Genomic DNA, 57,671 nt, shown 5'->3' with positions numbered 1-57,671 from the left:
AGACAAGTCAAAATCTATAATCCACAAAAATATAAGAATAAGAATAGCGGCAATTAATAATACCCGTTTATTTAAACTTCGATTGCCACGTGTTCTACTGGCTTTTCTTGCTTCTGCCCAATGTGATCCAAAGTCAATTTGATTTGGCGTACCTTTAAACTTTGCAAAACGTGAATCAAAATCATAAATATTTCCTTCATCTTTACCATTATAATATCGAGGTGTATAATTATAACGTTCGTTTTTACGAAGTTTGAAGGTTTTAATTTTAAACATAAGTAAATCTTATAAATCAAAAATACGAAAAACCAGTGAAGTTTTTTGTAATTGATAAAATTTTAAGTGAAAATTGAGAGCTTTCAAAGACTTATATCATTCTAAGTGGGCTGAAATATAAAAATTGACAAATCATTAAATGATTTTTTGAGTCTCAAGACAAACTTTGCATTACTTTTAATACCTTTCTAAGGTATAAATCCTTTATTTCAATTAAATTTGCGAGCCCATTTCGAAATCAATTTGAATGTCAAAACGAAAATCAAAATCTGATTTACCCAAAACTAAGCTGAGCAAAACCAATTTGAAGCGTTCTTTAAGATTGTTTAATTATATCGGACCGCATAAATGGAAACTCGCTATTGGGATGGTTTTCTTGGGTTTAACAGGTGTCACGGCTTTGTTATTTCCTAAATTGATGGGCGATTTGATCAAAACAGCCGATTTTTCAGTTGAGGATATTAACACGATGGGCATGTGGTTACTTATTTTGTTTACAGCCCAAGCGGTGTTTTCTTTTTTTAGGGTGGTTTTGTTTGTCAATGTCACTGAAAACATGTTATCGGCTATACGTCAAGATGCCTATAACACTTTAATTAAAATGCCCATGACATTTTTTTCGGGAAGACGTGTCAGTGAGCTCAACAGTAGAATTGCTGCAGATATTGGTCAAATACAAGACACTTTCACCACAGGTATTGCAGAATTTTTGCGCCAGATGATTATTGTTATTGGTGGGATTATTGCCTTGTTCTTGACATCGATAAAACTTTCCTTACTCATGCTAGTGACTATTCCTGTGTTTGCACTCGTCGCTGTTGTTTTTGGTAGATATATCAAAAAATTATCCAAACAAGCTCAAGACAAAGTGGCTGATGCCAATAGCATAGTTGGAGAAACCTTGCAAGCCATAGCCGACGTCAAAGCTTTTACAAACGAGTTTTTTGAAATCAAAAAATACAAATTAGCAGTTTTAGACATCAAGTCTATAGCGATAAAAGGCGGTCTAGCACGAGGTGCTTTTTCATCATTTATCATCTTTTGCATTTTTGGCGCGATTGTTCTATTGGTCTGGTATGCTGTAAAATTACAACATGCCGGAGAGCTCGATCAATCAGAGTTAATCACTTTTATACTTTACACCATTTTTGTTGGGGCGTCAATTGGTGGTTTACCTATTCAATATGCACAAATTCAAAAAGCTGTTGGAGCCACAGAACGGGTTTTGGATATTATTGATGAAACTCCCGAAAACTTAGAAGACCAAACTGTAAAACAAAAAATTAAGGGCCATTTAAAGTTTGAAGCACTCAATTTTGCTTATCCTTCACGACCTGATGTTAGAGTCTTAAAAGATTTAAATTTTGAACTCAAACCCGGACAATCTACAGCATTTGTAGGAACGAGTGGTGCCGGAAAATCTACAATTGCCAATTTGATCTTACGCTTTTACAGTCCGCAGGAAGGTAACATATTATTTGATGGAAAAACCGCGTCTGCATATGATTTACACGAATTAAGACAACAAATGGCTATTGTGCCTCAGGAAGTATTGCTCTTTGGTGGAAGCATTAAAGATAATATTGCTTACGGTAATCCAAACGCAAGCTTTGAGGATATTACAAAAGCTGCAAAACAAGCCAATGCACATGACTTTATCATGTCGTTTCCGGAGCAATACAACACTCAAGTTGGTGAACGCGGTGTTCAACTCTCCGGCGGCCAAAAACAACGAGTAGCCATTGCCAGAGCTGTTCTCAAAGACCCGGTTATTCTTATATTAGATGAGGCTACAAGCTCTTTAGATACTGAGTCTGAAGTCTTGGTTCAGGACGCCTTAGAAAAATTGATGAAAAATAGAACTTCTGTTATTATAGCCCATAGATTATCAACCATAAAAAAAGCCGATCAAATTTTAGTTCTACAAGGTGGTCAAATCAGCTCAAGGGGTAATCACGAAAGCCTTTTAAATGATACTGAAGGGCTTTACCATAAACTTATCAATATCCAAACTCAGGTTGAAAGTTAGTATTGGAATTTAATTTTTCTAGTATGCATTGACTTATTGTCAAATCTTTTTTAGATAGCTCTTGTTTTAACTTCGGTTTTTTTGACAATATATATTACATTTGTGAAATCAAAAATCAAATCACTTCATGAGCGAAGAGGAAAACGAAACACCTTTAGACCCATCTGAAAATTCGCAACAAGACGAGCTGGTTAAAGTTACCGGTATGTACGAGGATTGGTTTTTAGATTATGCCTCTTACGTCATTTTAGAACGTGCTGTACCGGCAATTGAAGATGGTTTTAAGCCTGTACAACGACGTATCTTACACTCAATGAAAGACCTCGACGATGGTCGATACACCAAAGTCGCTAATATCGTTGGTCACACCATGCAATACCACCCACATGGTGATGCCAGTATTGGTGATGCCATTGTACAATTGGGTCAAAAAGATTTATTGATTGACACACAAGGGAATTGGGGCAATATTCTCACTGGAGATAGTGCCGCAGCCTCACGATATATTGAAGCGCGATTGTCAAAATTTGCTTTAGATGTTGTATTTAATCCTAAAACAACACAATGGCAAATCTCCTATGACGGTCGTAAAAATGAACCTGTGCATTTACCCGTTAAGTTTCCTATGGTTTTAGCACAAGGTGTCGAAGGTATTGCTGTTGGGCTCAGCACTCGTATTTTACCACATAATTTTAATGAATTAATCGATGCTTCGATTAAACACTTAAAAGGTGGTCGATTTAAACTGTATCCGGATTTTCCTTCAGCTGGAATCATGGATGTTACAGACTATAACGACGGATTAAGGGGTGGAAAAGTTAGAATACGAGCTAAAATCAATATTCGTGATAAGAAAACATTAGAAATTACTGAAATCCCTTATGGAACACATACGACTTCACTCATTGATTCAATTTTAAAAGCTAACGACAAAGGCAAGATAAAAGTCAAAAAAATAGAAGACAATACCTCATCCAAGGTAGAAATTTTAGTCCATATCCCTGCTAATATTTCACCAGATAAAACTATAGACGCGCTTTATGCATTTACCAATTGCGAGGTGTCTATTTCGCCTTTGAGTTGCGTTATTATGGATGATAAGCCGCAGTTTTTACCCGTGAGCGAATTGTTAAGGCAAAGCACTAATAAAACAGTACAATTACTTAAAAGAGAATTGGAAATCAAACTCGGTGAACTGGAAGAACAATGGCATTTTGCCTCCTTAGAGCGGATTTTTATTGAAAATCGTATTTACCGTGATATAGAAGAAGAAGACACGTGGGATGGCGTCATTTCTGCGATTGATAAAGGATTAAAACCTCATACAAAATACCTTAAACGTCAAGTCACAACAGATGATATTGTACGATTAACAGAAATTCGTATTAAACGTATTTCCAAATTTGATTTAGATAAAGCCCAACAAAAAATTGAAGCCCTTGAGAGTGAAATAGAAAAGGTTAAACACCACCTTGACAATTTAACAGATTATGCCATCGCATACTTTGAACGGCTTAAAAAAACTTATGGAAAAGGTCGAGAAAGACAAACCGAAATTAGACCTTTTGAAGATATTGAAGCCTCAAAAGTTGTTATAAGAAACACCAAACTGTATGTAAATCGAAAAGAAGGCTTTATAGGCACATCACTTCGCAAAGATGAATATGTGTTTGACTGTAGTGATATAGACGATATCATTTGTTTTACGCAAGATGGCAGCATGATGGTAACCAAGGTCGACAAAAAAGTGTTTATTGGTAAAAACATTATTTACGTTGGTATTTTTAAGAAAAAAGACAGTCGTACCATTTATAATTATATTTACAAAAACGGTAAAAATAACTATAACTATATGAAGCGGTTTGCGGTAACCTCAATTACCAGAGACCGCGTCTATAAACTGGCTCAAGATCATAAAAAATCTAAAGTCCTTTACTTTTCTGCTAATCCCAATGGAGAAGCTGAAGTTGTTACTGTTCATTTAAGACAGAAAAAAGGCATGAAGAAGTTTAAATTTGATTTAGACTTTTCTGATTTAGCCATCAAAAGTCGAGGGGTAAAAGGTAATCTCGTTACTAAACAGCCTATAAAAAAAGTAGAACTCAAAGAAGAAGGTGTTTCAACATTAAAACCCAGAAAAATTTGGTTTGATGAAACCGTAAGACGCTTAAACGTAGACGAAAGAGGCGAACTCCTTGGCGAATTTAGAGGTGAAGATCGCATATTAATCATCACTCAATCCGGAAAGTTAAAAACAATTAGACCGGAGTTAACAACTCATTTTCAGGACGATATTATTATCCTCGAAAAATGGACACCCAAAAAACCCATTTCTGTAGTCTACTGGGAAGCCGAAAAAGAACGCTTTTACGTCAAACGTTTTTTGGTTGAAAACGAAGAAAAAGAGGAAATTATCATTACTGAACATCAAGATTCACAATTAGAATTAGTCTCTACAGATTATATTCCAAGAATAGAAATTGAATATACTAAAGAACGCGGTAAAGATAGAAAACCTAACGATATTGTTAACTTACAAGAATTTATCAGTATTAAAGGTATCAAAGCCATGGGGAATCAACTGACTGCAGAAAAAGTCAATCAGATTGATTTGATTGACCCTGTTCCATTTGAACCTGAAGAATCTACACCAGCTGATGAGATTGACGTTGTAGATGAAGAAAATGTATCGTCAAATAAGGATGAAGACCAAGACAGAATCCAATCGTCTGATAACGATCAGCCGACTTTATTTTAAAACCATTGAAAAAAATTGTCATTGCAATAGACGGACATTCTTCGACAGGCAAAAGTACTGTTGCAAAACGTCTAGCTGAATATTTGCAATTTGTATATATCGACTCCGGAGCTATGTATAGAGCTGTAACATTTTTTGCTATACAAAGCCATTGTTTTAAAAATGATAAACTTAACAATACGGCGCTTTTAGAAAAACTGCATGACATAGACATAGACTTTCAATTTAACAATAAAACTCAGAAAAGCAGAATTCTTCTCAATGGAAAAAATGTAGAAGACAATATCAGAGGTATGTCAGTTTCTGAACGCGTAAGCCAAATTGCTACAATTCCGGAAGTACGCAAAAAATTGGTTACCCTTCAAAGAGACATGGCACATAAGCATAACATTGTTATGGATGGTAGAGATATAGGTAGTGTAGTTTTTCCCGAAGCTGATATCAAGTTTTTTATGACAGCTTCTGCTGAAGGACGGGCCAAAAGGCGCTTTGAAGAGTTACAACAAAAAGGGGAAACCACTAGCTTTAATGAAGTTTTTGAAAACATCCAAAATCGAGATCAAATCGATACTACTCGAAAGCATTCACCATTGATCAAAGCTGAAAATGCCATCGTTATTGATAACACCAATTTGTCTGAAGATGAGCAATTCAAAATCATGTTGAAAACAGTAAGTGATTATTTATCTTAAGTAATTCCTTGTTTATTTTATCGCATTGTCCATCCATTTAACCACAACTTTAATCTAAAAATACTATATTTTTAATATTTTTGACGTATGCTAAAAGTTACTGTTTTAGGAACCGGAAATGTCGCTTCACATTTTATCAATGCGTTTTCAAAGAACTCTGATATTCAACTTGTTCAAATTTTCAATCATAAAGCTGAAACTTTAAAAACTTATTCAAGCTTTGATACAACAACTCAATTAGAAAACCTAAAACCTGCTGATGTTTATTTAGTCTGCATTAAAGATGATTATATTGAGGGTTTAATCCATAAAATCAATCAACACAAAGCCATTGTAGCCCATACTTCCGGTAGTTTACCTCTACTCGACTCTATTAACAGAGATGCAGTTTTTTATCCTTTGCAAACCTTTTCAAAAGACAAAAATATCACCTTTAAAGACTTACCAATTTGCATAGAAACCAAGCATAAATCAGATTTTAAAATATTACAAACCCTAGCAAATCTACTTGAAGCCAAATCCTATGCTGTTAATAGTGAACAAAGACAGGATATGCACTTAGCTGCTGTTTTTGTCTGTAATTTTGTCAATCATTTGTACCATATTGGACATGAAATTTGTTCTCAAAAACAACTGCCTTTTGACATTTTAAAACCTCTCATTCAAGAAACTGCAGATAAAATAAATTCTAAAATTCCGAGAGAAGCCCAAACCGGTCCCGCTAAACGAAATGACAAAACCACAATAAATCGGCATATCCATCAATTAGACAACCCAGATTATCAAGAAATATATCGATATTTGACATCTTCAATTCAGAAGACTTATGAGTGATAAAAATTATAAACAAATTCTTAACGATATCAAAGCCTTTGTGTTTGATGTAGATGGTGTGCTTACAGATGGTAAATTACATATTTCAGAGTCTGGAGAACTGCTCAGACAGATGAATGTCAAAGATGGATATGCCATGAAACAAGCTATTAAAAAAGGCTACGAAATTTGTATCATTTCCGGAGGAAACAATCCTGCAGTTAAATCGCGTTTAAAAACATTAGGTATTACCAATATTTATTTAGGTGTAGATGATAAAATGGAAAAGCTTGATGAATTTTCTGATATCTACAATGTTTCTTTTAAAAATATGTGTTATATGGGAGATGATATACCTGATATGGAAGTTATGCAAGAAGTTGCTTTGGCTGCTTGCCCGCAAAATGCTGTCCCTGAAATAAAAGTTATCTCTCAATATGTTTCTCATCGCAATGGTGGTGATGCTTGTGTAAGAGATATCATAGAACAAGTTATGAAAGTACAACACAATTGGATTTAATTGTAATTTTTAAGCAATAACAATGGGAGGAAATAATTTTGGACATGTTTTTAAATTAATGACCTATGGAGAGTCACACGGTAAAGCCATTGGTGGTATCATAGACGGTTGTCCGGCAAATCTCAAACTGGATTTAGAAAAAGTTCAGTTGGATTTGGATCGAAGAAAACCTGGGCAATCAGCCATTGTAACTCAACGTAAAGAATCGGATAAAGTTGAGTTTTTGTCCGGACTATTTGAGGGTAAAACTACAGGGGCTCCTATTGGATTTCAAATTCCAAATGCCGATCAAAAGTCAAAAGATTACGACCATATCAAAGATGTATACCGGCCAAGCCATGCCGATTTTACCTATACTAAAAAATATGGCAATCGCGATTACCGTGGAGGTGGACGTTCTAGTGCTCGAGAAACGGCATGTCGAGTAGTTGCCGGAGCAATTGCCAAACAACTTATTGATCCGATAAAGATAACTGCCTTTACAAGTTCTATAGGTGAGATTAAACTCAGTAAAACATATCAAGAACTTGATTTCAAACACATCGAAAAAAATTCGGTCAGGTGTCCAGATCAAGATTTAGCCAATAAAATGATTACTCACATCAAGTCAATTAGAAAGCAAGGCGATACCATTGGTGGTATAGTAGCTTGTGTGATTCAAAACGTACCTGTGGGTCTTGGTGAACCTGTTTTTGATAAGCTTCATGCTCAACTCGGTAAAGCCATGTTATCGATTAATGCAGTAAAAGGCTTTGAATATGGAAGTGGTTTTAAAGGCACAACTATGAAAGGTAGCGATCATAATGACAGTTTTACCAAAGATGGAAAAACCTCAACAAATTACAGTGGTGGCATCCAAGGTGGAATTTCAAATGGTATGGATATTTATTTTAATGTTGCTTTTAAACCTGTGGCAACCTTAATTCGAGACCAAAACAGCATTGATAAAGACCATAATGAAGTTACAGTTAAGGGCAAAGGCCGTCACGACCCTTGTGTTGTACCGCGTGCAATTCCTATTGTTGAAGCTATGGCAGCTTTAGTGATGGCGGACTTTTACTTAATGAATAAATCTTCAAACTTATAATTAAAGTTTTATGAAAAAAATAGCTCTTCATTGGCAAATCCTTATTGGCATGGCAGCCGGTATTTTAATTGGATTGCTTTTTACACAATTTACATGGGGAAGTCAAATTATCACCGATTGGATAAAGCCTTTTGGAAATATTTTCATCAACTCACTCAAGCTCATCGCTGTCCCTTTAATTCTAGCATCTTTAATCAAAGGCGTTTCAGATTTAAAAGATATCTCTAGTTTATCACAAATGGGGCTTAAAACAATTGTAACTTATATTTTCACCACTCTCATTGCAGTAAGTATTGGTTTAGGTGTGGTAAATCTCATACAACCGGGAACTTCAATAGACGATGATACCCGACAAGAATTGCTTGACGCCTATGCAGGTGACGCAGAACTTAAAAAGCAAGATGCTGAACGTCAAAAGGAAAGTGGGCCACTTCAAGCTCTAGAAGACTTAGTGCCGGACAATATTTTTGGTGCAGCTTCTGATAATAGTAATATGTTACAGGTGATTTTTTTCGCTATTTTTTTTGGTATCGGTTTGATTTTAATTCCCGACAAACAGTCAAAACCTGTTAAAGATTTTTTTGATGGGTTTAATGAAGTTATCCTCAAAATGATTGATATCATAATGCTTGCTGCACCTTATGGCGTTTTAGCACTCATGGCGGCATTAGTCGTCGAAGCACCCTCAGCAGATTTGTTTTATGCTTTGCTATACTACACGCTTGCTGTCGTTTCAGGCTTGGCACTGATGATAGGTGTTTACATCATGTTCGTGTGGATCTTTACGAAAAAGTCTCCAGGATTCTTTTTAAACGGAATTTCTCCGGCTCAACTGCTCGCAATCTCCACAAGTTCCAGTGCTGCTACCCTACCATTAACCATGGAGCGCGTAGAAGAACATATTGGCGTACATCCTCAGGTTGCTAGTTTTGTCTTGCCTATTGGTGCAACTATCAATATGGACGGCACAAGCCTATATCAAGCTGTTGCTGCAGTTTTCATCGCTCAAGCTTTTGGTATGGACTTAACACTTGGGACACAACTGGGAATTATTGCAACAGCTACTTTAGCTTCTATTGGTTCTGCTGCTGTTCCTGGTGCAGGTATGGTCATGTTGGTAATCGTTTTAGGTCAAGCTGGGATTCCTGAAGCAGGTCTGGCGCTAATTTTTGCAATGGATAGGCCCTTAGATATGTTAAGAACTTCTGTAAATGTCACTGGAGATGCTACCGTTTCAATGCTTATTGCAAAATCTCAAAATCAACTTCACGATCCTCAAGTTAAAAACTGGGATGATGATTATCCTAAAAATTCTAAGGTAATAGATAACAAAGAGTAAATTTTTATTCTTTATGTTTAGAATCCACAAAAATTGTCACCGGACCGTCATTAAGTAAACTTACTTCCATATTAGCTCCAAATATTCCGGTTTTTATATTTTGACCCAATGACTTTGATAGCTTTTGAATAAAATCACTATAAAGCGACTCGGCAAAATCAGGCTTAGCAGCCCTCACAAAACTGGGGCGATTGCCTTTTTTGATAGACGCGTGAAGCGTGAATTGACTAATTACCATAGCTTCAAAGCCTGTGTCTAAAAGACTGAGATTCATTTTACCAGCATCATCACTAAACAAACGCAATCTCGATATCTTCCGAACCACCCAATCGACATCCTCTTGGGTATCTTTATCTTCTATGCCTAAAAATAACAATAAGCCTTGTTGTATTTCAGCCTGATACTCAGGCTTAACTTTGACATCAGCTTGTTTGACACGTTGAATGATGACCCGCATATTGCTTATTGTTTTTATAAAGAAATACTTTGCAAATGTAATTATTTAAACCGTCATTGCGAAGGCGTTTTCTACTGACAAGCAGGAGACAATTGCGGCAATCTTAGTGTGTTTCAGTTTAAATTGGATAATTAAAACGAATTGGTTTTCAGTTCTAAGGATTGCGCCGTCGTTCCTCCTCGCAATGACGTATTAGGTTTTTAAGTGAGGTTCTTGAGATTACTTCGTCGCTCCAAAGTCGCTCCTCGCAATGACGGTTTAGGTTTTTAGGTGAGTTTCATGAGATTGCCTACCTCTGTCAGCAGACAGGCTTCATCGGGTTTGCAATAAGACATATCTAAGCATAAGGATTTTTTCTAAACGTTTGGTCTTGTTCTTCCAACTCGTTCAAAATCTGGCAATAGCTTTTATACCTGGAATAAGCGATAATGTCTTCCTGTAAGGCAGCTTTAATGGCACATTTAGGCTCGTTGACATGTAGGCAGTTATGAAATTTACACTCTGATTTTAAGGCAAAAAACTCTCTAAAATAATCGCCGAGCTCTTCTTTTTCCATGTTGATCATTCCAAATCCTCGAATCCCTGGTGTATCAATAATTTTAGCCCCAAAATGCGTGTCATGCATTTCTGCAAAAGTTGTGGTGTGTTGACCTTGTGCGTGTTGTTCTGATATGGCTTTAGTTTTAATGTTAATATTGTCATCCATCGCATTGATAATACTGGATTTACCGACACCACTATGACCGGCAAATACACTGACTTTATCAATCATCAAGTCTTTGACTTGGTCGAGATTTTTTCCGCTTGTGGCAGAAACACCAATACAGTGATAGCCAATATCACGATAGATTTCGGCGAGGTATTTAAATTCTCCAAATTCATTTGTATCTAACGTATCTAGCTTATTAAACAACAAAATCGTTGTGACATCATAAGCTTCAGAAGACACGAGAAACCTATCAATAAAGATTGTGGTCGTCTCCGGATTATTGAGCGTAATCACCAAAAACGCCAAATCAACATTAGCTGCAATAATATGGGTTTGTTTAGATAAATTAACCGATTTACGAATGATGTAATTTTTACGGTCTTCAAAATCTGTGATAATGCCAATGGCTTCATCACCATCTTTGGTGACTTCAAAATTGACCTTATCGCCTACAGCTACAGGATTAGTGCTCTTCAGGCCTTGAAGCCTTATTTTACCTTTGAGTTTGCAGTTATAATCCAAACCATCAAGTGCTTTGACCTGATACCAACTGCCTGTAGATTTATAGACAATGCCTTTCATAAACCGTTTTGAAGTGTAAAAATATCATTTTTTATCATTGACTAAAACTTGATGTTGATGTGCAATCGACTCTTGGTGAATGGCTTTTAAAAATTTAGTCACAAATTCCTCACTTAAACCATTGTCTTGGCCTTCACTTACCATTTTGTCTAAAACTTCATTCCACCGTTTGGTTTGTAAAATAGCGACGTTATTTTTCTTTTTTAAAGCCCCGATGTCATCGGTAATTTTCATGCGTTTTCCCAATTGATTGATGATTTGATGGTCAACCACATCAATTTTGGCTCTCAAGGTATTAAGTTTATTTTTGAATTCAGCGGCATCGCCATGTTCTTTTCTGATTTTTAAATCTTCGGTCATTTGAGCCAAAGCTTGAGGTGTAATTTGTTGAGCAGCATCGCTCCAGGCTTCATCTGGAGTGTGATGGGTTTCAACCATAATGCCGTCATAATTTAAATCTAATGCAGTTTGGCATATATCAAAAATAATATCGCGTTTACCGGCAATATGCGAGGGATCTAGAATTAAAGGCAGATCTGGAAATTCATTTTGCAAATCTACCGCCAGTTGCCATTCGGGATTGTTTCTATATCCGGTTTTTTCATAAGTCGAAAATCCTCGATGAATCACGCCAAGATTTTGAATATCCGCTTTGTGCAAACGTTCTATAGCACCAAGCCAAAGTGGTAAATCCGGATTAACGGGATTTTTGACCAACACAATTTTATCGGTTCCTTTCAGCGCATCGGCAATATCTTGAACGATAAATGGACTCACCGTGCTTCGCGCACCAATCCACAACACATCAACATCGGCTTCAAGTGCCATGTCAACATGGGTTTTATTGGCCACTTCAGTGGCGATTTTAAGTCCTGTTTCTGCTTTTGCTTTTTTGAGCCAGTCCAAACCAATTTTGCCCACACCCTCAAAATTTCCAGGTTTGGTTCTAGGTTTCCAAATACCCGCTCGCATCACAGAAGTATCGGTATCTTTGAGCTGATGAGCTATGGTCAATACCTGTTTTTCAGTCTCTGCGCTACAAGGGCCAGCAATGACCAAAGGATGGTCAAGCTGAAAAGCTTGAAGCCAATTTTTAAATTTTTTTTGATTTGTCATAGTGCTATTATTTTAAAGTTTTATGCCTTTTAGAATGTCTTTTACAATATTTGTGTTATTCATATCTTTATAGAGTTGTTCAAAATTATCGTGTTCAAGCACCTTTTCAAAATTCTTTAAATTATGGATATATTCTGAAAGTGCTTCCAAAACAAATGTTTTATTTTGTTTAAAAATAGGCGTCCATGTGGCTGGGTTACTTTTGGCTAAACGAACCGTAGATTCAAATCCACTACCGGCAAGGTCAAAAATATTGCGTTCGTTTTCTTCTTTATCAATTACGGTTTTACCAAGCATAAAAGAGCTGATGTGAGATAAATGTGAAACATAAGCCATGTGTTTATTATGGGCGACAGGATTCATATATCGCAAATTCATTTGCATGTTTTCGAAGCACTGAATAGCCCTTTGCTGGAGTTTTAAATTGGTTTTTTCGATTTCGCAAATGATCATAGTTTTATGGTCAAACAAAGATGGAAATGCTGCTTGCGGACCAGAAAATTCTGTTCCAGCAATAGGATGCGTCGCCATAAATTGGTCGCGTTTAGGATGTTTAGCCAAATGCTCACAAAGTTTAGCTTTGGTTGAACCTGTATCTATGACTAAAGTTTGTGTGCCAACTTGATCTAATAATTTTTCAATAAGCTTTGGCGCGGTATCTACGGGAATACTTACAATCACAAGGTCTGCAGTTTTAAAATCTTGGTCTTTTGCTTTTCTACTGACGATGTTTAAGTCATTAGCTTGTTGAAGATGGTCTTCATTGTTATCTTCCCCTAAAAATTCAGCTTGCTGGTAAAAGCGTTTTAAGCTCAAAAGCATGGAACCGCCTATTAAACCGAGACCTACACCAATAATTGTTTTCATGCTTTAAAGTGTTTTGTGCGTTCTATACATGTCCTTAATTCGTCTTGATTTACACAGAGCGAAAACCTTAAATAGCCTTGACCTCGAGAGCCAAAAACATCGCCTGGTGTCACAAACATATCATAATTGTGCAGTAACTTATCGGATAAGTCTTTGGCAGAATGCTGAGATTGAATTTTGGCCCAAACAAAAAGACCTGAAGTGTTTTTTTGGTAAGTCAATTGAAGTTGATCACAAATTTGCCAAACTAATTCTCGGCGTTTTTTATAAGTATAATTTAGTTTTTCATACCATTCTGATGGTAGTTTTAATGCTTTTTCGCCACCTTTTTGAATCGGGTAAAACATACCACTGTCCATATTAGATTTTACTTTAACGACCTGTTGTAGTAAATTTTGATGACCACAAAGCATTCCGACTCGCCAGCCCGAAAGGTTAAAGGTTTTACTGAGTGAATTTAGCTCTAAAACATGGGCGTTTGGCCACTGGTGTTTTAAAATGCTAAAAGGATTATCATTGAGAATCAAGCTATACGGGTTATCATTAACCAGCAATATATTATGAACTTTGGCAAACTTTACAAGTTTATCAATAGTTTCATTATCAGCTTTTGCGCCTGTAGGCATATGTGGGTAATTGACCCACATGAGTTTGGTTTTTGGACTTATCAGTTTTGAGAGTTCATCTAGGTCAGGTTGCCAATTCTGAGCTTCATTTAAATTGTATAATAAAGTTTTGGCTTGAACCAGATTTGAAACTGCTGCGTAGGTTGGATAGCCTGGGTTTGGCACCAAAACTTCATCACCTGGGTTTAAAAAGGCCATTGAAATATGCATAATGCCTTCTTTACTTCCTATAAGTGTTAAAATTTGCTGGACAGCAGATAGTTTAATTTGATAAGTTTGCTCATAAAAAGATTTTATGGCTTCCCGTAAACTGGGAATACCTGCGTAAGGTTGATATTGATGAGCTTTATGGTGCGATGTTGCTTTAATCATGGTTTCAACAACAGACTCAGGTGGGTTGATATCGGGTGAACCTACGCCAAGATTAATGATAGGTTTTCCATCGTCAATCAGACGCTTGACTTCTTTTAATTTTTTAGAGAAGTAATATTCTTTGGTTTGAGCTAGACGGTCGGCAGATGTTATCATTTTTGAGCTTGTTTATAGATTCCGAGAAGTTTAAAATGATGGGTAATTGATTTTAGTGTTTTCATTAATTTTTTTATATCAATTTCAGGTAAAAAAATCAAATCGATATAAAACGCATAATTCCATTTGGAATGTGCAGTAGGAATCGATTGAATTTTTGTCATATTGACATTGTATTCTTGCAATAAGGCCAAAACCTTAAATAAACTGCCTGGTTCGTGAGCCAATTCAAATCGGATAGAAGCTTTATCTGCAGACTGGTTTGGTAAAATTTGTGAATTCCTTTCAACTTTTACAAAACGTGTAGAGTTAAGGTCGTTGTCTTGGATATGAGATTTCAAAACCTCTAAACCAAATAACTCAGCTGTGCCATCTGGCACTATTGCCGCGACATGTGAAATTTGTTTTTCGGCAATAATTTGTGCCGGTAAGGCGGTGTCTACATCTTCAACCAACTTGAGGTGTTTTTGTTGATATAAAAAATCACCACACTGCAAAAACGCCATTTGATGTGAATTTACTGTTTTAATTTCATCTAATTTTTGACCTTCTAAGGCTGCGAGATTATGTTTGATATCTAAGTAATATTCAGCAGTAATGTTTAAATCATGATCGCTAATTAGCTTATAATTTGGCAGAATACTACCTGCAATAGAATTTTCTATTGCCATAATACCATAATCAACCTGATTTGTTATGATGGCTTTTACCAAATTATTAAAACTCATGCAGGCTTTGATTTCAGCTTTTGTTGAAATAAAATCACAGACCACTTTATGGTGGTTTGAGCCTTTTATGCCTTGAATGGCTATGCGTTGAGTCATAATAAAGTATTAATCAAAAAAAGTCCCGAAACAGGTTCGGGACTTTTATTTTTAAATATTGTTAAATATTTTCAACAACAGTCCCTTATACTTTTATAAAAAGCATAATAGAAACTGTTCCAGAAAAAAGTGATATTTGTCATAATGTGTTAGCTAAGTTAGAGATTAAAATGAAATGTGCAAATATATTTAATGAAAATCTGTAATATTCTTATAAAAAGTGCTCAAAAACTCTTAAATGTCATTATGTATATTCAGGCACTTTTCCGACAGCGTCACTAAAATAGGATTTAATATGACGCAGATCTTTTTCATAGTCTCCTGTAATATAAAATGGTTTTGATATCGAAATTGTTTTGGTTGCATAATCAAAAGCAACTGAAGTTATTGGAACTTTAGCATTTTTAGCAATATAATAAAACCCTGATTTCCAATTGTTAACCTTCTTTCTGGTACCTTCTGGTGTAATCGCTAAACGAAACTCTGTTTTAGAATTAAATATATCAACAATTTGATCGACTTTGTTTTGCGATGAAGAACGGTCTATCGGTGCGCCACCCATCCATCTAAAATACCAACCAAACCAAGAGTCAAACAATTCTTTTTTAGCTACATAATGTATCGGAACGTGTACAATTTTTCTGGCCAATGCACCAATATAAAAATCGTGCCAGCTAGTATGTGGCGCTACAACGACAACTGTCTTTTTTACCTCTGCTGAAAATTGGCCTTTGATCTGCCAACCTAAGAGGAATTTAAAAATAAATTTAGCTATCAGCATTTCAGGGAATTAACGTGTTAAATCTAATTAAAAAACACATTATAAGACAGCAAATCACTATAATTTATTATTTTTGTAGTATGGAACTTTTATTTATTACTATTATTCTTCTAGGTCTGGCATTTGCAGGAATAGCCATAAAAATATGGGGTAAAAAAGATGGTAAATTTGCCGGAACATGTGCCAGCCAAAGTCCTTTTTTAAACAAAGATGGTGAATCTTGTAGCTACTGTGGTCGTACCCCAGACGAACAAAAAGATTGCGATAGTGCAAAAGTTTAAACCATGTATTCTCCCTATGAGTTAATATGGTTATTATTTCTTTTATTGTATTTTTTTTTTTGATATTGTATTGTTTTTTGCAATTGATAATATTGATTCTAGGGACAATAAAAATGTATTCCATAGACCTTTATCAGTCATTATTGCTGCCAAAAATGAAGCTCAAAACTTAACAGCTAACCTTCCTTTTATTTTAAATCAAAACTATCCTCAATTTGAGGTGATTGTAGTAAATGATTAATCACAAGATGAAACCGTAAAGGTTTTAGATGGGTTTAAAAGCATAATCCATTTTTAAAATACTTTAATGTAGATAAGGATTTAAAATCATCAAAAAAAAAGCTTTAGATTTTGGTATACAACAGGCAAAATACGAACATTTAGTATTTACAGATGCTGACTGTAAGCCTCAGTCTGTAATGTGGTTAAACCACTTACAAAACAGCTTTTCTACTCATCATCAATTGGTTATAGGGTTTTCGCCATACCAAAAGCAAGTAAGTTATATCAATTCAATTATTCGGTTTGAGACTTTACAAACGGCTATAAACTATTTCGGGTTTTCTCAATTAGGAATGACCTATATGGGTGTTGGTCGTAATTTAGCATATACCAAATCTTTATATAAAAAACTCAAAGGCTTTACTTCACACAACAACTTGTTATCCGGTGATGATGATTTATTAGTCAATCAAGCTACAAAAACAAGTCATATTGCCTTGTGTCTTCACCCTGATAGTTTTGTAGAAAGCCAACCAAAGACAAATATTAAGTCCTGGATAAGTCAAAAAATACGACACATCACAACAGCGACATATTATAAGCTAAAACATCAATTCTGGCTTGGTTTACAATATTTGTCAAAAGTTTTATTTTGGTTTTTAGTGATACCGCTTACGCTTTATTTAGAAATTCAAAATAATTATAAATTCAATTTCTTAGGGTTTGTGTTATTGCTATTATTAATAAAATTTGCTTTTAACTATAAGATTTACAAGAAGTTTGCAAGTTGGGATTTATGGGTTTGGAGCTACTTTTGGGAATTGAATCTGATATGTTTACAGTTTTATATCTTTACAAGAAACTTATTTTCAACAAAATCAAATTGGTAATTGAGTAAAACCGAACAAGATATTAACTTAGCAAAGCAAGGGCACCAAAAAGCTTTTAACAACCTATTAGAGCAACACTGGACCTATGTTTACAATTATATTCAGAGTAAAACAGATAACACTTATACCTCGGAAGAATTATGCATTCAGACCTTTGCTAGAGCGTTTGATAAAATTGATCAATACGATGACAAATACAGTTTTAGGACCTGGTTAATCACTATCTGTAAACGGCTTTGGATAGATATGCAACGCAAAAAAGAAATTAAGACTACAGATATTAATAATAAGGTATCGGCTATAAAAAGTAATGAAGTCAATATTGAAGATCAGTTGATACAAGACCAATATATTGAGACTATTGAGTCTGCTATAAAAAAACTTAAACCAAATGATCAGGAGATTCTCAAAAAACGACTTTTTGAAGACACACCTTACTCAGAAATTGCAAACGAAATGAGTGAATCTGTAAATCTTATAAAGGTCAAATTCTTCAGAGCAAAACGCAAACTTTCAAAATTAATTCAAGCTGATGTTTAAATTTTGAAACCCACAATAATTACATTTTTTAAAATTTAAAACCTCATTTTAAAGGTTTCAATTAAGGGTATTTTAAAAAAAGTCCTTTTTTTTTAGTATTTTAGCACTAAAACCAATTTATTATGAAGTCTTATTTTACAATTTTATCATTTCTATTGCTTACTTATTCAGGGTACACCCAACAAGCTCAGAAGAATTATGAAGCCTCACAAAGACATTTAATTAACGCAAACATCACAAATGTCAATGATGGCAGCGACGACTTAGTTATTGCAAGTAATCAATTCACACCAGCAGCACCGGTTTCCGAGCCTGTTTTAAAGCGAGTAACTTCTGATTGAAGCTTAGTTTGGTCCAAAACTTATAACAATACAACTTTAGCCAATGCTAGATTTTTTGACATCACTAATTATTTTGACTTGATATTTGCAACAGGTTCTATCGATGTCAACGGTGTAAAAAAAGTGTTTATTGCAAGAATTGAAGCTCTCAACGGAAATCTCTTGGCTGCTGAATATTATGATGTTGTCAACGCAAATTTCAACTCCCGTGGTTTTAAAATTTTGACAACAGAAAGCGATGCAACTGGCGACGGAAATCCTAATGCAGGCGTATTGGTAACGGGTTTTTTCAGCAGTTGTTACAACTTTGATAATACTTGTAATCTTAATATAGGTTTTGCCTTAAGAACAGATCTCACTCTCAATTTCTTATGGTCAGCAGAAGTTGACAGCCCGGTCACAGGCAATAACGATTTTGATTTTGTTAACGGTGCAGTAGAAACAAGCGATGGTTTTTTATTAACCGGTAGTGCAAATCACTTAGACAATGGAACAAATAAAGCAGCAGTTTTGGCTCACAAACTGGATTTTGAAGGAAATTTTGTTTGGGATAATAGTTACTTTTTTGGAAATTCTAGAGACTTAAGTGTAGATGGTTATTATGATACAGCTTCAAATGAAATTTATTTATTAACTAATTATTCAAATTTTCATCATTTTGGTGTCACTGTATTAAACAACACAACTGGAGCTATCGATTTTACCAAAACATGGTATGTCAATGAAGTCAATTTTGAACTAGACTTTTATGGGTTTTCAATCTTAGAATCACTATCCAATACTGATAATTTATTGGTTTATGGATACAGGAGAAATTATTTTAATGGTACATCAAATGACCAATCAAATGTGATTGTTCATGAATTTGAAAAAAATAACGGTAATCAAGTAGGATCAAGTTATCAATATTTATTACCATTTCAAGAAACACCCGGCGATGAGTTCAGCTTTTGGAACAGCCCGATGTTTCCACAAATGCCTGAAGTCTATTACCCCGATATGGCTATTAATGATTTTGATGCCGCAACCACAGCTCAATACACCGTTGGTTATAGAAACGGAGACCCTGCGACTGGAGGTTTTGCAAATATTGAGTTTTTTAAAATTGAAAGTCAAAAAACAAATGTTTGTGATAATATGACTATTGACTATACAACAAACGCGATCAATAGTGTTACACCTATTTCTACAAATATTTCATCACTCACTATAACTTCAACAAAAAATACATTGTCTTTTAATCCAGTAAATTTAACCCTTGTAGAAGATAGTTGTGATCCTAATGTATCTGTAAACGATCCCTCCAAAACACAAATCAAAATTTATCCCAATCCCACATCGTCTTATGTTTATATCAATATAAACGACATTAATGAGGTCAGTGTTTTTGACATCAACGGTAAAAAGGTATTTGAAACCAAATCTTACGACAAAACTGAAGGTCTTTATTTAGGAGATCTCAATAATGGTATTTATTTTGTAAATGTAAAAACCAACGAATTTGAAAGTGAAAGCTTTAAAATTGTTAAACAATAGATAAATTTTAAAAATTCTCTGAAATATTAGTGTATTTATCTATTTTCTGATATTCGTACTTTTATATTGATATTTGTAGTGTTTGAAACCTTTAAACTGAATAAATTAAACAGTTTAATGGTATTTAATAATCAAAAAAATAATAAAAAATAAATTTTAAGCTCTATTGTGTTGCGAATGATTTAATTTTGCAAAGAAAGCTATAAAATGAATACAGCTTCTCAAAAAATCCAATTTGACGGTTATACTTACGATGACGTCCTTTTAGTTCCAAATTATTCTGAAATCTTACCGCGTCACGTAAGCATAAAAACCCGACTGAGTAAAAATATTACTTTAAATGTACCCATAGTGTCTGCTGCTATGGATACGGTTACTGAATCTCGTATGGCTATTGCTATCGCTAGAGAAGGCGGTATAGGCGTTTTACACAAAAATATGAGTATTAAAGCTCAAGCCCTTAAGGTTAGAAAAGTCAAACGTGCTGAGAGCGGAATGATTATAGACCCTGTAACACTTCACGCCAATGCTAAAGTCAAGGATGCTAAATTGTCAATGAAAGAACACAGCATTGGTGGTATTCCTGTAGTTGATAAAAACAACACCCTTGTTGGGATAGTTACCAATAGAGACTTACGCTTTGTAAATGACGATGAGAAAAATGTAGCTGAAGTCATGACCAAAGAAAACCTGATTACAACTAATGAAGGCACATCTTTGAAAGAAGCTGAAGTGATACTTCAAAAATACAAAATTGAAAAATTACCTGTCGTTAAAGGTAATAATGAATTGGTAGGCTTAATTACCTTTAGAGATATTACAAAACTTACCCAAAAACCATTAGCAAATAAAGACAAATACGGGAGATTGAGAGTTGCTGCAGCAATAGGTGTAACACCTGATGCAACTCAACGTGCTAAAGCTTTAATTGACGCTGGTGTTGATGCTATAATTATAGATACAGCCCATGGTCATACCAAAGGTGTAACCGGTGTTTTAAAAGATTTTAAATCACAATTTCCAGATGTTGACGTCATCGTAGGTAATATTGCTACTGGTGAAGCTGCCAAATATCTTGTAAAAGCCGGAGCAGATGCCGTAAAAGTAGGTATTGGTCCTGGGTCAATCTGTACCACACGGGTTGTTGCAGGCGTCGGTTTTCCGCAGTTATCAGCAGTGATGGAAGTTTATGATGCTTTAAAAGACACAAGTATTCCCATCATTGCCGATGGTGGTATACGCTATACCGGAGACATTCCCAAAGCGATAGCTGCTGGTGCCGATTGTGTCATGTTAGGTTCACTTCTTGCAGGGACTAAAGAGTCTCCCGGAGAAACAATAATTTACGATGGAAGAAAATATAAGTCTTATCGCGGTATGGGTTCTATTGAGGCTATGAGTAAAGGCTCTAAAGATCGGTATTTTCAAGATGTGGAAGATGACATCAAAAAATTAGTCCCGGAAGGAATTGTTGGCCGTGTGCCTTATAAAGGTGAATTGTATGAAAGTATGAACCAATTTATAGGTGGCCTAAGAGCTGGTATGGGTTATAGTGGTGCTGCTTCAATTACAGAACTTAAAGAAAAAGGACGATTTGTAAAAATCACAGCTTCAGGTGTTAATGAAAGCCATCCGCACAATGTAACAATCACTAAAGAATCTCCAAATTACAGTAGATAAAATATTTTTAAAAATTATAACATCAACGACAAACACACTAGATGGCTATGATATCAAATCCTACCATGGGGTAGTTTCAGGAGAAACCATCATAGGTGCCAACGTGTTTAGAGACTTTTTTGCAAGTATTACCGATATTGTTGGCGGGCGATCTTCGTCATATGAGCAAGTTCTTCGTGAAGCTAAAGATACAGCGATACAAGAAATGCAAGAGAAAGCCCAAATGATGGGAGCCAATGCAGTAATTGGAGTCGATTTAGACTATGAAACCATTGGCAAAGGTATGCTTATGGTCGTGGCTTCAGGAACTGCAGTATCAACCTCGTAAATTTACAGTAAGCTTAGCTTTTTTTGTCCCTATATTAGACATTTGAAGTAATCAAAGGTTTCTTCACAATCTTCACATTTAAACATGGCTTTGCAGGCTGTAGAGGCAAACTGACTCACCAATTTGGTGTGTGTAGATTCACATTTTGGGCAGGGAACAACTTGCTCTTCCCCTAGTAAAGCTTTTTTGTCTGAAGTGGCATCCATAGGTGGAGCGATACCGTATTTTTTTAAAGCCTGTTTACCTTCTACAGTCATCCAATCTGTTGTCCAAGCTGGTGCTAAAACAAGATTTACTTTAGGGTTATAGCCTTTTTCGCTCAAAGCCTTCTTAATATCATCCCCGATTACATCCATTGCCGGACAACCACTATAAGTTGGTGTAATATTAACAATAGCTTTAGAGCCATCAAGTTCAGCATGTCTTACAACGCCTAAATCAATTACTGATAACACAGGAATCTCTGGATCGGGAATTGATTTTAAGATGGGAAATAAGTCAGGATGTATTTGCGGTATGTTAGGCATGATTTGAATATTTTACCATTTCATATCAGGATAAGTGCGCTGCATATATTGCATTTCTGCTAAAATATAACCCATATGTTCACTATGTATACCATCTTTGCCGCCTTTTTGAAAATATTTAGATTCAGGAACTTTGATTGTGGCATCTTCGAGAAGTGTTGAAATCTTATTAAAATATTGATCTTTGAATGATTTAGGATTGATACCATGCCCTGAATCAACTACAATTTTATCTTCATTTGATAAATGGAAAAGCTCCTCTGTAAACACCCATAAATCATTTACGGCTTGTTGGGTTTTGTCATGACTTTCCGAAGTTCCATCACCGAGACGTTTAACCCAATCTCCTGAAAACTGTTGGTGGTAACCGACTTCTTTAATACTTTTATCAGCTATAGCAGTAAGGTTGACATCTTTACTTAGCTGAAGCTCTTGTAATAACATATAATGAAATACATCATAAAAGTACTGCCTAACAATAATGTAAGCAAAATCTGTATTGGGTTGTTCAACTAATAATACATTTCTGTATTGTCGTTCTTTCCTTAAAAAAGCTACATCGTCTTCTGTGGAACCATCTGTGGTCAAATTAGAAATATATTGATAGTAAGAGCGTGTTTGTCCAAGTAAATCTAAAGCTATGTTGGTTAATGCAATATCCGTTTCAAGAGTTGGTCCGTGACCACACAATTCAGATAAACGTTGCCCTAAAATCAAAGCATTATCAGCAATCCCATAAATGTAGTGAATTAAATTTTGTTTTGTCATGGTGATTTAAATTACATGTGTTCAACATCGTCCGGGAGGTCGTAAAACGTGGGATGTCTATAGGCTTTATCATCTGCAGGGTCAAACATCTCAGCGTTATTATCAGGATTTGACGCTTTGATATATTTGGACTCCACAACCCATATACTCACACCTTCTTTACGGCGTGTATAAACATCACGAGCGTTTTTTATAGCCATTTCTGCGTCAGGTGCATGAAGACTCCCGAAATGGCGGTGTTCGAGACCATTTTTACTTCTTACAAATACTTCCCAAAGCGGCCAATTTTTTTTCATGTTTAATAAGTTTTAAAGTTTAAAGTAGCAAGTTTTAATTATCAACCTTAAAAGGAGTAAAGGCTAGGGTTAAACCAAAAATTTTTAATTGAACATTCAACTTTACAACTTGCAACTTTTCAATTTTAATTATCCTGTTTGTTTTGTTTTACGTTGATGTTGTTTGTCTGCGTAAGCCATTGCCGCTTCTCTCACCCACTTGCCATTTTCCCAAGCATTTTTTCGGGCATTGAGTCGTTCTTTATTACACTTGCCATGACCTTTAACTACTTGCCAAAACTCACTCCAATCTATTTCACCAAAATCATAATGACCGGTATCGTTGTTGTATTTCAAATTGTCATCTGGAATCTTTAAACCAAGAATATCGGCCTGTGGTACAGTTTGGTCTATAAATTGTTGACGAAGTTCGTCATTAGTTTTTCGTTTTAACTTCCATTTCATAGACTGAGCAGTGTGGGTAGATTCTTCATCTGTTGGGCCAAACATCATTAATGAAGGCCACCACCATCTATTAAGTGCGTCTTGCGCCATATCTTTTTGCTCTTGTGTACCGTTGCACAATGTCATCATAATCTCATAACCTTGTCTTTGGTGAAAACTTTCTTCTTTGCATACTCTGACCATAGCTCGAGCATAAGGACCAAAAGAGGTATTACACAATGGCACTTGATTGATTATTGCAGCACCGTCAACTAACCAACCTATGGCACCAATATCTGCCCAAGTTAAAGTTGGATAATTAAAAATACTCGAATATTTAGCTTTTCCTGAATGCAATTGTTCATAAAGCTCTTCTCGAGAAATACCTAGTGTTTCACAAGCAGAATATAAATACAACCCGTGACCGGCTTCATCTTGAACTTTTGCTAAAAGGGCAACTTTACGCCTCAAGGAAGGTGCACGAGTTATCCAATTGCCCTCAGGTAGCATACCGACAATCTCAGAATGCGCATGCTGTGATATCTGTCTGATATGAGTTTTTCTATATTTTTCAGGCATCCAGTCTTTAGGCTCAATCTTTTCATCTCTGGCTATTTTGGCCTCAAAGATTTCTTCTAAATTTTTAATTTCGTTTGTACTCATAATTTGGGTTTTTTTATACATCATAATCAACAACCACTTTGGATGTTGTAGGTATGGCTTGGCAACTTAATATAAAATTATTTTTAACTTCTTCTTTTTCTAAAGCATAATTGACTTTCATTTCGACTTGACCTTCTTTTAATTGGCACTTGCAAGTGCTGCAAACACCGCCTTTACAAGCATACGGCAAATCTGCACCGGCATCTAAAGCAGCATCTAGAATGTTGTCGTCTTCTTTTGACATATCAAAATGAAATTCTTTTCCACCGTCTAAAATTGTAATTTGAGTATCTCCCTTTTGACGTTGTCTTGCTTTATCTACACGTTGTTTATCTGCTTCTGAAAGACCTGAAACAAAAAGCTCGTAGTGAATATGATCTTCAGATAAGCCTCTTTTTGAAAGCTCATCACGAATCATAAATATCATTTGCTCAGGACCGCAAATAAAACATTCATCTATATTTTCTACATTTAGTAAAGTCTCCGATAGTTGATTTATTTTTTCAGGAGAAAATCTTCCATTAAATAATTCAATGTCACGATTTTCACGGGTCAAAAAATAAAATAATTCAAATCTGCCAAAGAACTTATTTCTCAATTGTTCTAACTCTTCTTTAAATATAATAGATTTTGCATTCTTATTCAAATAAAACAACTGGCAATTTGAGTGGGGTTCAACAGCGAGATGGGTTTTTATCATTGATAATATTGGCGTTATGCCACTACCTGCCGCAAAAAAGACATAGTTTTTTGAAGCTTTTTTTTCGGGCTTTACCCCAAATAATCCACTTGGCGGCATGACTTCTAATTGATCACCAACTTTTAGATTTTGATTAATATAAGTGGAAAACTTACCATCGGGGATCTGTTTTACGGCAACCTTCCATTCACGATCTAAAGGACTGCTACAAAGTGAATAAGATCGACGCACATCCTCATTATTAAGTTGTTTTTTTAAAGTCAAATGTTGCCCTGGCTGAAAATTAAATTTTGATTCAAGCTCATGGTCAACGTTAAAGGTCACAACTGTACAGTCTTCAGTTGCTTTATCTATAGATTTTACTGCTAATGGATAAAACTCGGCCATAATTTTTATAATAATTTCAAAACTAACAATTGTTAGTTAATTAGTCAAATAGTTTTGATTAAAATTAACTAAGGTTATAATTTTGAATTTGCTTCCTTGATTAACACCTAACTAAATCTTTCATTTGATTTGATATTAAACGAAATTTACATTTAATACAAACTATAAAATTGAGTAAAGCTCACAATGATGTATAATTTATGCAAAGCTTTGATTCAAAAACTAGCTTAAAATAAAATTTCAAAATCTTTTTAAAACAAAATAAAATCTTATATTTGCAACTCAAAATTTTAGAGTAAACCTATGTTAATAGTAAAAGTAAAAGACGGCGAAAAAATTGACAGAGCTTTAAAACGCTTAAAGCGTAAATTTAGAGATACTCAGGTTTTACAAACTTTGAGAGACAAAAAAGAATTTACAAAACCTTCTGTCGAGCGCAGACAACAAATTAAAAAAGCGCAATATATTCAGTCTATCAAGGAAAAAGAAGATTTTTAATCTCTAATTCTTGATTATATTTTATACAAAACAAGCCAATTTTTGATTGGCTTTTTGTTTTTATGATAGATTAAAATCTACAACAAAGCCACTGTGGCTTCTCACATTAAATACAGTTTGGTCTTCAAAAATGAGATATTGACCTTTAATCCCTTTTAATTTTCCTTTGTAATCTTTACTCTTAGTCAAATTCAAGCTTTTTACTTTTTGCGGATATTGTTTGACTGGAAATTCTATATTAAATTCATCTGCATTTTCTTCAAAATATTTTTGAGTTTCATCTGGTAAAAACTCTCTTAGTCTGTTTTTAATATCTTTTAGGTTTAGATCTTCAATATCGTTTTTGAGCATGCTTCTCCACTTAGTTTTGTCTGATACGTGATTTTTAAGTGCTACCTCAGCAACACCGGCCAAATAACGATTTGGCGTTTCCAAAACAACAATGGCTTCGTGCGCACCTTGGTCTATCCAGCGGTAAGGGACTTGTGTTTTTCGGGTAACGCCAACTTTTACGCTACCGGTATTAGATAAATACACAATATGAGGTTGTAGCTGTACTTTTTTTTCAAATTCTAGATTGCGATCTTCTTTATCTAGATGGGCTTGACTCAACTCCGGTTTCATGACCCAATCTCCTACTTCAGGTGCTTGATAAAAACAGTCATAGCAATAGCCTTGTCTAAATATTTTTTTATCCTTATGGCAGTTAAGGCACTCATAAGTTTTAAAAGTTATACTTATAGTTTTATCAATCAATTGATTTAGAACTATAAAGCTGTCTTTAAAATTCAAATAATATTGAACAGGCTTGTAATTTTCGCTTTTCATTTTCTTTAAAACACCTGTATATTGCATATTTTTAATATTTTTACTTTTAAATATTTGAGTTAATGCCCATCCAAATCATTCACAATGTAGCTTCTTGGTTTTTAAAAAAACGCATCCATCAAATGGAGTTGTTTTTAAAATATCCGCATGAGGTTCAAAATGAACTTTTATTTAAACTTTTAAGCAAAGCCAAAGATACAGAATACGGTAAAGAACACGATTTCAAATCGATTAAAACTTACCGGGATTTTAATGAACGCTTGCCCATTGTGAGTTATGAAGATATTTATGACAAAATTGAACAAAGCCGTCAAGGTGTTTCAAATATTTTTTGGCCAAGTCCAATCAAGATGTTTGCCAAATCCAGCGGAACGACCAATGCTAAAAGTAAATTTATCCCTTTGAGTGAAGAGGCTCTTGAAGATAATCATTATGCTGCAAGCAAAGACTTGTTATGTATGTATTTAAATAACAACGAAAACTCTAAATTGTTTACAGGTAAAGGTTTACGACTTGGTGGAAGTAAAGAAATTTACCAAAATAATGGGACTTCATTTGGTGACTTGTCAGCTTTACTTATAGACAATATGCCGCTTTGGGCTAGTTTTTCAAGCACACCGAGTAATGCCGTATCCTTAATGGGAGATTGGGAGCAAAAAATGCCTGCTATTATAGATGAAACCATTAAGCAAAACGTTACAAGCCTAGCTGGTGTGCCCTCTTGGATGCTGGTACTACTTCATGAAATTTTAGATAAAACCGGGAAAAAGCATATCAAAGAGATTTGGCCTGATTTGGAAGTGTATTTTCATGGCGGTGTGAGTTTTGAGCCCTATATGAATCAATACCAAAACATCATTCCTGACAAAAATTTTAATTATTATGAAATTTATAATGCTTCTGAAGGCTTTTTTGCGGCACAAGACCAGAACAACAGTAAAGATTTGATGTTAATGCTCAATTATGGTATTTTCTATGAATTTATACCTATGGACATTTACGGTCATGAACAGGAAAAGGCGATTGCGTTAGAAGATGTTCAAGTCGGTAAAAACTACGCTATGGTTATCACAACAAACTCAGGTTTATGGCGTTATAAAATCGGTGATACTGTAAGGTTTACATCAAAAAAACCTTATCGTATTAAAGTCACAGGACGTACAAAACACCACATCAATGTATTTGGAGAGGAATTGATCATTGAAAATGCTGAAGCTGCGCTTAAAAAAGCTGCCTTAAAACACGACGTAGAAATTATTGATTATACTGTTGGGCCTATTTTTATGGAGGGTAAAGATAAAGGCGCACACGAATGGATTATTGAATTTAAAAAAGCGCCAGAGTCTTTAGTACAATTTAAACAAAGTTTAGATGATAATCTGAGAGCTGTTAATTCGGATTATGATGCTAAACGTGACAGGGACACCACACTAAAAATGCTAAAATTAAATAAAGCCAAAGCAGGATTGTTTTACTCTTGGTTGAAAAATAATGAAAAATTGGGTGGTCAACATAAAATACCAAGACTATCTAACGAAAGAAAATACATTGAAGAGCTTTTAACTTTACAGCAAAAAATGGGTTAGAATGCGATTTTTGAAAACAGTCATAGTTTTACTTTTTGCTATCCAACTTATATCTTGTAAAAGTGTAAGTAAAACCATTGGGGATCCAGAAGTATATCTCTACAAGGATCAAGCTCACTTAATGAATGGAACCTATTTTATAGATCCCTATAGAACAAACGGTGAGTTTAAACTTCTTACTGAGATTTTTGATTTAAAAGAAACTGAAAATGTTGAAAAAGTTGATTTCATTTTTTTAGACAATAAACATTTACAAATCAATTATACCGATGGTTTGCGAAAATTTTCAAAAGTTATCGAAGGTAAAATGAAAAATGGTGCATTTAGATATGACTATAAAAATTTACCTATTGGAATCCCATTTTTTCTATTCGCCTATAATTTAAAAGTTCATCATATCGCTCTAGGTAATGATGATAATATTATTATAACCGAATATGAGTATCTTCATACTCAAAATTTTATCAATGGTTTTAAAGAAAAAACCGTTGAAAATAGATATTATTTTGATCGACAATTAAAGTGATATCGCGATTTCATCTAATGCTTTAATTGTATAGTCAAGGTCCTCATAAGTTAATGCATCGTTGAGAAAATAGCTTTCAAAAGCACTAGGTGGTAAATAGACACTTTGTTTTAACATGCCATGAAAATAGTCTTTAAACTTTTGGTTATTGCCTTTGGCAGCACTTTCAAAATCGCTTACAGGTTCGTCTGTAAAGTGAACTGACAGCATCGAACCGTATCGGTTTATTTGATGCTCAACGCCGTGTTTATTTAAAACCTTTTCTATTCCAGTATGCAGATATTTAGTCTTTTCTTCTAAGCTATGGTATATTTCAGGATGCTCAATTAAATATTTTAAAGTTTCATAACCAGCCGTCATCGCAAGTGGATTTCCACTTAAAGTCCCAGCTTGATAAACTGGCCCTTCAGGAGCAAGATGAGACATGATGTGCTGTGGTCCTGCAAATGCGCCAACCGGCAAGCCACCACCGATGACTTTTCCGAAGCATACTAAGTCTGCTTTTATGCCTAAAGTTTCTTGAGCACCACCTTTGGCTAGTCTAAAACCGGTCATGACTTCGTCAAAAATCAAAACAATATCGTGCTCATCACAGAGTTCTCTTAGACCTTTTATAAACGACTCTTCGGGTATAATACATCCCATATTTCCAGCTACAGGTTCAAGGATTATAGCTGCAATTTCATCTTTATTAGCTTTTATTATCGACTTTACTTCATCTAAATTATTGTAGCCTGCCAGTAATGTATCTTTTACTGTTCCAGGAGTAACACCAGGGCTGTTAGGTGTTCCAAACGTTACAGCTCCACTGCCGGCTTGGATTAAAAATGCATCACTATGGCCATGGTAACACCCAGCAAATTTGATAATTTTATCTTTTCCTGTATAACCTCTCGCTAGTCTTACAGCACTCATACAAGCTTCAGTCCCTGAATTGACAAAACGGATTTTATCAATATGAGGCACCATCTCTACAGCTAGTTTGGCGATTTTGGTTTCAAGTTCTGTTGGTATCCCATAAGATGTTCCTTTTTTAGTCGCCTCAACTAGTGCCTTAACCACAGGTTCAAAAGCATGACCGAGAATCATTGGTCCCCATGAAGAGATGTAGTCTATCAATTTTCGATTATCCTCATCATAAAGATAGGCGCCTTTGGCACGCTTAACAAAAATAGGCTCACCTCCTACGGCAGAAAATGCTCTCACAGGAGAGTTTACACCACCAACGATATATTGTTTAGCTTCTTTAAAAAGTGCACTACTGCGTTTATAAATCATAAAATATTTTTATTTGCAAATTTAGGAGATATCTAAGAAAAGCACTTTATTTACAGTGTTTTCTATTTTAATTTTAATTGTTGTCCAATCTGTATATCGTTTCCTCTGAGTTTATTGAGTTTTTTCAAATCTTCAACGCTAATCCCATAGCGGTTAGAGATACTGTAAAGTGTATCACCTTTTTTCACATGGTGATAATTTTCTTTTGGTAAATTTCTTCTTTTCTTTTTATGCTTGTTTTTTTTAGACTTAAAAACCTCATCGTCGTATTTGTTGAGATCATAGCGCTCTATAAGGTTTATAAGTTTTTTTGGATATTTTGGGTCAGTCGCGTAACCTGCTTTTTTTAAACCTTTTGCCCAGGCTTTGTAATCTCTTGTATCATAATCAAACAAAAATGCGTATCGACTTCGATTAAATAAAAACAATGAGTGGTCGCGATAAGAATATTCTGCATGAGTATATTTTCTAAAGCACTCTTGATCTTTATCATCATCATGATATACTTTGGCACCTTTCCATCCATTACATTTAATGCCAAAATGATTATTGGAACGACTTGTCAATTGTCCCTGACCATTCCCTGATTCTAAAATGCCTTGGGCTAGTGTTATACTTGCTGGGATACCAAAAAGCTTCATTTCCTGTTTTGCAATTTCAGCGTATTGGTAAATATAAGACTCTGTCTGAGAAAGGTTTTTAGGTGGTTTCTTAACCTGCCCAACAGCATCATATACTTTTGACTTTTCAGTCACGGCTACATTTGTTTTGGTTTGATAGGGCTGGGTGGTTTGTATACTTTTTTTCTTTGATCCACATGAAGTCAAAATAAGAGCAGTTATAAAAAAAGTGGTAGAATATTTTAGATGTTTCAAAGCAATTATTTTTAGAAATGTAAATATACTTACTCAAGCTCTAAATAACAATTCAAAATTCAAGACATGGTTTGTTTTTATCAGATTGTTTCTGGTTAAATCCTTTTATAGCTTGTAAACCACCAGTGTGAATGGCTAAAATTTTAGTGTTATTTTTAAATTGGTGTTGTTCAACCATTTTAAAAAGTTGGTAAAACATTTTACCTGTATAAATCGGATCTAATTTTATAGATGTACAACGATAAAAACTATTGATAAAATTTATTAATCTAGGACTAGATTTAGCATAGCCGCCAAAGTTATTGTCCTGAATTATTTGCCAATTGCCCTTTTTTGTCCATTGTTTAATTTCATCGTGATTATGACCTTTTAAGGCAGAAAATCCATACACTTTTTGATGTTTATGGGTAGAGTTTATAATACCTGCAAGTGTTCCGCCAGTGCCAACACAGCAAGCAATAATATCGTATTTTTTGTCATTATCTGATAAAATTTCTTGACAACCCCTGACAGCGAGTGCATTAGTTCCACCTTCGGGTATGTGATAGAATGAGCCAAACTTTTGTTGCAGTTTTTTGATTTCATCTGTTGTTTGCTTTTTTTTATAGGATGCTCGACTTATAAAATTTAAGTACATCCCTTGTTCTTTTGCAAAAGCCAAAGTAGGATTGTGCCTAGGGTTGGCCTTCAGTTTATCCTCAATTTCTTGACCTCTTATTATACCAATGCTTTGTAATCCACACATCTTAGCCGCGGCAGCAGTGGCAGCAATATGATTTGAATATGCTCCACCATAAGTTAATACAACCTGATGATTTTCTGATAAGGCCTGCTGGATATTATATTTCAGTTTTCTAAACTTATTTCCGGAAACTACAGGGTGAATCTGATCTTCACGTTTTATATCAATTGAAATACACTGCGATTTGTCTCGATAAACATTTTGTATATCACTGCGGTATATAGCATCAAACAAAGACATATTAGATTTTTAAAACTCTCACAAAATTAAGATTAATCAAATGGTATAAAGCTGGCAAATATGTATTTTTGTCTTTATATGAAAAAAATAATTCCATTAGAAGAAGGCGATTATTATATTACAGAAGAAGGTTACCGTTGTTTTACTGAACAATATCATCTAAAACGTGGTTATTGTTGTAAAAGTGGATGCCGTCATTGTCCTTATGGTTATAACAAAAATATTGAATAGTAATGATTGAAACTAAAATCAGTTTTCAGGAAAGTATTAAGAGAGGTATTCCTCATGATTTACCAGACAAAAAAACTTATGATGCAAGTGTAAATCATGCTCCAAAACGAAAGGATGTTCTAAGCACAGCAGAGAAGAAACTGGCGCTTCAAAATGCCTTACGCTATTTTGACCCGGAGCATCACGAGGTTTTAGCCAAAGAATTTCTTGACGAACTTAATACTTATGGCCGAATATACATGTATCGTTTTAGACCAGACTACGAGATGTATGCCAGATCCATAGAAGAATATCCAGGACAATCTGAGCAAGCTAAAGCCATCATGCTCATGATACAAAACAACCTTGATCCAAAAGTTGCGCAACATCCTCATGAATTGATTACCTATGGTGGCAATGGTGCCGTTTTTCAAAATTGGGCGCAGTATCTATTAACGATGCAATATCTTTCTGAAATGACAGATGAACAAACCTTAGTCATGTACTCTGGTCATCCCATGGGGTTGTTCCCTTCTCATCCTGAATCACCGAGAGTTGTTGTGAGTAACGGTATGATGATTCCTAATTACTCCAAACCAGATGACTGGGAAAAATATAACGCGCTTGGGGTAACTCAGTATGGACAAATGACAGCTGGTAGCTATATGTATATCGGTCCACAAGGCATTGTTCATGGAACTACGATTACGGTCTTAAATGCATTCAGAAAAATAAACAAATCGCCTAAAGGCGGTTTATTTGTAACTGCAGGGCTTGGCGGTATGAGTGGCGCTCAACCCAAGGCTGGCAATATTGCAGGTTGTGTGACCGTTTGTGCAGAAATCAATCCAAAGGCTATAAAGGTAAGACATGAACAAGGTTGGGTTGATGAAGTTTATGATAACTTAGACAAACTTTGTCGTCGAGTTAAAGCAGCTAAAGCTGAAAAGGAAGCAATCTCAATAGCTTATGCCGGAAATATTGTTGACCTATGGCAAAAATTTGACAAAGAACAAATCAAAGTAGATATTGGTAGTGATCAGACATCTTTGCATAATCCTTGGGCAGGTGGCTATTATCCTGTGGGATATTCTTATGAAAAGTCAAACGAATTAATGTCAAACAAGCCTGACGAATTTAAAAAAGCAGTTCAAGCGAGTTTGAAACAACATGTCGAGTTCATCAATCGTCATACAGCAGTTGGAACCTATTTTTTTGATTATGGAAATGCCTTTCTCTTAGAAGCCTCAAGAGCTAATGCTAAAATTTACAGAAATGATAAGGGGAAATTTGTAGATAAATCGAAATGTGACAATGTAGACAATTTTGCCTATCCAAGCTACGTGCAAGACATTATGGGACCCATGTGTTTTGATTATGGGTTTGGACCATTTAGATGGGTTTGCGCAAGTGGAAAAGATGAAGATTTAGACATCACTGATGATTTAGCTTGTAATGTATTAAGTGAGCAATCTGAAAATGCACCATCGGAGATAAGTCAGCAGATGCGAGATAATATTGATTGGATAAAGGGAGCAAAACGCAACAAATTGGTTGTAGGATCAAAAGCTAGAATTTTGTATGCCGATGCCGAAGGCCGAATGAAAATTGCTAAAGCCTTTAATGACGCGATTAAAGCCGGACAGATTGGTCCTGTTATTTTAGGACGTGATCATCATGATGTTTCTGGTACAGATTCACCTTATCGAGAAACCTCTAATATTTATGATGGTAGCCAATTTACTGCAGATATGGCTATCCAAAACGTTATCGGAGATAGCTTTAGAGGAGCAACCTGGGTCAGTATACACAATGGTGGTGGTGTTGGTTGGGGCGAGGTCATTAATGGTGGTTTTGGCATGGTACTTGACGGTAGTATAAATGCAGAACGTCGACTACTTAAAATGTTGCACTGGGATGTAAATAACGGCATTTCAAGACGTGCTTGGGCCAAAAACGATGGAGCAGTTTTTGCCATTAAGCGTGCAATGGAAAATGAACCCTTATTAAAGGTCACAATAGCTCAAAGCGTTAAAGATAATTGTATAAACAAATTGCTATGAAAAAGATTTTAATTTTAAGTTTAACAGTTTTAATTTTTGGGTCATGTGCAACAATTGATGTCGCGACAGATTACGACAAAGAAGTCAATTTTGATCAGTATAAAACTTATGCTTTTTACAAACCAGGAATAGATCAAGCTAAAATTTCTGACCTTGACAAAAAACGTATTTTAAGAGCAATAGATTTTGAGCTGTCCCAAAAAGGGATGACCAAGTCTGATAGTCCAGATTTATTAATTAGTATTTTTACGCAAACCAAAGAACAGGTAAATGTTGTTCAAAATAATTTTGGATATGGATGGGGCTGGAATCCATATTTTTGGGGTGGTGCAGGTGGAGTTAGTTCCTACACAAATGTTGAAGGGACTTTGTTTATTGACTTGATTGATGAAGAAAGAAACGAATTGGTGTGGCAAGGTCTAGGCACCGATGTTTTATCTCAGGATATGGAACGCAAAGAAGAAAAAATTAAAGAAATTGTAAAGGAAATATTAGAAGAATTTCCGCCTCAAAAGGAGGATAAAAATAAATAGTTGCAATTTAGTTTTTGTTGCAAGAAAGACCTTCAGAAGAATTAGATTTCCTCTGAAGGTCTTTTAATTTAAGGCTTCTTTATAGGTGCTCAAACATCTTTCCCGTGCAAATTTATGTTCGACCATGGGTTCAGGATATTTTTCAGTTTCAAACTCCGGCACCCATTTTTTAATGTATTTTTTGTCTTTATCAAATTTATCTGTTTGGCTGTATGGATTAAAAATTCTAAAATATGGAGCGGCGTCTACGCCAGATCCAGCAACCCATTGCCAACCACCTACATTTGAGGACATCTCGTAATCGAGCAATTTTTCTGCAAAATAAGCTTCACCCCAACGCCAATCTATTAATAAGTGCTTGCATAAAAAGCTACCGACCACCATTCTAATTCGGTTATGCATCCAACCAGTCTGGTTTAACTGACGCATACCTGCATCGACAATAGGATAACCGGTTTGTCCATTTTTCCATTTTTTAAAATCTTCTTCATTATTTCTCCATTCAATACGGTCGTATTTTTTCTTAAATGACTGATCTATAGATTTAGGAAAGTGAAACAAAATAACCTTGTAAAACTCACGCCAAATTAACTCATTTAAAAACGTATGATCTTTTACAGATAAAGCCTTTTTGACTATTTTCCTGTAACCTACTAAACCAAATCTTAAATAAGGGCTTAGCCTAGAAGTACCATTTATTGAGGGGTTATCTCTCGTATTATCGTAATTTTCAAGGAATTCTTTTTCAAGATGGTAGTCTTTGACCTTTATTGAAGATTTTTCAAAACCCATATCTGGTAAATGTAAATTGGGCAAATCTGTTTTATCTAAAAAATTGTCGAGATGATTTTCTGATGGATATTCCTGCAATTTTGTATCTTTAAATACCTTTTTCCATTTTTTCATGTAAGGCGTAAAAACCAAATAGGGTTCACCGTCATCTTTAACGACTTCACTTTCTTCAAATATAACTTGGTCTTTACAAGCGATAAACTCAATGCTGTGTTGATTTAATAATTCTTTAACCGAATGATCTCGTTGTATGGCGTAGGGCTCGTAATCTTTATTGGTAAAAACTTTTTTGACATCATAGTTTTTTAATATACGTTTAAAAATATCTATTGGTTTTCCATGATAAAATGCGATAGATGAGTTGTACTTTTCTTTTAAAGTGTCATTTAAATTTTGAAGAGATTCATAAATAAAGGTCAACCTCGCATCATTTTTAGGTAATTTATCAATGATATCGGTATCGTAAATAAATATAGGTAAGACGGGATTTTCAGATTTTAAAGCCTTGTACAATCCAACATTATCCTCCAATCTAAAATCCCGTCTAAACCAAAAAACATTAAGTTTTGTCATAATTTAGCTCACATTTAAGCTTGACATACCACCATCAATTCCTAGAACTTGTCCTGTTATCCAAGTGCTATCTTCACTCATTAAAAAAGCTACCATAGAAGCTATGTCATGTGGAGTTCCTACGCGTTTGAGAGGATGGCGTTCGTCCATTTTTTCTTTCTTCTTATCATTGCCTAAAAGTCTTGAAGCTAATGGCGTATCTGTTAAAGAAGGCGCGATAACATTAACCCTAAAATTAGGTGCATATTCAGCAGCTAATGAGCGCGCAAATCCTTCGATTGCTCCTTTTGCTGCTGCTACGCTAGTATGAAATGGCATTCCTGTTTGTACTGCTACTGTACTGAAATACACTACACTAGCCTGTTGTGAAGCTTTTAACTTGTCTAAAATTTGATGCGTAACTTTCACGAGTGACATAAAATTTAAATTGATATCGTCCTCGAAAGCTGAAAGTTTAAGCATCTTAAAGGGCTTTAAATTGATACTTCCCGGACAAAACACTAAACCATCAATACGATCAGGTAAATCAAGGTCTGAAATATCATCTTTCAGCACATCAAATGTGTAATGTGTGATGTCTTTTCCTTCTAAATTGTCTTTACTCCTGGAGGTAACAAAAAGGTTGTGGCCATCTTCTAGTAAATTTACAGTTTCTAAACCTATTCCTTTACTGCCTCCAATAATTAAAATATTCTTTTTCATCATATGATTTATTTTTTAATAATTCCAAAAATTGTTTCTAAATTCTTTTCTCTTGCTTTAAAAATACTATCTAGTTTGGGCTGAATAATACTGGGATGTAAAAATTCGCCAATCAAACCAAATGGCACTCTGTAATGAACTAAATCTTCTACTAAAACACCGTCTTCTACCTCTTTAAAAAAATGTTTATGGTGCCATAATTTATAAGGTCCATAAAGTTGGATGTCAACAAAATATTTCAAACGTTCTACATGTGAAATTTCGGTGACCCATTTGGTATTAAAACCCTTAAAAGGAGAAACTTTATACTCGATCAATTGTCCGGTGTAAATTTCATGAGGTAATTCAGACTTGACCTCAAACTTCATATCCTCCGGCATAAGTTTTTGGAGATTTCTCGGGTTAGAAAAAAAAATCCAAGCTTGTTCTAAGTCAATGGGTAGTATGTTGTGTTTTTTAATCGTATACAATTTCATTTTTCAAAAATATTATCTATTTTGTTTAACTTAAAATTTATATAGTTAAACAATTGTTATTGTTTAAACTTGTAATTCGCATAATGTATTTAATCTTTAATTTTACTAAAAAAACAGATGCTAAAAATCACTTTATTTGTTATTTCAGTTGTTTTGACATCTTGTAAGAGCGTAAAAAATATTGAAAAACAACCAGATTGTCCTGAAGGCTATGAATGTTATGGTGAAGTATTAAAAGATCGATCGATCTCAATTCTTAAAGACGGTATTGGCAAAACTTATATCAAAATAAATCAAGATGAATCACACAACGTGATAAAATACATCTATAAATATTCAGGTGAGCCTAATATTGCAGATGATTCTTATATTGAAACCTTTTATTTTCAAATTCCTCAAAAATCTAATAAAATTTCGTTGTCAGGCAAAGAACTAAAGAACGTAAAGGCTTTAGTACAAAAATCGTGTTTTTGTCCAGATGCTGGGTATGCGCTTATTGAACAGGGGCATCTTGATATCAAAAAGCAAAAAGACCATTATTACATCAAATTTAAATACACCCCTGATAGAAATATGAGTGTTTCAACAATTGAAACGCAGGTTGAGTTTTAAATTTTAGAAAGTTTATCAAGAGTAAATTTAATTAAATCGTCAATAACGGTTTTTGGATTTTTACTAAATTCACCTGTGCTCCTATTGGCAATAATTGCATTCATTGATAAAGCGTGATGACCCAACATTTTGGCTAAAGCATATATGGCGCTGGTTTCCATTTCCATATTTGTAACTTTAAATCCGTTGTATTCAAAGGTAGTTAACTTATCTAAAAAGTCTTTATCCTGAAGTGATAACCTGAGTGTTCTTCCTTGTGGTCCGTAAAATCCAATATTTGTAGCGGTAATGCCAGAAGTCACTTGAATTTCCTCTTCAAACATTTCTGCCAATCTATCGCTACATTCAACAATGTAAGGTTGAGCTTTTGATTTGAATAAGTCTATATGTTTTACTAAGCCTTGTGTAGCTTTGGAATGTGTAATCTCGTTTTGATAGTAATGAATCAAACCGTCAAAACCCAATCCCGCTTTACCCATAACAAACTTATCAAGCTCCACATAATCTTGAATCCCACCAGAAGTACCTATCCTAATAATATCAAGTGATTTGAGCTTATCTCTTACAAGACGAGTTTTGAGATCAATATTAACTAATGCATCGAGTTCATTCATCACAATATCAATATTGTCGATACCTATTCCCGTAGAAATCACAGTCAATTTCTTGCCTTTATAAAAGCCGGTATGGGTTTTAAATTCTCTTTTTTGAGCCTCAAACAAAATACTATCGAAGTGTTGAGAAACTTTTTCCACACGATCCTGGTCACCAACAGTTATAATTGTCTCTGCAATATCTTCGGGTTTAAGGTTAAGGTGATAAACGCTGCCATCAGGGTTTAAAATAAGTTCAGACTCTTTAATTTGTTTCATAATGTATTTATTATCCTCCAACACGTTTTACGGTAAATCCTAAATTTTTGAGTATATCCATAATTTCATCTCTGTAGTCTCCTTGAATAATGATTTTTTCATTTTTATGACTTCCACCAACACCTAAGGTTCTTTTGAAGTATTGTGTTAATTTTTTAAAATCTGATTTAGCGCCATTATAATTTTCTATAATTGTATTTGGTTTGCCCTGTCTCTTTTCATATTTACAAATCAAAGGCGCATCTTGTAACCAAATATCAATTTCGGGTTCAGGTTCTTTGTCCTGCTCTTCTTCTGGTTTATGATCTGGAAATAAGTTTTGTAATTGATCTTTTAAGTCCATAATTTATGATTTAGTCAGGCCAATCTCAGCGAGACGCTGATTTAAAAACTCGCCAGCAGTAATATCATCGTATTGTTTTGGATTGTTTTCATCTATACATTCTGGTAAACAATTTAGTTTCATATCACTTCTAGGATGCATAAAAAAAGGAATAGAATACCTTGGTTTATCCCATTCTTCTCGCGGTGGATTGATAACACGGTGAATAGTTGAACGCAATTTATTATTGGTATGGCGTTCTAGCATGTCTCCAACATTAATAACCAAATCACCTTCATCAGGCTTAGCATCTATCCATTTTCCATCTTTACGTTTAACTTGTAGACCACCGGTCGAAGCTCCCATAAGTAAAGTAATAAGGTTAATATCTCCGTGTGCACTGGCTCTCACAGCGCCTTTTGGTTCTTCGGTAATTGGCGGATAATGAATGGGCCTTAAAATAGAATTGCCATTTTTGGCCCAATGGTCAAAATAAGTTTCTTCTAGGCCAATGTAAATGGCAAGAGCTCTTAATACATAAATTCCGGTTTTTTCAAGAGCCTTGTAGGCTTTCATCCCTGTAGGATAAAACGCTGGTAATTCTTCAACTTTTAAATTTTCAGGATAAGTTTCAGATAAATTAGCATCAGCGTCTGGTTCTTGCCCAAAATGCCAAAACTCCTTTAAATCCCCTTGAGAGCGTCCTTTGGCATGTTCTTTTCCAAATGACACATAGCCTCTTTGACCAGCCAGCTCTTCGCGTTCATATTTTACTTTAACATCTTCCGGCAAATCAAAAAACGCTTTGACTTCACGATATAAATCTGACATTAATTCATCGTCGAGGAAGTGGTTTTTTAAAGAAACAAAACCAATTTCTTCATAAGCTGAGCCAATATCGTTGACAAAATCTTGTTTTTGTTGTGTGTCATGAGATAAAAATTTTTTTAAATCAACACTTGGTATGTTGGTCATAGACATGCTAAATCGTTTTAATAGTTGCTAATTTAAAAAAAATTAATGTTACTCTTTGAAATAATGATTAATCCAATGTTTTAATTTTATGATTTATTTGATAATCTTCTAAGCGCTATCCCTTTACATTTGCACCAAAAAATATGGAAATTTTAAAAGCTTTAAACTGGCGATATGCGACAAAATCTTTTGATCCTGACAAAAAGTTGCCTGAATCAACAATACATGGTATTAAAAGAGCTTTTAATTTGACCCCGACGTCTTACGGTTTGCAGCCACTTAAACTCGTTGTTACAAGTGATACCCATATTCAAAAACAATTATATGAGGCTAGCTACAAACAGAAACAAGTTAAAACAGCTTCACATGTTTTTGTGTTGTGCATTGATAAAATTATCGATAAAAATTTTATAGAAAAGCATTTTAAATTGGTTAAACAGGTTCGTCAAACGCCAGATAAAATTCTAAGGCCATTTAGAGATTTTTTAATTGATGACTTTTCCAAAAAAAGTAATACTCAACTTAGAGCTTGGGCCATAAATCAAGCTTATTTGGCTATTGGTAATATGCTTACCGTTTGTGCTGTCGAAAAAATTGACGCCTGCCCCATGGAAGGTTTTGATGCAAAAGAATATGCCTCTATATTAAACTTAAACCATTCAAATATTGAGCCTGTTCTCATTATGCCTGTAGGATATCGAGATCAAAATGACGAGTTTTCAAAATTTGAAAAGGTGCGTCGTCCTTTAGAAGAAGTTGTTATTGAAATTAATAGTTAACATAGTCAATAATCTCCAACCCATAACCAATCATCCCAACGCGTTTAGTTTGTTTGGTATTGGACATCAGTTTAATTTTATGCACATTGATGTCATGTAGGATTTGAGCACCAATTCCAAAATCTTTATTGTCCATTTTTAATTGAGGTGCCTTTACAATTCCATCACCTTGTTGGTCTTTTAATATTTTTAACCTGGATAAAATATTTAGACTTTGTACATTTTGATTAATGAAGACAATTGCGCCTTTGCCCTCTTTGTTGACCAATTTAAACATATCATCAAGTTTTTTGTCAGCATTATTGGTCAATGTGCCTAGGATATCATTATTGACTAAAGTTGAATTCACACGAACCAAAACAGGTTCGTCGGCTTTCCACTCACCTCTAGTCAATGCTAAATGAATATGATTGTTTGTGGTTTGTTGATAAGCTCTTAATCTAAAATGTCCAAAACGCGTTTGCAAGTCAAAATCTTCCTTATTCTCAATGAGAGAATCATGAGACATTCTGTAGGCTACTAAATCTTCAATAGAGACAATTTTAAGATGGTGTTTTTTTGCAACCTCTACCAATTGTGGTAACCTTGCCATACTACCGTCTTCATTCATGATTTCGACAATAACACCTGCCGGTTTAAGCCCGGCCAATCTCGCAAAATCTATTGCCGCTTCAGTATGGCCAGTTCGCCGTAGAACACCGCCTTCTTTAGCTTTTAATGGAAAAATATGTCCCGGTCGGTTAAGTTGATGTGGTTTAGTATTGTCATGGCATAAAGCTTTGATTGTTTTAGCGCGATCTGCAGCAGAAATACCTGTGGTCACACCTTCTCCGTTGAGATCAACAGAGATGGTAAAGGCAGTTTCCATAGGATCTGTATTGTTGCCTACCATCATATCCAACTTTAGACGTTCGCAACGCTTTTCTGTTAATGGGCAACATATGAGTCCACGTCCGTGCTTGGCCATAAAATTAATCATTTCAGGCGTGGCGTTTTCTGCAGCGGCTACAAAATCACCTTCATTCTCTCGATTTTCATCATCGACAACTATAATGACTTTTCCTGCTCTTATATCGGCTATGGCTTCTTCTATAGTGTCTAGTTTAATGTCTTGTTGACTAATCGTTTTCGTCATGAGGTTTAATCAATTTTAATTGTCTCAATATTTTTTTAACAGGCTCAGTAATGATATCAGTATTGATAAAGCCTTGATCTGTTGTAGCTCTATAAGTTAAGTAAATGCCTAAAGGCAACATAATTAAAGTAGAAATCCAAGCGCCTAAAAATGGGCTTAACTTACCTGACTCTGCACTATTTCCCGCAAATATACCAAAGAAATGATAGGCTAGAAATAATAAAATAGAAACCACAAGTGGTAAACCTAAACCGCCTTTTCTGATAATAGCTCCTAAAGGTGCGCCGACAAAGAATAAAACTATACAACTGATACCAATAGCATACTTTTCATGAAGTTCAAGTTCTACACGGTTTAATATTCGAGCTTTATTTGCAAACACTTTTTCCTTGGCCATGATTTGAGTTGAAATTCTGCCAACAGAGCTTTCTGCCAAACTAAAGATTTGTTTTTGTATATGTTTAGATTGTTTTAAAATCAAACTGTCTAAAATATAGTATTCATCTGGATGGAGAATTTTTGATCTCATGCTATCCGGAACAGAAGTGGTTTTTTGGGGATCGTTTTGAGGTATTTGACGTTTAGATTGTTTATTGTCTTTAGTTTTCTGCCCTGTTTTCTTAAACAAATTAGTATACCCATTTCTCTGATTCATAAAACGGTTATAAATTCCAATATTTTTGGTATAATTATTTGAAAACGAATCTAAGTTTGTTCTCAATTCTGCCGTATTGAGCGCTTTATAAGGGTGTGTCGCGCTTTCATCAGTTAAATCAGTTTTGTTAAGCTCAGAGATGTCTATATTTAAAACATATTCGTCAAATGACGTTTTTACAAAGGGGCGCTTTTGTCTTTCTTTATAGTTTTTAGGTGGAATTTCGTTGTAGTAATTACCGTTTTTTAAAACCAGTGAAATTAAATTCGGATTACCACCAGACTTAAATTCGCCAGTCTTTGATTTTATTACAGTATGATTACCACTTCGCTTTTGGTTTTTTTCATGTATAATGACATCGTTTAAAATTTCTTGATTTTCACCTGTTTTTTTATCAACCTTAATGACATAAGAGGCGATATCGCTAAATCTATTTTCATTGATGGCCATCGCGGGTTTTACTTGTGCCAGGTTTTTTCTCAAGTTTAGCGATTTGAATTCTGCCCAAGGAATTACGGTATTTGAAAATTGAAAAGTAACATAACCTAATATTACAATGAATATAATCAAGCTTCCCATAGCACGTTGCAATGAAATGCCTGCTGATTTCATAGCAGCAAACTCGTAATTTTCAGAAAAGTTTCCAAAAATCATGATTGAAGTGACCAAAATAGTGAGTGGTAATATTAAGGGTACTAAACTGGGAAGCATGTAAAAAATAAATTTTGCAATGATTACAACATCCAGTTCTTTTCCAGCCAAATCTTTAATAAATGCCCATACGATATACAAGGTAAATATGAGAATCAATATCATAAATACCGATAAAAAGGTTTTTAAAAATGAAAATAGAATATATCTATCGAGTGTTTTCAAATCAACTAATCTAATTCATTGATGTAATAGTCAGGATATTTGCTTTTATCAAATTTAAAAGTATTTTCAGACAAAGGTTCGTTAGGTTTAAAGCTTGAAATTTTTATTTCTGTTCGCGTCCCATTATTCATCGTGTAAATCAAATTAGATATATTCTTTGTATGCTTATCTACACCGAGTAAAATATTTTTGTAATCAGCATTGGAGTCGATAGGTATCAATTTAATATATTGTATTTTACGACCACTCTGATTTTGCTCTATATCCCATTTATACACATATCCATCCTCAAAAAAAGTCAACATTTTTGATGGTGTTATGGTATTGTCGTCTTGAGAATTAACAGACGAAATATTAATTTCTTCGTCGGCAGGAATTATGGTGTATAGTTTTGAGCCATCAAAAATCTGTGTAGTGCCCATCAAATTAAGACGGTATTTGTTACCTTCTACATAAACCTCGCCTCGGGTTTCTTCTTTGAGCTGTTCAGCAATATTTTCTAAAGTATAGGAGAAATTTATGCTGATATTGTCATAACTACGCACTTTTTCTAAAACATCATTTGCTAAATTTTCAGCTTTAGGATCATTTTGAGCTAGGACAGAAATAGAATATACACCTACCAAAAAAAATATTAAAAATTTATTTTTCATTTAACTTGACTTGTAAATTATTTTTCAAAAGTAAGGGTATCAAATTTGATACCATTTTTTTTATTCATTTTTTAATAATTCGTTGAGGGCATTCATGTCAGGCACTAAAACTTGGCGCGCTTTGCTTCCTTCAAAAGGCCCAACAATTCCAGCAGCTTCGAGTTGGTCTATAATTCGTCCAGCTCGATTGTAACCGAGTTTAAGTTTACGTTGCAATAAAGACGCTGATCCCTGTTGAGCGGTCACGATGACTTCTGCCGCATCATTAAATAATTTGTCACGATCTTCAATACTATTATCAAGTGGAGATTTGGACTCTTCACCGACATATTCTGGCAATTGGTAGGCTTCCGGATAGGCCTTTTGAGAGCCAATAAAGTCTGTTATTTTTTCAACTTCAGGCGTGTCGACAAAAGCACATTGTAAGCGTATCACTTCGTTGCCCTGTGTAAACAACATATCACCTCGCCCTATCAGTTGGTCGGCTCCTCCAGCATCCAAAATAGTACGAGAATCAATTTTTGAAGTCACTCTAAATGCTATTCGGGCGGGGAAATTGGCCTTTATCATCCCGGTTATGACATTAACAGATGGACGTTGTGTTGCAATGATCAAGTGAATTCCAATAGCTCTGGCTAGCTGTGCCAACCTTGCAATTGGGGTTTCTACTTCTTTACCAGCGGTCATAATCAGGTCTGCAAATTCATCGACGACTAAAACTATATAAGGTAAAAAACGGTGTCCATTTTCTGGATTGAGTTTACGGGCTTTAAATTTGACATTGTACTCTCTTATGTTTCTGACCATTGCCTTTTTCAAAAGCTCATATCGCGCATCCATTTCAATACACAACGAATTTAAAGTATTGATAACCTTTGTATTGTCTGTAATAATAGCTTCTTCTGTATCTGGAAGTTTAGCTAAGTAATGGCGCTCAATTTTATTAAATAAAGTCAGCTCTACTTTTTTGGGATCAACAAGTACAAACTTAACTTCTGCGGGATGCTTTTGATACAACAATGACGTTAAGATTACATTTAAACCTACAGATTTACCTTGACCTGTAGCTCCTGCCATGAGTAAATGTGGCATTTTAGCCAAATCAACAACAAAAGTTTCGTTTGAGATGTTCTTACCAAAAGCTATTGGCAGTGCCATCTCTGCATTTTGAAATTTACTAGAGGATGCAACAGATTTCATCGATACAATAGAGGGTTTTTGACTTGGTACTTCTATACCAATTGTACCTTTTCCTGGAATTGGCGCTATGATTCGAATGCCTAAAGCTGAAAGTGATAGTGCAATATCATCCTCAAGGTTTTTAATTTTTGAAATGCGTATTCCTGCATCGGGAATAATTTCATATAAAGTCACGGTTGGCCCTACTGTGGCTTTAATCTGAGCAATTCCAATTTTGTAATTATTGAGCGTTTCGACAATTTTATTTTTATTTTGCTCAAGTTCTTTTTCATTGATTGTTATCCCTGTACCTTTTGTATAATCTTTTAATAAATCTAAACTTGGAAATTTGAAATTTTTTAACTCTAGTGTTGGGTCAAATTCACCAAAATTTTCAACGATTTTTTGAGACTTTTCATCAACCTCCTCATCTTCATTGGTCGTTTCGACTTCCATTTTTACCTCGTCACTTTCAGAATTTGAGATGTTATTATTTTCCTGTTTATCAAAACTTTTATCTTCATTATTTAAAACAAAAGCGTTTTCAATTTCGGCATCATTAGCTTGATCAGCAGGTGTTTTGTCTTTTTCAGTAAAATTGGTCTCGACTTTAAGCTCTTCAGCATCTTTCTGCTCTGGTTCAGTTTTTAAATCTTGTAAGTCTTCAGCAACAGCCTTAGATCTAAAGAGATTTGTGATATGTTTTGGGGTAATTTTAAGCCTTACGACAAGATATATGATAAACAAAAAGCAAATGACAAGAATCGTCCCGGTTTTACCAATAAAATCTGCAGCGATGTCGTTAAGCTCATAACCAATCATACCACCTAATACCGGATGAGAACTGGCAAAAAAACCTAAACCAATACTAATAATCAACATAAGATACAATCCCCAAAACCAACGTTTGGCAAGTGAGATCTGCTTTAAATTTAAAAACAAATACAAGCCACTCATCATTACAAGAATTGAAAAATTGAAGGCTGCTATCCCGATTCCTTTATAAATAAAAAAATGACCAAGATAGGCTCCAAATTTGCTCAACAGGTTTTTTGATGGAATATCCCGGTTAAAAACTTCATTAATTGTACTATGGTCGGCTTGCCATGTCCAAATAAAAGACAGAAATGATATAAATAATGCCAAACCCACAAAAAAGAAGAAACTCCCCAAAACAATTTTTTGTCTTTGGTTTAAACCAAAAAGTGAAGACTTTGATTTAGATTTTGATTTGGTAGTTTTAGATTTGGCCATAGTTTGGTTCTAAATTAATCGCAAAGTTACAAAACAAAGTGATTTTGTAAATATAATTGGTATTTTGATGAATTATTTTCCGAAAATATGATCTCGTAATTTTAACAAACTTTGAAACCTGTTTAGGCTATTTTATTATAGACATCAGGACATATTGACTATCTTTGCAGACTGAATTGGTTAAACATGTCAAAAACAGAAAGTCAGCCTCCAATCCTACAAATTGTAAGTCTAATTAAATCTGTTTTGTTTTCTACAAAACTCATGGCTATGTTATTCATTATTTTTGCTCTAGCCATGGCAATTGGGACATTTGTTGAAAACTCTTACACAACACTCACAGCTAGAGAATGGATTTATAACGCTTGGTGGTTTGAAGTGATAATGGCATTTTTTGTCATCAATTTTTTAGGCAATATCGCCAGGTTCAAGTTATGGCGTAGAGAAAAATGGACAACTTTACTATTTCACCTTTCATTCATTTTGATACTCGTTGGGGCTTTTGTAACTCGATATATTGGTTTTGAGGGCATTATGCCTATAAGAGAAGGTGAAGTTGAAAATACAATGTTATCTAGAGATGTCCATTTAACGACTTATATTGATGGCGAAATCAACGGACAAGCTCGCCGACGTAGTCAGCATTTCCCATTAGTTTTATCTGATGGTTTAGACAACAATAAAATTATTGAAACCAATTATAACGGTATACCCGTAACATTTGAAGTTTTAAAGTTTATTCCAGATGCTAAAATGGGCATTGTTGAGAACCCACAAGGCACAAAGCATCTTAAAATCGTTGAATCTGGTGATGGACAACGGCATGAGCACTATTTGAAAAAAGGCGAAGTTGCTAATATTCACAATACACTTTTTGCTTACAACAAGCAAACTGAAGGCGCTATCAACATTACTGAAAATGCCTCCGGAGAATTTAATATAAAAAGTCCATTTGAAGGTCAAGTGATGCGAATGGCTGACCAAAATCTATCTGTTTTTAAAAAAGATTCTTTACAAGCCTTAAAATTTAGATCATTATACAGCATTGGCCAAATGCAATTTGTCATACCTGAAATGCCTATAAAAGGTGAGGAAGGCATCGTAAAATCAGACATTCAAAATAAAGATCAACCCGATGGTGTAATTTTAAAAGTGTCTACCCAAGGTGAAGCCGATACTTTAAACTTGATAGGAGGTCGAGGCATGTTAGAGCCTATGACTTCCACATCGGTTGGTGACTTTGACATCAGTGTGCGTTATGGCAGCAAAATCTTAGAATTGCCTTTTGCCATAAAGCTCAATGATTTTATTGCAGAAAAACACCCGGGCACAGAAGACAGAGCCAATCCCAGTTACAAATCCTTTAAAAGTAAAGTACAAGTTGTAGACGGTAGTCAATCTTATCCTTATGAGATTTATATGAATCACGTTTTAGACCATAAGGGTTATCGTTTTTTTCAATCCTCTTTCGACCCAGATGAACTCGGGACTGTTTTATCTGTTAATCATGATTTCTGGGGAACTTGGATTACCTATATCGGCTATTTTTTATTGTATCTCGGTTTGATGCTGATTTTGATAGATAAAGGTTCAAGGTTTGGAAAATTAAGACAACAACTCGAGAAAATTAAAGCTAAAAAGGCTAAACTTATCAGTGTATTTTTGATACTCTTCAGTCTATCAGGGTTGGCACAAAACACAGAATCCAATTCAAATCAAAATACTCATGAAGTTCATAAATCACAAAACAGCTCGCCAATGGCGTTCAATGCTGAAAAATTTGATTCACTCATTTTGGCTAATGCAGTAGATGCTAAACACGCTGCTAAATTTGGAAAACTCGTGGTACAAGATGAAGGTGGCCGAATGAAGCCAATGAATACTTTTTCTTCTGAATTGTTGAGAAAATTAAGTCACAAGGATACCTACAAATCGCTCAACTCAGACCAGGTCATGCTATCTATGATAGAAAATCCGGTAATTTGGTACACCACGCCTTTAATTTATTTAAAATCAAGAAATGATAGTTTACACCATGTTTTAGGCATCGAAGAAGGGAAAAAATATGCAACTTTAACTGATTTTTTTAATCCGGATGGGAGTTACAAATTAAGTCCTTTTTTAGATGAAGCCTACCGTGCTAAAGTCAGAAATCAGTTTGAAAAAGATTTTGTTAAAGCAGATCAACGCGTGAACTTATTTTATGACGCTTTACAGGGTAAACTCTTGAAAATATTTCCAATCCCTGAGCATCCCAACAATAAATGGGTGTCTCGAAATGAAGCTATTGAAGAAAATTACTTCTCAGGGATGGATTCGGTTTACACAAGACAAATTTTACCGATTTACATGCAGCGTCTTCAAACAGCTAGACAGAGCAATGATTATACTAAAGCCGATGAAATCTTGGTTGGAATGAAAAATTTTCAAAAAAGATTTGGCTCAAAGGTGATGCTATCTGACCAAAAGGTCGATGTTGAAGTCCTATACAATGAGGTTGATATTTTTAACCGGCTCTATAAATATTACTTACTAGCAGGAGTCTTGATGATTTTTGTGGTCCTGTATCGAATCTTTAAACAAAATAAACTTAATCTCGGGTTACTCAATGTGTTTAAAATAACCTTAGTATTGCTCTGGATAGCACATACTTTAGGCCTAGTTGCACGTTGGTATATTTCAGGTCATGCGCCTTGGAGTAATGCTTACGAAAGTATGATTTACGTGGCTTGGGCATCGATGTTTTTTGGTTTAGCTTTTGGACGTAAAAGCGATTTGACTATGGCGTCAACCGCTTTTGTTACGTCTATCATTTTGTGGGTTGCGCATATGAATTGGGTAGATCCTTCTATTGCTAATCTCCAACCAGTTTTAGATTCTTATTGGTTAATGATTCACGTGGCAGTTATTGTGGCGAGTTATGGCCCATTTACCCTGAGTATGATTATTGGTTTGGTTGCCTTAATCCTATTGATTATTACCACAAAAAAGAATAAGAAAAAGTTGGACTTGAATATTAAAGAACTCACTGTTATTAACGAAATCTCCCTAACAGTAGGTTTGGTAATGTTAACGATTGGAAACTTTCTTGGTGGACAATGGGCAAACGAAAGTTGGGGACGCTACTGGGGTTGGGATCCAAAAGAAACTTGGGCTTTGATTAGTATTATTATTTACGCCTTTGTGATTCACATGCGATTTGTGCCTGGTTTACGTGGCAGATTTGCTTTTAATTGGGCTTCTGTCATTGCTTTTGGTTCAATTTTAATGACCTATTTTGGCGTAAATTTTTATTTAACAGGTTTACATTCTTATGCCAGCGGAGACCAAATCATCAGTTATCAATTTATCATTATAACGCTTGTAGCCTTATTGATTTTAGGTTATTTTGCCAGACGACAATACCTTAAACACTATAAAAAATAAATCATTATGAAATCATTCATTATTAAAAGTTTTACTGTTTTAAGTTTAATTTTATTCATGTCATGTGGTCAATCTACAGATGTAGTTGAATCTGGAACTTACACAGGAAAAATCATAGAAGTTGAAGCAGATAAATCTGAAATATACGTCAAAACAGAAGAAGGTAAAACACTTGAACTTTACTTTGTAGATGAAACTAAATTAACACAAGACGGGCAAAATGTACCTTTTTCAACTTTAAAAGAAGGCCAAAATGTTGAAGTCAAAGTTGAAAAAGTTGGTAAGCGTTTAGACCCTCTCAGTGTTAAGATACAATAAATTTGCAAATTTTTTTTGACATTCAAACTTGGCATCCGCTGACGGTTCATTTTCCGATTGCGTTTTTAAGTCTATCTACATTGCTAAGTTTTTATCTTGTATTTAAATATAAGAAAACATTAGCTCAATTTAATTTGAGTATACTGTTTTTAGGTGTAATTTGTGCAATAGTTTCACTTTATACCGGTGATATTGAAGACGGTAAAGTATCAAGAACACTTTGCGACCCTACGATTTTAAAAGACCATGAAAACTATGCTTACTACACGGTTTATGCTTTTTTGGGATGTACTGTTTTGTGGTCGATTAAACTGTTTACATCTGTAATAAAAATTAAAAAAGCCTTTATGGTTTTAATTTTAATTTTAAATTTTGCTGGGCTTGCAGGTTTGATTTACGTTGGTCATCTTGGAGCATCTTTGGTTTATGAGCAGGCTGCCGGCATAAATATACCAAGCGAAGATTGTTTGAATTTATAATACCCCCAAAACATTGATATATTGCAATGGTTTTATGTAATATTAAATCATAGATCTTATTTTAAAAAATTATATTTGGTCAGAGTTTCAAATGTTCTAAAGACCTTATTATAAAGACTAAAAGCTTATGTATACTCCAAAAGTTTATAAACATGACAATATTGAGGATATTAAACAATTCATTAGTGATCACGGTTTTGGAATATTACTCAATCAAACTGGAAATAAAATAGTTGGAACCCACATACCATTAGAAATTGATAAAGATGAATTTGGAAATGACATCCTATTTGGTCATATCTCAAAAGCAAACCCACAATGTAATACATTAAAAAATGATAGTGAAGTCTTAGCTATATTCAATGGTCCACATGCCTATGTTTCTTCCTCTTGGTATGAAAAAGAAGATGCACCAACATGGAATTATATTGCTGTTCACATCTACGGAAAAATACGTCTAATTGATGATAATACCTTAGTGTTATGCTTAGAAAAACTGGTTGACAAATACGAAAGGCCATCTGAAGAACCAATTTCTGTACAAGAAATGTCAAAGGAAACATTAGGTCAAATTCGTGGGATATTAGGGTTTTATATTGAAATCAATAAAATCGAATCGACTTACAAGTTATCACAAGATAAAAATGCTAAAGATTTCAATACCATAATAGCCAATCTTAAAAAGCGCAAAGACTTTCCATCTAAAACTGTCATAGATTATATGACGTCGCTTAGAAAGTAATTTAGTGCAATACAATAAGTAAAAATTACTAAGTATCATTTTTAATAAAAATGATTTTAATGAAGTATTCTTATAACTTACAGCTGGCTTTAATTATATTTGTGTTATGAATCATTTTGTTGTATCGGCAAGAAAATATAGACCCGAAACCTTTGATGAGGTTGTCGGTCAAAAGGCAGTAACCAGCACACTAAAAAATGCTATTGAAAATAATCACTTAGCTCAAGGGCTATTATTTACGGGTCCACGAGGAGTAGGAAAAACGTCTTGTGCTCGTATACTTGCTAAAACCATTAATCAATCTGAGGTTGAACAAGACTCAGATTTTGCATTTAATATATTCGAGCTGGATGCTGCATCTAATAATTCTGTTGATGATATCAGAAATTTAAATGATCAAGTACGCATACCGCCTCAATCCGGAAAATTTAAAGTCTATATTATTGATGAAGTGCATATGCTTTCTCAGCAAGCCTTCAATGCTTTTTTAAAAACACTTGAGGAACCTCCTAAACATGCGATATTTATTTTAGCCACAACCGAAAAACATAAGATCATACCAACAATTTTATCGCGATGTCAGGTATTTGATTTTAAACGGATTACAGTCCAAGATATTAAGGATCATTTAAAAACTATCGCTAAAAAAGAAGGTGTTGAGGCAAAAGATGAAGCTTTGCAAATCATTGCTCAAAAGTCTGATGGTGCAATGCGTGACGCACTTTCTACTTACGATAGAGTAGTCAGCTATTGCGGAAAAAAATTAACAAGACCTGCAGTTGCAGAAAATCTTAATGTTTTAGATTTTCAAACCTTTTTAGATACTACTAATTTAGTTTTGAAAAATGATATTCCTGGTGTTTTAATGTATTTTAACGATGTAATATCAAAAGGTTACGACGGTCAGCATTTTATCTCTGGACTGGCCTCGCACTTTAGAGATCTTTTGGTTTGTAAAAACACTTCAACTATAGAGCTCCTTGACGTCGGCTCGTCCACAAAAGACGCTTATAAAAAACAAGCTGATAGTCTGAGCATGAAACAATTGCTAAACTTTATAGACCTGGCTAATACATGTGACTTTAATTACAAACTAAGTCAAAACAAACGTCTTCATGTTGAATTATGCTTGATGAAATTAGCTTCTTTAGAAGAAAAAAATCGCCAAAAAAAAAAGTCAAATAAGATAAGTTCTCCACAAAATCTAGCGCATCGTGAGTCTGATTCTCCTCAACCAAAAGACAATCTCCAAAAATCGAACAAAACTCATCAAAAGCAAAAGGAAGATAACACAACTCAAGTTTCTGAATCAGAGCCTGCTAATGACAATAAACAATCATCTAAAATAAGTCAAACCGTAAGTTCTAGTAAGACAAAGAAAAATGCGCTTTCTTTGAAAGCAATTCAATATAAAAAAGAACATCAAAAACAAACGAGCCCAAATCAAATCTCAGAAAAGATTTTAGATGAAAACTACACCCAAGAAGACATAAAATCTGCATGGATAAATTTTGCTGAAATTGTAGATAAAAAAGGAGAAAAACTTTTAGCCTCAACCTTACTTTCTGATATACCAAAATTAAAGGAAAATTGTATTGAAATACAGATGCCCAATGAAACCATGAAAATTGAGATTATTCAAAATAAAGATCGAATTTTGAAATACATTCAAAACACGCTACAAAATACACAAATAGACCTTAAAGTACATGTCAATGCAACCCAGAAAAAAAAGTATGTACACACTAAAGAAGAAAAATATGAAAGGCTAAAAGAAATTAACCCTAAAATAGAATTGCTCAAACAAAAATTAGATTTAGATTTTTAAATATGCTAGGATTAAAACTGCCAACAGACCCTAGATGGGTCAACATTGCTGAAAAAAATATCGAGGAAATATTAATCGATCACGCTTATTGTGAACAAAAAGCTGCATCGACTGCAATATCTTTAATCGTAAGCTTTCCAGAATATGAAGAACTGGTCATCAAAATGACAGACTTAGCTCAAGAAGAAATGAGTCATTTTAAAATGGTACACGACCTCATGCGATCACGTGGAATAAAGATGGGTAGAGATAGAAAAGATTTATATGTTGTTGAGCTAATGACATTTTTTCCTAAGGGAGGAAGCCGAACCGATCAGCTTATTCATCGTTTACTGTATGCAGCATTAATTGAAGCCAGAAGTTGCGAGAGATTTAGGCTTTTGTCAGATCAGCTAAAGGATAAAAGTTTAAAAAAATTCTATCGAAAATTAATGATTTCTGAAGCCAATCACTATACCATGTTTTTAAAACTAGCCAGACAGTTCGGCAATGAATCAAAAGTCAACAAAAAGTGGCAAGACTTATTAGAGTTTGAAGCTAAAATCATGAAAAGATTAAGTCAGCATGAAAGTATACATGGTTAATTTTTAACTCTGATAATATTCAAAAGCTTTGTAAATTAACTGATGCTCAACTTTACAATCTAAAACTGGTTCACCAAGGGACTTCAGCAATACAAAATTGACTTGATTGCCCACGTTTTTTTTATCGTATTTCATGAGCTTTATAATATGACTGATTTCTTCTTTATTAAATTTTTGAAATTTATAAAATTGGTGAATAAATTTCTTGAGATGATTTAATTTATCAAAAGGAAAACCAAACATTTTGGCTGAAATATAGGTTTCTAATATCAAGCCAATAGCTATGGCTTCACCGTGAAACAAATGATTAGAATCATCTAGCGACATTCTGAAAGATTCTATGGCATGTCCTAAAGTGTGCCCATAATTTAGGACTTTTCGCATGCCTTTTTCTTCAATATCATTGCTGACAATGTTTTGCTTTATAGCAATAGATTCATTTATCAAATGACGAATTTGATGATGTACCAAACGCTCTACAGAAAGACAATCATTGAAGTAGCTTTGGTTTTCTGGATTGATTAAGCCGTGTTTTAACATTTCAGCGAAGCCACTCACCAAATGTTCATAGGGTAAGGTTTTTAAAAAATCTTTTTCTACCACTACCATTTCAGGATTACGAATAACCCCAATCTGATTTTTTAGGTTGTTAAAATCGACTCCATTTTTTCCACCAATAGCAGCATCTACCATGCCCAATAATGACGTTGGAATATGGATAAATGAAATTCCTCTTTTAAAACAAGAAGACACAAACCCTCCGATGTCAGTAATTACACCTCCACCAAGATTTATCATTACAGACTTGCGATCGGCTCCTTTTTTAGATAGAGTGTCCCATATATAAATGCATGTATCAAGAGTTTTATTTTGTTCTCCAGATTCAATACAGATAATTTTCAAATCCCAAGACAAACGATGATTTAATATTTCAAGACAATATTTCTTTGTGTTTTCGTCTACTAATACAAAAATAGATGACGGTCTAATTTTATTAAGATAATCATTTAGAGCACTAAAAGCTTTTTTATCTAAAACTACTGGGCAAATGTCTTTATAAAATGTCATAAATATTGTGTTAAGATAGGGATATTACTCTTGTAAATTTAATAAAATGCAACAACTAATAATTATCTTTGAGCAAAGTAAAGCTCACAATGTTAGATACCAAAATTTTTAATAATACCAAACGCGCGTTTGTTTTAAAATCCAAAAAAGACCTTAACCGGTCTATTTTTATATTCAGGCTGATGAATATTCCTTTTCTCGTTCCAATTAGTATTTTCGTAGCAAAAATAGCGCTAAAACTTCATCTTCCTATAGAATGGTTAATTAAAAAAACCATTTTTGAACAATTCTGTGGTGGAGAAACACAAAAAGAGTGCTTACCGCTCATCAAGCTAATGTATTCAAAAAAGGTTTACAGTGTTTTAGACTACTCAGTAGAAGGAAAAAGTGAAGAAGCAGAATTTGATAAAGCGACTCAAGCAAAGGTTGATATCATTAAATTTACTGCACAGCAGAAGGAAATTCCGTTTGCAGTCGCAAAACCTACCGGTCTTGGTCGTTTTAAAATTTGGGAAAAAGTAAGTCAAAATATTACTCTAAATGACAGTGAAAAACACGAGTGGAAGCGTATCAAAAAACGTTTAAAACACCTTTGTCAAACAGCTGTTGATTACGATACAAAACTCATGTTTGATGCAGAAGAATCATGGATGCAAGATGCTGCAGATGATTTGATAGAAGATATGATGAAAATCTTCAATAAAGAAAAAGCTATAATTTTCAATACAATACAATGCTACAGATGGGATAGATTGCGCTATGTTAAGGATATTCATGCTAGAGCTCAAAGAGAAAATTTCAAACTAGGCTTCAAAGTAGTCAGAGGTGCATATATGGAAAAAGAAAATTTTAGAGCAAAAAGAAAAGGTTACCCAACTCCAATATGTGAAGATAAAGAAGCAAGTGATGTCAACTTTAATGCTGTGATGTGTTATTGTATTGACAATATTGATGATATTTCAATATTTATAGGAACCCATAACGAAGTATCGAGTTATATGGCACTACAACTTATGGAGCAAAAAGGCTTAAAGTTGGATGATGACCGCATTTGGTTTGGTCAACTCTACGGGATGAGTGACCACATTAGTTACAACCTAGGAAGTGAATGCTCAAATGCGATTAAACTTTTACCCTTTGGTCCTGTAAGAGATGCTGTGCCCTACTTATTTAGAAGAGCGCAAGAAAACTCCTCGGTTCAAGGACAGTCTTCTCGTGAACTCTCTTTACTGTTAGAAGAAAAAAAACGTCGAGCTGGTCAATATGTTAAGCGTGTAAACTAGTATAATTTATGAAACTTCAAGATTTTAACGAAGGCTATGATCCTTACTATGATTTGTACCTTAACAACATTGAGACAACAGACGAGATGTTTAGTAGGCTCAACGAAAATTTAAATATTGTTTATAATTTCTTTAATCAATTGAGTGAAGATAAAATGAGTTTTGCTTATGCTCCGAATAAGTGGACCATAGCTCAAATATTACAGCATATCATAGATACTGAACGTATTTTTTGTTACAGAGCTCTAAAGATTGTCAGAGAAAACAGAGCTAAAATTGAATCTTACGATCATGAAGCCTATGCTCAAAATTGTAAGCCTCAAGATAAATCCAAACTTTTAAAAGATTACGTAAGCAACAGAAAAGCTAGCATAAGCCTATTTCAGACTTTTGATAGAACAGAACTTAAAAAATCTGTTGATTTTGGTGATTATAAATTTAGAGTTGGTTTAATACCATTTATATTTTGTGGTCATGAACTTCATCATCTTAATGTCATTAGAAAGTTGTACTTGTAGAAGTTTTATTATCACAAAACATTATTTATAAAAAAAGCCACTTCGTTTAAAGTGGCTTAATTCTTAAAGGAGGCGACGACCTATTCAATGACTGCCTGTGAATAGAAGTGTAACGCAGTATGAACAGAAGCAGGAACCTGGCAGTCCGGACAGGCTGGTTAATCCCGAAAACGGAGTGCCTCGGGGCTCTCCTACCAAACATTCTAAAAACAAAAACCCCAACTATAAATAGTCAGGGTTTATAATAAAGAAGGCGACGACCTACTCTCCCACGCATTGTAGTACCATCGGCGCTAACGGGCTTAACTGCTCTGTTCGGAATGGGAAGAGGTGAGCCCCGTTGCTATAATCACCTTAAGTCTTAACATCCAGGTGATGGATGCCCTATAGATTTTGAAGGCTATAGGTTTCCTAATCCTTTGGGATCAGGAATTTAATAAGTTAACATACTGTAATAATAAAAAGAGTCATACGGGTAAAAAAAAGTTAAACGGATGATTAGTACTACTCGGCTATGACATTACTGCCTTTACACCTGTAGCCTATCTACCCTATCGTCTTTAGGGATCCTTAAAAGAAATCTCATCTTGTGGTGGGTTTCGCGC

The 57,671-nt window shown here is 34.6% G+C and carries 59 protein-coding genes and 2 rRNA genes (1 of these 61 running past the window's edge); 31 read left to right on the top strand and 30 right to left on the bottom strand.

Going from position 1 to position 57,671, the window contains the following annotated elements; all coding sequences use genetic code 11:
• Positions 1–276: the 5' portion of a hypothetical protein gene (locus FCN74_RS04785; RefSeq protein WP_138931464.1), read on the bottom strand. Its footprint begins 21 nt before the window's first position; only the first 276 of its 297 coding nucleotides appear in the window; the start codon lies at positions 274–276; the stop codon falls past the left edge of the window.
• Positions 277–523: 247 nt separating this feature from the next.
• Between FCN74_RS04785 and FCN74_RS04780 the strand changes: the two genes are divergently transcribed.
• From FCN74_RS04780 to FCN74_RS04750, 7 genes are all read left to right on the top strand, one after another.
• Complete coding sequence (locus FCN74_RS04780; RefSeq protein ID WP_138931463.1) at positions 524–2,305, top strand: ABC transporter ATP-binding protein; 1,782 nt, start codon at positions 524–526, stop codon at positions 2,303–2,305.
• Between the two features lie 127 nt (positions 2,306–2,432).
• A complete protein-coding gene (locus tag FCN74_RS04775; protein WP_138931462.1) occupies positions 2,433–5,063 on the top strand; it encodes a DNA gyrase/topoisomerase IV subunit A in 2,631 nt (876 codons plus the stop codon).
• A gap of 5 nt (positions 5,064–5,068) precedes the next feature.
• Entirely contained in the window at positions 5,069–5,755 is a 687-nt protein-coding gene (gene cmk / locus FCN74_RS04770) for a (d)CMP kinase (protein ID WP_138931461.1), read from the top strand.
• A gap of 87 nt (positions 5,756–5,842) precedes the next feature.
• Entirely contained in the window at positions 5,843–6,589 is a 747-nt protein-coding gene (locus FCN74_RS04765; protein WP_138931460.1) for a Rossmann-like and DUF2520 domain-containing protein, read from the top strand.
• Positions 6,582–7,088 (top strand): KdsC family phosphatase, encoded by a 507-nt coding sequence (locus tag FCN74_RS04760; RefSeq protein WP_138931459.1) that lies wholly within the window; start codon positions 6,582–6,584, stop codon positions 7,086–7,088. Before FCN74_RS04765 ends, FCN74_RS04760 begins: the two co-directional genes overlap by 8 nt.
• A 22-nt stretch (positions 7,089–7,110) precedes the next feature.
• Complete coding sequence (gene aroC / locus FCN74_RS04755) at positions 7,111–8,175, top strand: chorismate synthase (RefSeq protein ID WP_138931458.1); 1,065 nt, start codon at positions 7,111–7,113, stop codon at positions 8,173–8,175.
• 10 nt (positions 8,176–8,185) lie between these two features.
• Positions 8,186–9,514 carry a dicarboxylate/amino acid:cation symporter gene (locus tag FCN74_RS04750; protein WP_138931457.1) on the top strand — a complete coding sequence of 443 codons (1,329 nt, stop codon included), beginning with the start codon at positions 8,186–8,188 and terminating at the stop codon, positions 9,512–9,514.
• Between the two features lie 4 nt (positions 9,515–9,518).
• Here the strand turns inward: FCN74_RS04750 and dtd are convergent, their stop codons facing one another.
• The 7 genes from dtd to FCN74_RS04715 all read right to left on the bottom strand — a co-directional run bounded on the left by dtd (position 9,519) and on the right by FCN74_RS04715 (position 16,004).
• Positions 9,519–9,971, bottom strand: a complete 453-nt coding sequence (dtd, locus tag FCN74_RS04745; RefSeq protein ID WP_138931456.1) for a D-aminoacyl-tRNA deacylase — start codon at positions 9,969–9,971, stop codon at positions 9,519–9,521.
• A gap of 337 nt (positions 9,972–10,308) precedes the next feature.
• Positions 10,309–11,262 carry a ribosome small subunit-dependent GTPase A gene (rsgA, locus tag FCN74_RS04740; RefSeq protein WP_138931455.1) on the bottom strand — a complete coding sequence of 318 codons (954 nt, stop codon included), beginning with the start codon at positions 11,260–11,262 and terminating at the stop codon, positions 10,309–10,311.
• Between the two features lie 24 nt (positions 11,263–11,286).
• Positions 11,287–12,378: a bifunctional 3-deoxy-7-phosphoheptulonate synthase/chorismate mutase type II gene (locus FCN74_RS04735; protein ID WP_138931454.1), complete on the bottom strand. Its 1,092-nt coding sequence runs from the start codon at positions 12,376–12,378 to the stop codon at positions 11,287–11,289.
• Between the two features lie 12 nt (positions 12,379–12,390).
• The gene (locus FCN74_RS04730; RefSeq protein WP_138931453.1) at positions 12,391–13,245 is read right to left on the bottom strand and encodes a prephenate dehydrogenase; all 855 of its coding nucleotides are present in this window, start codon (positions 13,243–13,245) and stop codon (positions 12,391–12,393) included.
• Positions 13,242–14,399, bottom strand: a complete 1,158-nt coding sequence (locus FCN74_RS04725; RefSeq protein ID WP_138931452.1) for a pyridoxal phosphate-dependent aminotransferase — start codon at positions 14,397–14,399, stop codon at positions 13,242–13,244. Before FCN74_RS04725 ends, FCN74_RS04730 begins: the two co-directional genes overlap by 4 nt.
• Entirely contained in the window at positions 14,396–15,223 is an 828-nt protein-coding gene (locus FCN74_RS04720; RefSeq protein ID WP_138931451.1) for a prephenate dehydratase, read from the bottom strand. Before FCN74_RS04720 ends, FCN74_RS04725 begins: the two co-directional genes overlap by 4 nt.
• Before the next feature lie 244 nt (positions 15,224–15,467).
• Positions 15,468–16,004, bottom strand: a complete 537-nt coding sequence (locus FCN74_RS04715; protein WP_138931450.1) for a 1-acyl-sn-glycerol-3-phosphate acyltransferase — start codon at positions 16,002–16,004, stop codon at positions 15,468–15,470.
• A gap of 80 nt (positions 16,005–16,084) precedes the next feature.
• Between FCN74_RS04715 and FCN74_RS04710 the strand changes: the two genes are divergently transcribed.
• From FCN74_RS04710 to FCN74_RS04675, 8 genes are all read left to right on the top strand, one after another.
• Positions 16,085–16,285 carry a membrane or secreted protein gene (locus FCN74_RS04710; protein ID WP_138931449.1) on the top strand — a complete coding sequence of 67 codons (201 nt, stop codon included), beginning with the start codon at positions 16,085–16,087 and terminating at the stop codon, positions 16,283–16,285.
• Positions 16,286–16,355: 70 nt separating this feature from the next.
• Positions 16,356–16,526, top strand: a complete 171-nt coding sequence (locus FCN74_RS12405) for a glycosyltransferase (protein WP_171047107.1) — start codon at positions 16,356–16,358, stop codon at positions 16,524–16,526.
• Positions 16,527–16,704: 178 nt separating this feature from the next.
• Entirely contained in the window at positions 16,705–17,397 is a 693-nt protein-coding gene (locus FCN74_RS04700; RefSeq protein ID WP_138931448.1) for a glycosyltransferase family 2 protein, read from the top strand.
• Entirely contained in the window at positions 17,398–17,937 is a 540-nt protein-coding gene (locus FCN74_RS04695; protein ID WP_138931447.1) for an RNA polymerase sigma factor, read from the top strand.
• 122 nt (positions 17,938–18,059) lie between these two features.
• Positions 18,060–18,278: a hypothetical protein gene (locus FCN74_RS04690; protein ID WP_138931446.1), complete on the top strand. Its 219-nt coding sequence runs from the start codon at positions 18,060–18,062 to the stop codon at positions 18,276–18,278.
• Positions 18,279–18,356: 78 nt separating this feature from the next.
• Positions 18,357–19,814 carry a T9SS type A sorting domain-containing protein gene (locus FCN74_RS04685; protein ID WP_138931445.1) on the top strand — a complete coding sequence of 486 codons (1,458 nt, stop codon included), beginning with the start codon at positions 18,357–18,359 and terminating at the stop codon, positions 19,812–19,814.
• Positions 19,815–20,021: 207 nt separating this feature from the next.
• Positions 20,022–21,494 (top strand): IMP dehydrogenase, encoded by a 1,473-nt coding sequence (gene guaB, locus FCN74_RS04680; RefSeq protein ID WP_138931444.1) that lies wholly within the window; start codon positions 20,022–20,024, stop codon positions 21,492–21,494.
• The gene (locus FCN74_RS04675; RefSeq protein ID WP_449405559.1) at positions 21,481–21,822 is read left to right on the top strand and encodes a YbjQ family protein; all 342 of its coding nucleotides are present in this window, start codon (positions 21,481–21,483) and stop codon (positions 21,820–21,822) included. The genes guaB and FCN74_RS04675 overlap by 14 nt, the downstream gene beginning before the upstream one ends.
• A gap of 29 nt (positions 21,823–21,851) precedes the next feature.
• Here the strand turns inward: FCN74_RS04675 and paaD are convergent, their stop codons facing one another.
• The 5 genes from paaD to FCN74_RS04650 form a co-directional block, all read right to left on the bottom strand.
• Entirely contained in the window at positions 21,852–22,349 is a 498-nt protein-coding gene (gene paaD, locus FCN74_RS04670) for a 1,2-phenylacetyl-CoA epoxidase subunit PaaD (RefSeq protein WP_138931442.1), read from the bottom strand.
• 12 nt (positions 22,350–22,361) lie between these two features.
• Positions 22,362–23,117: a 1,2-phenylacetyl-CoA epoxidase subunit PaaC gene (gene paaC / locus FCN74_RS04665; RefSeq protein WP_138931441.1), complete on the bottom strand. Its 756-nt coding sequence runs from the start codon at positions 23,115–23,117 to the stop codon at positions 22,362–22,364.
• A gap of 11 nt (positions 23,118–23,128) precedes the next feature.
• Positions 23,129–23,413: a 1,2-phenylacetyl-CoA epoxidase subunit PaaB gene (gene paaB, locus FCN74_RS04660; RefSeq protein ID WP_138931440.1), complete on the bottom strand. Its 285-nt coding sequence runs from the start codon at positions 23,411–23,413 to the stop codon at positions 23,129–23,131.
• Positions 23,414–23,542: 129 nt separating this feature from the next.
• Positions 23,543–24,499: a 1,2-phenylacetyl-CoA epoxidase subunit PaaA gene (gene paaA, locus FCN74_RS04655; protein WP_171047106.1), complete on the bottom strand. Its 957-nt coding sequence runs from the start codon at positions 24,497–24,499 to the stop codon at positions 23,543–23,545.
• A 13-nt stretch (positions 24,500–24,512) separates the two neighbouring features.
• Positions 24,513–25,586, bottom strand: a complete 1,074-nt coding sequence (locus FCN74_RS04650) for a 2Fe-2S iron-sulfur cluster-binding protein (RefSeq protein WP_138931438.1) — start codon at positions 25,584–25,586, stop codon at positions 24,513–24,515.
• A gap of 303 nt (positions 25,587–25,889) precedes the next feature.
• Here FCN74_RS04650 and rpsU point away from each other — a divergent pair, with 303 nt between their 5' ends.
• Positions 25,890–26,084: a 30S ribosomal protein S21 gene (rpsU, locus tag FCN74_RS04645; RefSeq protein ID WP_138931437.1), complete on the top strand. Its 195-nt coding sequence runs from the start codon at positions 25,890–25,892 to the stop codon at positions 26,082–26,084.
• Positions 26,085–26,144: 60 nt separating this feature from the next.
• Here rpsU and FCN74_RS04640 read toward each other — a convergent pair whose 3' ends face one another.
• Positions 26,145–26,939 (bottom strand): DUF2797 domain-containing protein, encoded by a 795-nt coding sequence (locus tag FCN74_RS04640; RefSeq protein WP_138931436.1) that lies wholly within the window; start codon positions 26,937–26,939, stop codon positions 26,145–26,147.
• 35 nt (positions 26,940–26,974) lie between these two features.
• Between FCN74_RS04640 and FCN74_RS04635 the strand changes: the two genes are divergently transcribed.
• Together FCN74_RS04635 and FCN74_RS04630 are read left to right on the top strand one after the other, a co-directional pair.
• Positions 26,975–28,498: a GH3 auxin-responsive promoter family protein gene (locus FCN74_RS04635; protein ID WP_138931435.1), complete on the top strand. Its 1,524-nt coding sequence runs from the start codon at positions 26,975–26,977 to the stop codon at positions 28,496–28,498.
• A 1-nt stretch (position 28,499) separates the two neighbouring features.
• A complete protein-coding gene (locus FCN74_RS04630; protein WP_138931434.1) occupies positions 28,500–29,024 on the top strand; it encodes a hypothetical protein in 525 nt (174 codons plus the stop codon).
• Here FCN74_RS04630 and hemL read toward each other — a convergent pair.
• The 3 genes from hemL to FCN74_RS04615 form a co-directional block, all read right to left on the bottom strand.
• The gene (hemL, locus tag FCN74_RS04625) at positions 29,016–30,302 is read right to left on the bottom strand and encodes a glutamate-1-semialdehyde 2,1-aminomutase (RefSeq protein WP_138931433.1); all 1,287 of its coding nucleotides are present in this window, start codon (positions 30,300–30,302) and stop codon (positions 29,016–29,018) included. The genes FCN74_RS04630 and hemL overlap by 9 nt on opposite strands.
• A gap of 62 nt (positions 30,303–30,364) precedes the next feature.
• Positions 30,365–31,177, bottom strand: coding sequence for a glucosaminidase domain-containing protein (locus FCN74_RS04620; protein WP_138931432.1), 813 nt, complete (start codon positions 31,175–31,177; stop codon positions 30,365–30,367).
• Positions 31,178–31,229: 52 nt separating this feature from the next.
• Entirely contained in the window at positions 31,230–32,159 is a 930-nt protein-coding gene (locus FCN74_RS04615; protein ID WP_138931431.1) for a 1-aminocyclopropane-1-carboxylate deaminase/D-cysteine desulfhydrase, read from the bottom strand.
• Between the two features lie 78 nt (positions 32,160–32,237).
• On the opposite strand from FCN74_RS04615, the gene FCN74_RS12035 reads away from it, so the two are divergent.
• Genes FCN74_RS12035 through FCN74_RS04605 form a run of 3 tightly spaced genes read left to right on the top strand, consistent with a single transcriptional unit; the run spans position 32,238 to position 34,965 of the window.
• Positions 32,238–32,390, top strand: coding sequence for a DUF5522 domain-containing protein (locus FCN74_RS12035; protein ID WP_171047105.1), 153 nt, complete (start codon positions 32,238–32,240; stop codon positions 32,388–32,390).
• A gap of 17 nt (positions 32,391–32,407) precedes the next feature.
• On the top strand, positions 32,408–34,432 hold the full coding sequence (locus FCN74_RS04610; protein WP_138931926.1) for a urocanate hydratase: 2,025 nt from the start codon (positions 32,408–32,410) through the stop codon (positions 34,430–34,432).
• A complete protein-coding gene (locus tag FCN74_RS04605) occupies positions 34,429–34,965 on the top strand; it encodes a DUF4136 domain-containing protein (RefSeq protein ID WP_138931430.1) in 537 nt (178 codons plus the stop codon). Before FCN74_RS04610 ends, FCN74_RS04605 begins: the two co-directional genes overlap by 4 nt.
• Positions 34,966–35,028: 63 nt before the next feature.
• Here the strand turns inward: FCN74_RS04605 and FCN74_RS04600 are convergent, their stop codons facing one another.
• The 3 genes from FCN74_RS04600 to FCN74_RS04590 are packed head-to-tail and all read right to left on the bottom strand — an operon-like array spanning position 35,029 to position 37,508.
• Positions 35,029–36,333: a cryptochrome/photolyase family protein gene (locus FCN74_RS04600; protein WP_138931429.1), complete on the bottom strand. Its 1,305-nt coding sequence runs from the start codon at positions 36,331–36,333 to the stop codon at positions 35,029–35,031.
• Positions 36,334–37,032: an SDR family NAD(P)-dependent oxidoreductase gene (locus tag FCN74_RS04595; RefSeq protein WP_138931925.1), complete on the bottom strand. Its 699-nt coding sequence runs from the start codon at positions 37,030–37,032 to the stop codon at positions 36,334–36,336.
• 8 nt (positions 37,033–37,040) lie between these two features.
• Positions 37,041–37,508 (bottom strand): SRPBCC family protein, encoded by a 468-nt coding sequence (locus FCN74_RS04590; RefSeq protein WP_138931428.1) that lies wholly within the window; start codon positions 37,506–37,508, stop codon positions 37,041–37,043.
• Positions 37,509–37,625: 117 nt separating this feature from the next.
• Here FCN74_RS04590 and FCN74_RS04585 point away from each other — a divergent pair, with 117 nt between their 5' ends.
• The gene (locus tag FCN74_RS04585) at positions 37,626–38,120 is read left to right on the top strand and encodes a hypothetical protein (RefSeq protein WP_138931427.1); all 495 of its coding nucleotides are present in this window, start codon (positions 37,626–37,628) and stop codon (positions 38,118–38,120) included.
• On the opposite strand, the gene FCN74_RS04580 is transcribed toward FCN74_RS04585, so the two are convergent.
• Genes FCN74_RS04580 through FCN74_RS04570 form a run of 3 tightly spaced genes read right to left on the bottom strand, consistent with a single transcriptional unit; the run spans position 38,117 to position 40,289 of the window.
• Positions 38,117–38,992 (bottom strand): nucleoside phosphorylase, encoded by an 876-nt coding sequence (locus tag FCN74_RS04580; protein WP_138931426.1) that lies wholly within the window; start codon positions 38,990–38,992, stop codon positions 38,117–38,119. The genes FCN74_RS04585 and FCN74_RS04580 overlap by 4 nt on opposite strands.
• 10 nt (positions 38,993–39,002) lie before the next feature.
• A complete protein-coding gene (locus tag FCN74_RS04575) occupies positions 39,003–39,335 on the bottom strand; it encodes a translation initiation factor (RefSeq protein ID WP_138931425.1) in 333 nt (110 codons plus the stop codon).
• A 3-nt stretch (positions 39,336–39,338) separates the two neighbouring features.
• Positions 39,339–40,289, bottom strand: a complete 951-nt coding sequence (locus FCN74_RS04570) for an isopenicillin N synthase family dioxygenase (protein ID WP_138931424.1) — start codon at positions 40,287–40,289, stop codon at positions 39,339–39,341.
• A gap of 143 nt (positions 40,290–40,432) precedes the next feature.
• Here FCN74_RS04570 and FCN74_RS04565 point away from each other — a divergent pair, with 143 nt between their 5' ends.
• Positions 40,433–41,068, top strand: a complete 636-nt coding sequence (locus tag FCN74_RS04565) for an NAD(P)H-dependent oxidoreductase (protein WP_171047103.1) — start codon at positions 40,433–40,435, stop codon at positions 41,066–41,068.
• Here the strand turns inward: FCN74_RS04565 and ribB are convergent.
• From ribB to FCN74_RS04545, 4 genes are read right to left on the bottom strand one after another with little or no spacing between them, the layout of a single operon-like run.
• Positions 41,058–42,203 carry a 3,4-dihydroxy-2-butanone-4-phosphate synthase gene (gene ribB, locus FCN74_RS04560; RefSeq protein ID WP_138931423.1) on the bottom strand — a complete coding sequence of 382 codons (1,146 nt, stop codon included), beginning with the start codon at positions 42,201–42,203 and terminating at the stop codon, positions 41,058–41,060. The genes FCN74_RS04565 and ribB overlap by 11 nt on opposite strands.
• Positions 42,187–43,734, bottom strand: a complete 1,548-nt coding sequence (locus FCN74_RS04555) for an LptF/LptG family permease (RefSeq protein ID WP_138931422.1) — start codon at positions 43,732–43,734, stop codon at positions 42,187–42,189. Before FCN74_RS04555 ends, ribB begins: the two co-directional genes overlap by 17 nt.
• A gap of 5 nt (positions 43,735–43,739) precedes the next feature.
• Positions 43,740–44,387 carry a LolA family protein gene (locus FCN74_RS04550; RefSeq protein ID WP_138931421.1) on the bottom strand — a complete coding sequence of 216 codons (648 nt, stop codon included), beginning with the start codon at positions 44,385–44,387 and terminating at the stop codon, positions 43,740–43,742.
• A gap of 60 nt (positions 44,388–44,447) precedes the next feature.
• Positions 44,448–46,820 (bottom strand): FtsK/SpoIIIE family DNA translocase, encoded by a 2,373-nt coding sequence (locus FCN74_RS04545; RefSeq protein WP_138931420.1) that lies wholly within the window; start codon positions 46,818–46,820, stop codon positions 44,448–44,450.
• 186 nt (positions 46,821–47,006) lie between these two features.
• Between FCN74_RS04545 and ccsA the strand changes: the two genes are divergently transcribed.
• The 6 genes from ccsA (at position 47,007) to miaE (ending at position 54,197) form a co-directional block, all read left to right on the top strand.
• Entirely contained in the window at positions 47,007–50,246 is a 3,240-nt protein-coding gene (ccsA, locus tag FCN74_RS04540; RefSeq protein WP_246062558.1) for a cytochrome c biogenesis protein CcsA, read from the top strand.
• Positions 50,247–50,252: 6 nt separating this feature from the next.
• A complete protein-coding gene (locus FCN74_RS04535; RefSeq protein ID WP_138931419.1) occupies positions 50,253–50,564 on the top strand; it encodes a hypothetical protein in 312 nt (103 codons plus the stop codon).
• 2 nt (positions 50,565–50,566) lie between these two features.
• Positions 50,567–51,043, top strand: coding sequence for a DUF2231 domain-containing protein (locus tag FCN74_RS04530; RefSeq protein WP_138931418.1), 477 nt, complete (start codon positions 50,567–50,569; stop codon positions 51,041–51,043).
• Between the two features lie 127 nt (positions 51,044–51,170).
• The gene (locus FCN74_RS04525; RefSeq protein ID WP_138931417.1) at positions 51,171–51,785 is read left to right on the top strand and encodes an FMN-binding negative transcriptional regulator; all 615 of its coding nucleotides are present in this window, start codon (positions 51,171–51,173) and stop codon (positions 51,783–51,785) included.
• A gap of 106 nt (positions 51,786–51,891) precedes the next feature.
• Complete coding sequence (gene dnaX, locus FCN74_RS04520) at positions 51,892–53,613, top strand: DNA polymerase III subunit gamma/tau (RefSeq protein WP_138931416.1); 1,722 nt, start codon at positions 51,892–51,894, stop codon at positions 53,611–53,613.
• 2 nt (positions 53,614–53,615) lie between these two features.
• On the top strand, positions 53,616–54,197 hold the full coding sequence (miaE, locus tag FCN74_RS04515; RefSeq protein WP_138931415.1) for a tRNA-(ms[2]io[6]A)-hydroxylase: 582 nt from the start codon (positions 53,616–53,618) through the stop codon (positions 54,195–54,197).
• Positions 54,198–54,200: 3 nt separating this feature from the next.
• Here miaE and aroB read toward each other — a convergent pair whose 3' ends face one another.
• A complete protein-coding gene (gene aroB, locus FCN74_RS04510) occupies positions 54,201–55,265 on the bottom strand; it encodes a 3-dehydroquinate synthase (RefSeq protein WP_138931414.1) in 1,065 nt (354 codons plus the stop codon).
• A gap of 89 nt (positions 55,266–55,354) precedes the next feature.
• Here aroB and FCN74_RS04505 point away from each other — a divergent pair, with 89 nt between their 5' ends.
• The gene (locus tag FCN74_RS04505; RefSeq protein WP_138931413.1) at positions 55,355–56,548 is read left to right on the top strand and encodes a proline dehydrogenase family protein; all 1,194 of its coding nucleotides are present in this window, start codon (positions 55,355–55,357) and stop codon (positions 56,546–56,548) included.
• An 8-nt stretch (positions 56,549–56,556) separates the two neighbouring features.
• A complete protein-coding gene (locus FCN74_RS04500) occupies positions 56,557–57,066 on the top strand; it encodes a DinB family protein (RefSeq protein ID WP_138931412.1) in 510 nt (169 codons plus the stop codon).
• 248 nt (positions 57,067–57,314) lie between these two features.
• On the opposite strand, the gene rrf is transcribed toward FCN74_RS04500, so the two are convergent.
• Together rrf and FCN74_RS04490 are read right to left on the bottom strand one after the other, a co-directional pair.
• Positions 57,315–57,423, bottom strand: a 5S ribosomal RNA gene (rrf, locus tag FCN74_RS04495).
• Between the two features lie 120 nt (positions 57,424–57,543).
• Positions 57,544–57,671: ribosomal RNA gene (locus tag FCN74_RS04490) — 23S ribosomal RNA — on the bottom strand; the annotation flags it as partial.

Source organism: Mesohalobacter halotolerans (assembly GCF_006120725.1).
Classification (GTDB): Bacteria; Bacteroidota; Bacteroidia; order Flavobacteriales; family Flavobacteriaceae; genus Psychroflexus; species Psychroflexus halotolerans.
Note: the sequence above shows the minus strand (reverse complement) of the source record. Positions and strands in the feature narration are given on the sequence as shown.

What these genes read in the sequence shown, in the direction of transcription:
- FCN74_RS04780 (WP_138931463.1), top strand. Translation starts at nt 524, where the DNA reads ATGTCAAAACGAAAATCAAAATCTGATTTACCCAAAACTAAGCTGAGC.
- FCN74_RS04775 (WP_138931462.1), top strand. Translation starts at nt 2,433, where the DNA reads ATGAGCGAAGAGGAAAACGAAACACCTTTAGACCCATCTGAAAATTCG.
- FCN74_RS04765 (WP_138931460.1), top strand. Translation starts at nt 5,843, where the DNA reads ATGCTAAAAGTTACTGTTTTAGGAACCGGAAATGTCGCTTCACATTTT.
- FCN74_RS04760 (WP_138931459.1), top strand. Translation starts at nt 6,582, where the DNA reads ATGAGTGATAAAAATTATAAACAAATTCTTAACGATATCAAAGCCTTT.
- aroC (WP_138931458.1), top strand. Translation starts at nt 7,111, where the DNA reads ATGGGAGGAAATAATTTTGGACATGTTTTTAAATTAATGACCTATGGA.
- FCN74_RS04750 (WP_138931457.1), top strand. Translation starts at nt 8,186, where the DNA reads ATGAAAAAAATAGCTCTTCATTGGCAAATCCTTATTGGCATGGCAGCC.
- dtd (WP_138931456.1), bottom strand. Translation starts at nt 9,971, where the DNA reads ATGCGGGTCATCATTCAACGTGTCAAACAAGCTGATGTCAAAGTTAAG.
- rsgA (WP_138931455.1), bottom strand. Translation starts at nt 11,262, where the DNA reads ATGAAAGGCATTGTCTATAAATCTACAGGCAGTTGGTATCAGGTCAAA.
- FCN74_RS04735 (WP_138931454.1), bottom strand. Translation starts at nt 12,378, where the DNA reads ATGACAAATCAAAAAAAATTTAAAAATTGGCTTCAAGCTTTTCAGCTT.
- FCN74_RS04730 (WP_138931453.1), bottom strand. Translation starts at nt 13,245, where the DNA reads ATGAAAACAATTATTGGTGTAGGTCTCGGTTTAATAGGCGGTTCCATG.
- FCN74_RS04725 (WP_138931452.1), bottom strand. Translation starts at nt 14,399, where the DNA reads ATGATAACATCTGCCGACCGTCTAGCTCAAACCAAAGAATATTACTTC.
- FCN74_RS04720 (WP_138931451.1), bottom strand. Translation starts at nt 15,223, where the DNA reads ATGACTCAACGCATAGCCATTCAAGGCATAAAAGGCTCAAACCACCAT.
- FCN74_RS04715 (WP_138931450.1), bottom strand. Translation starts at nt 16,004, where the DNA reads ATGCTGATAGCTAAATTTATTTTTAAATTCCTCTTAGGTTGGCAGATC.
- FCN74_RS04710 (WP_138931449.1), top strand. Translation starts at nt 16,085, where the DNA reads ATGGAACTTTTATTTATTACTATTATTCTTCTAGGTCTGGCATTTGCA.
- FCN74_RS04700 (WP_138931448.1), top strand. Translation starts at nt 16,705, where the DNA reads ATGTGGTTAAACCACTTACAAAACAGCTTTTCTACTCATCATCAATTG.
- FCN74_RS04690 (WP_138931446.1), top strand. Translation starts at nt 18,060, where the DNA reads ATGAAGTCTTATTTTACAATTTTATCATTTCTATTGCTTACTTATTCA.
- guaB (WP_138931444.1), top strand. Translation starts at nt 20,022, where the DNA reads ATGAATACAGCTTCTCAAAAAATCCAATTTGACGGTTATACTTACGAT.
- paaD (WP_138931442.1), bottom strand. Translation starts at nt 22,349, where the DNA reads ATGCCTAACATACCGCAAATACATCCTGACTTATTTCCCATCTTAAAA.
- paaC (WP_138931441.1), bottom strand. Translation starts at nt 23,117, where the DNA reads ATGACAAAACAAAATTTAATTCACTACATTTATGGGATTGCTGATAAT.
- paaB (WP_138931440.1), bottom strand. Translation starts at nt 23,413, where the DNA reads ATGAAAAAAAATTGGCCGCTTTGGGAAGTATTTGTAAGAAGTAAAAAT.
- paaA (WP_171047106.1), bottom strand. Translation starts at nt 24,499, where the DNA reads ATGAGTACAAACGAAATTAAAAATTTAGAAGAAATCTTTGAGGCCAAA.
- FCN74_RS04650 (WP_138931438.1), bottom strand. Translation starts at nt 25,586, where the DNA reads ATGGCCGAGTTTTATCCATTAGCAGTAAAATCTATAGATAAAGCAACT.
- rpsU (WP_138931437.1), top strand. Translation starts at nt 25,890, where the DNA reads ATGTTAATAGTAAAAGTAAAAGACGGCGAAAAAATTGACAGAGCTTTA.
- FCN74_RS04640 (WP_138931436.1), bottom strand. Translation starts at nt 26,939, where the DNA reads ATGCAATATACAGGTGTTTTAAAGAAAATGAAAAGCGAAAATTACAAG.
- FCN74_RS04635 (WP_138931435.1), top strand. Translation starts at nt 26,975, where the DNA reads ATGCCCATCCAAATCATTCACAATGTAGCTTCTTGGTTTTTAAAAAAA.
- FCN74_RS04630 (WP_138931434.1), top strand. Translation starts at nt 28,500, where the DNA reads ATGCGATTTTTGAAAACAGTCATAGTTTTACTTTTTGCTATCCAACTT.
- hemL (WP_138931433.1), bottom strand. Translation starts at nt 30,302, where the DNA reads ATGATTTATAAACGCAGTAGTGCACTTTTTAAAGAAGCTAAACAATAT.
- FCN74_RS04615 (WP_138931431.1), bottom strand. Translation starts at nt 32,159, where the DNA reads ATGTCTTTGTTTGATGCTATATACCGCAGTGATATACAAAATGTTTAT.
- FCN74_RS12035 (WP_171047105.1), top strand. Translation starts at nt 32,238, where the DNA reads ATGAAAAAAATAATTCCATTAGAAGAAGGCGATTATTATATTACAGAA.
- FCN74_RS04605 (WP_138931430.1), top strand. Translation starts at nt 34,429, where the DNA reads ATGAAAAAGATTTTAATTTTAAGTTTAACAGTTTTAATTTTTGGGTCA.
- FCN74_RS04595 (WP_138931925.1), bottom strand. Translation starts at nt 37,032, where the DNA reads ATGAAAAAGAATATTTTAATTATTGGAGGCAGTAAAGGAATAGGTTTA.
- FCN74_RS04590 (WP_138931428.1), bottom strand. Translation starts at nt 37,508, where the DNA reads ATGAAATTGTATACGATTAAAAAACACAACATACTACCCATTGACTTA.
- FCN74_RS04585 (WP_138931427.1), top strand. Translation starts at nt 37,626, where the DNA reads ATGCTAAAAATCACTTTATTTGTTATTTCAGTTGTTTTGACATCTTGT.
- FCN74_RS04580 (WP_138931426.1), bottom strand. Translation starts at nt 38,992, where the DNA reads ATGAAACAAATTAAAGAGTCTGAACTTATTTTAAACCCTGATGGCAGC.
- FCN74_RS04575 (WP_138931425.1), bottom strand. Translation starts at nt 39,335, where the DNA reads ATGGACTTAAAAGATCAATTACAAAACTTATTTCCAGATCATAAACCA.
- FCN74_RS04570 (WP_138931424.1), bottom strand. Translation starts at nt 40,289, where the DNA reads ATGACCAACATACCAAGTGTTGATTTAAAAAAATTTTTATCTCATGAC.
- FCN74_RS04565 (WP_171047103.1), top strand. Translation starts at nt 40,433, where the DNA reads ATGGAAATTTTAAAAGCTTTAAACTGGCGATATGCGACAAAATCTTTT.
- ribB (WP_138931423.1), bottom strand. Translation starts at nt 42,203, where the DNA reads ATGACGAAAACGATTAGTCAACAAGACATTAAACTAGACACTATAGAA.
- FCN74_RS04550 (WP_138931421.1), bottom strand. Translation starts at nt 44,387, where the DNA reads ATGAAAAATAAATTTTTAATATTTTTTTTGGTAGGTGTATATTCTATT.
- FCN74_RS04545 (WP_138931420.1), bottom strand. Translation starts at nt 46,820, where the DNA reads ATGGCCAAATCTAAAACTACCAAATCAAAATCTAAATCAAAGTCTTCA.
- ccsA (WP_246062558.1), top strand. Translation starts at nt 47,007, where the DNA reads ATGTCAAAAACAGAAAGTCAGCCTCCAATCCTACAAATTGTAAGTCTA.
- FCN74_RS04535 (WP_138931419.1), top strand. Translation starts at nt 50,253, where the DNA reads ATGAAATCATTCATTATTAAAAGTTTTACTGTTTTAAGTTTAATTTTA.
- FCN74_RS04525 (WP_138931417.1), top strand. Translation starts at nt 51,171, where the DNA reads ATGTATACTCCAAAAGTTTATAAACATGACAATATTGAGGATATTAAA.
- dnaX (WP_138931416.1), top strand. Translation starts at nt 51,892, where the DNA reads ATGAATCATTTTGTTGTATCGGCAAGAAAATATAGACCCGAAACCTTT.
- miaE (WP_138931415.1), top strand. Translation starts at nt 53,616, where the DNA reads ATGCTAGGATTAAAACTGCCAACAGACCCTAGATGGGTCAACATTGCT.
- aroB (WP_138931414.1), bottom strand. Translation starts at nt 55,265, where the DNA reads ATGACATTTTATAAAGACATTTGCCCAGTAGTTTTAGATAAAAAAGCT.
- FCN74_RS04505 (WP_138931413.1), top strand. Translation starts at nt 55,355, where the DNA reads ATGTTAGATACCAAAATTTTTAATAATACCAAACGCGCGTTTGTTTTA.
- FCN74_RS04500 (WP_138931412.1), top strand. Translation starts at nt 56,557, where the DNA reads ATGAAACTTCAAGATTTTAACGAAGGCTATGATCCTTACTATGATTTG.